A 55,967-nucleotide genomic window follows, 5' to 3' on the forward strand; every position below is an offset into this window, starting at 1 on the left:
CAATTTTTCGGAGGTTAGTAATGAAACTACGTATCTTTTATGATTCACTTTGTCCGCTATGTGATGCAGAAATGCAGCACATCAAATCATTAGACAGTCACGATAACATTGAGCTACAAGATCTCAATCAAGCTGATTTTAGTATTAAGTATCCTGAGATAGATTTCGCTCTAGCGAATAAGATTTTACATGCTCAACGCGCCGATGGTTCGTTAATCACCGGACTCGATGTGACCTACGAAGCTTGGGCTGCTGTGGGTAAAGAGAAGTGGGTTTCACTACTGCGCTGCTCGTTAGTTAAGCCATTTGCTGATAAAGGCTACCTGTTCTTTGCTAAGCACCGTTACCGCATATCTTACTTACTCACTGGCAAGAAACGCTGCGAATCAGGCACCTGTTACCGTTAAAGCTTGCTGTTTAAGTGATTATTCCTGACTCGACTAAAATTAATTGAGTACCTAATGCAATCAAACCTCTGACTCACTCGTTATAGGGTTGAATGTGTTATCTATCAAAAGGAATAATCGATATGAAATCTTCAACAACAGCACTGGGTGTAACGGTTGCCGGTATTTTAGCGGCGAGTTTATCTTTAGGTGCACAAGCGGTGCCCGATCAACCGAAAGAGTGGGAGAAATGCGCTGGTATTGCTAAAGCCGGTGCTAACGATTGCGGCGCATTAGATGGCAGTCATGGCTGCGCCGGACAAGCAAAAGCTGACAACCTTCCCACCGAGTGGGTCTATGTCCCGGCAGGTACTTGCGACAAAATTACAGGTGGTGAAGTTAAAGCGGTTAAACCGGCTAAAAGCTAATGCCTAATTCTGGCATAGCTGGCGCAGGTATTGGCCTGCGCACTCCCCATGTGCAGCAAATATTGGCTGACGAAAGTCTTGAAATCCCTTGGCTAGAGGTGTTGGCTGATAACTGGCTGGTGGAAGGTGGACTAAATCAACATCTGCTTATGTGCATTAGTGAGCGATTTCCGCTGGTGTTTCATAGCGTAGGCCTGTCTCTCGGTGGTACCAACACACTGGATGCTGATTACCTCAACAAGATCAAATCTCTCAAGCAAGCTTGTGGTGGCCATTGGTATTCCGAACATGCAAGTTTCTCCGGTAACAACGACTTTAAAGTCGCAGATCTGTTGCCGCTGCCCTATACAGACGAAGCTGTCATGCATATCAGTAGACGGATTCAGCAAACCCAAGACCTATTGGGCGAAAGAATGTTGCTGGAAAATGTGTCTACCTATATGAGTTGCAAACATAATGAATTGAGTGAGGGGGAGTTTATTGCTGCGATTGCTGAAGAAGCTGACTGTTACCTGTTGCTGGATATCAATAATGCTTTTGTCACTAGTGTGAATCTCAACCAGCAGTTACAAGACTTTTTGGATGACGTACCTGCAAAGCGGGTAAAGCAGATCCATTTGGCGGGCTTTCATCAAAAAGATGATTACCTGCTGGATGCCCATAACCATCCTGTCGATCCGCAAGTTTGGCAGGCTTATCAAAATTACATTCAGCTCAATGGCAATATTCCCACCATGATTGAGTGGGACAGTGAAATACCTACACTGGATCGGCTGTTACAGGAACGGCAGATTGCCGCCGATATGCTGCAGTTTAATGCTAAGTCTGCTGCAGGAGTTGGTCGATGCGCTTAGCAGATTGGCAAGGAGCATTTATTCAAGCGTTGCAGGCTAATGGCGATGAGCGGGAATTATTGGCGATGGTCAACCAGCGCGAGCAGTCTCGGTTAAAAGTTTATCAAAACAATGCCTTTCAGGCACTGCTAAGTAGCCTGCAAAGTAGCTTTCCTGTATGCCAGACGGTAGTAGGAGAGCGCTGTTTTGAGCAGCTAGCACTGCAATATTGCAACTGTTATCCGTTGAAGGATGCCAACTTAAACCATTATGGTGCACAGTTTCCTAGGTTACTTGGCGATGAGGTTATGCAACATCAAGCATTTATCGGGCTTGAGTATCTACCTGAGCTAGCAATGCTTGAGTGGGCGTTAAAGCAGGGCTATTACGTGCAAGATCGTAGTAACTATATGCAACAGCCACAAGTGCATGAGCTGGAGCAAATGGCGCGGCTTACTGAATCTCTGCAGCAACAAGTAGTGCTGCTACTGCAACCTGATATTGAGCTGCTTAGTTGTCACTATCCGGTGCAACAAGTCTGGTTAAAGCATCAAGCCACAACAGAGCAAAGCCACACGGTTAGTTGCGATAGCGCAACAAACTATCTGCTGATCTTTCGGGACTGCTTTAAGGTGAACTTTAGGCAAATATCAGCGCCGCAAGCTCAGCTAATACTGGCTATACGGCAGAGTTTGTCGCTCGAGCAATTAGCTAACGCAGAGGTGGATTTGAGTGAATTACCTCAGCTTATTAAACTGGGCTGGATTGCGGGCTATAAATTGGTGGTAACAGCCGATGGATAGAGAGTTACTGCAGAGTCTATATCGCTATTGTTTATGTCTTACTCGACATGTACCCGCAGCGGAAGATCTGCTGCAAACAGCGATAGAGCGTTGGTTAAGCAGCACTGCTAAGCCTCAATATCCAAAAGCCTACCTACGCACTATTATCCGTAATCAATTTATTGATGATTGCAGACGCTTAAAGCGGATCGATTTTGACCCAATAGATGAGCATGCTCCTGCACTTTTAGATGAAGCTTGTATGGAACAGGTCGCGCTGCAGCATGACTTAATCGAGTATCTATTCTCTCAGCTCAATGCCGCCGAAAGGGAGGTACTGTATCTGTGGGCGGTTGAAGGCTTTAGCGCCGCAGAGATCGCAAATGACTTGGGTCAACCTCGAGGAAGCATCTTGTCGAGGCTACATAGGATTAAAATTAAGGCGGTTGAGATTATGCAAAATGAAACCACCACAGCACAAAGTAACGGTCAGGGGAGCTAGTAATACGATGAGTAATAAACACGATGCCACTGACAGCAATTTTAGAGAGTCGGTGAAGCAATATATTGAATCCCAACAACTGTCAGAAGATGGCTTAGCACGCATGGAGGCGCTATTTTCTGCTGAAGAACTGGCCGACAAAGAGAAGTTCAGTGAAGGCTTGTTTCGGCAAGAGCCTGTTCACCTTAATGAACCCCACTTTAAGGCTGCAAGTCACTTGAATCGCGCCAGCAAATCCCGTAAACCTTTAGTTAGAATGATCTATGCACTTGCTGCTAGTATTTTTGTGCTGGTGGTAGCATTTCAGCTGTACTCGTATACCCAGATGCAGCAGCTATTTAATGGTGCATCAAATAGTGTTGTTATGACGAGTATGAGCTGGAAAATTGCCGATGAAGTGGCGCGTAATCATGTAAAGATGAAGCCACTAGAGGTGCAAACTGAGCAATTAAGCCAGCTTAGAGAATACTTTACACAACTAGACTTCACTCCAGTTAGCTCAAGTTTTCTCGCTAATACCAACAATGGCGATAGTAAAATGCTTGGCGGCCGTTATTGCTCAATTCAGGGATTAACTGCCGCGCAAATTCGATTTAGTCAAAAAGATAAGCAACCGATCACTCTATACGAAGTGCAATATGACTCAAACCTCTATGGTGAACAGCCAATATTAGAGCGTGGAGATAAGCCGACTAAACTGGTGGTTCGCGGCGTTGCCGTATCCATCTGGGTTGAAAAAGGACTGTTAATGGCAATAGCCCGATCAGACTAGTAGGGGGAGATTTTTACAATAAGTCGTTTAGATCGACATGAGCTTGTGTTTGTTAAATAGCGTCCATTGATCCACCTTTTCACCATTAGGTAAAGTGCAACTGCCATCTGCAAGATCGACCGTGCCGCCTATTTCTAAGCAATATTGCGCTGCTGGGTTCGGAGTTTTTTGCATTTCAGTGACGTCAGGAGCTTGTTTGTGACCATGCTCGAATAACTGCCACTGTTCGATGGCTTCACCGCTGGGGAGGGTACATATTCCGCTGGCTAAATCGAGCTGCCCTTGTAAAGAGATGCAATACTCTGATGCTGGGTTCGCTTTGCCCACAAAGGCGGGTTTACGTTGAACAACAGATTCATCAGTTTGCTGGGATTGCCTATAGAGTTGCCACTCTTCAATACGCTGCCCATTAGGCAAAGTGCAGTAACCGACTTGCCCGTTAGCTTGAGTTTCTATTTCAAGGGTTCCACCTTGCTCTATGCAGTAGCTTGAGGCTGGGTTGGCCATGCTCACAGGTTGTGGAGTCGTTTGTACAGTTGGTTGAGAATCGCAGGCTGTGAGTAATAAAGTGCAGCTAGCAACCAGACTAATTAAGGCTGATATTTTCATGAATAGCTCTCGTTTGGCGTTATATGGATTACTAACGGCCATTACACCGAAAAGGGTTATTCAATCACTATAGCTAAATAAAAGTATTTCTGTGGAAAATGGAACGGTGTGCTTTAACGTCAACCATTGTTAAACACACACCTGATTACGACCTTTTTTCTTGGCGCGATACAAAGCTTGATCGGCCTTTTTCAGGGTTTGTTCGAAAGTCTCACCGTGTTGATGTTCTGACACTCCAATCGAGATGGTGACATTGACGGTTTTGCGCTGGGTTTGTGCCTTGCCTCGTTTAGCTTTAGTTTGCAGTTTACGCTGCTCATTACGCAGTGTTATGTCGTAGTCCTCAATTATCTCTCGCACCTCTTCAAGGAAGTGCAAAATTGATGAAGTATCTTTGCGAGAAAAGACGATGGTGAACTCTTCACCGCCATAACGGAAGGCTTTGCCGCCCCCTCTTACTTGGGAGATCTTACTGGCGACTAATTTAAGCACTTGGTCACCAACATCATGGCCATAGGTATCATTAAACTTTTTAAAGTGATCGATATCGAGCATGGCTACGCTGTATTTTCGTCCTAGCGACAACACTAAGTTATAAAGGGCGCGACGAGAAGCAAGACCTGTCAGTTCATCGCGATAGGCAAGAAAATAGGAGTCCGTTAACACTGTGAGGATATATACAATGGCTAAGGCTGTTATCGATACAGAAACGGATAGCAGCTCTGGCATTAGCGAGTGTATAGCCCATAGTGCTAAGGTGATAAAAATGGCGGTGTTAACCAAATTGGCCTGCCAAATACCTCGTACAAAAACCAACATCGCTCCAAGATAGAAGGGAGCGAGGGTTCGTATCTCCATCGTTATCATACTGGGTAAGTAATTATCGATAGCACTCTTATATTGAGTATTGCCCCATATCCAAGCAAAAGCGGCTGCAAAGCTGAGCAAAACCCCTAAAACCCTAACGACACCATGAGCAGAAAGTAGCCCTCTGTCTTTAATAAACGCAAACCAAGTCACGGTAAAAATACCTGCAAGAAAGATCTGTTGTGGATATCTATCAAATAAGGTTGTAGGTGAGCCTTGGTCTAGAAAATAGCAATAGGCCAGTAACAGTAGCGCAAGATATGCTAGGCGACTGCGGTTAAATTGCAGCGCAATAATCACCACCACTGGTAGCAACCAAAACGGTAGTTGTTCAATCACGCTGTGCCACGTTTGCAGCTTGGGTAGAGAATACTGAGTGACAGCTAAAAGCAAGCTGGTGAAAAAAAGAGGTAAGAAAAAATAGCGGCAGCGATGATAAAAAGCGGACAAGGTTAACCTCAATATAAACGTATGTTTAACTACAACTCGGGTATTTACCTTTTGTAAGTCGACATTTCTAACAAAAGATAAAGTCTTTCACATCGACAAATTGGTAAAAAGATCATGCTGACAACTCTATAGGTTACAGAGATAGATAAAAGGTCAACCTTAAGTGGATATTATACCAATTGCATTAAGTATTTGGCCAGTTCAGAACCCCTCTGTCTTTTCAATTCAAAGCGCATCGGTAAAGAAATGGTTATTCCCTTTTAAGCCAATGCAAAGCAGAAGTGGAAAGACTGAGGGGCTCACATAGTGCGGCTGAGGTTAAACAAATTGGCAAACACTGTATGCTTCGCTATGGGATTTGGATATACGACTAAATGGTCTATTTTGTTCCATACAAAATAAGACATTCCAGCCCTCCTTGGCGGTCAGATTTAGGAGGTACGAGACCAAGGATGGTCGAAGGTAGAATAATGCAGGAGCAATTATCGAGAGCGAAGCAGGATGCCAGAGCCGAGAATAACTATTAGCTCAAATCTCGCTACTTGCCTACAGCGTTTTGAATTCCCGCTGAATGGTCAAACTTTTAATGCAATTGGTATTACATAACAATGATTGGGTCTGTCACGACTATTTCATCGTCACTATTACGGGGTCATTCGAGGCCGTAGACATAGAAGAGACCCAGTTAGTAACTGGGCTCTTTTGGTGATGGCTACATGAATTTAAGGCAACACTTGAGTGCTACTGTTTTGCTGTGGTTTTAACTCGCTTTGCTGATGAGTTACAGCCCAAATGCTGTCTGGCTCTCCAAAGTAGGCTCTATGGTATGCTTTTTTGGCTGCGATATAGAAAAGCAGGGCAAAAATAAGTGATATGAGCTCAATGGTTATTGAAGCTATATCTGTAGCTGCCCATATTGCGAGTTGTGGCAGTAGCAGAGCTATTCCACTGGTTACAGGAATTAATAAACAGCAAAGTGATAACAACCTAAGTAGTGAAATAGCAGCAAGGGCAGCGCCTCTAACAAAGCTGTAAGCTAATGCAGCAAAAAAGGCAATATAGTAGCAACTGAGGTAGTAACTATTTACCTGCTCGCTTAGTAGATAGAGCCACTTTGTGGCTAGCATAGCGACTGCAACACCTAACATCGAGCCTAGACAAACGCCGATAGTGAGAGAGGCCATGATTTTTGTTGCTTTGCGTTGTGCAGCTTGTTTCTGTCTACGTTTTTCAAGCCAAAGTAAATTACCGCTATAAAATAGAAATGCACCGAGTAAGCCAAGAGAAAAATATATCCAGCGGCCAAAGCTACCTGCGTAATTACCAAAATGAAGTGCGAATATACTGTTAACGACAGGGCCATATAACCCCTCTTCAACTTGGCTAATGGTATTGTATTGCACCTCCATAGTATATGGATGCATATAGACGAAATCACTGTAACCACCACGCATCATGCGTCCGTTAGATTGCAGTTCAACCGCTAAAGAAGGCGAGGTTGAGTTGAGTTTGCTAAATTCCATTGAGGTGATTTGATAACCTTCAGCTATTGGCGTGACTTCAGCGATATAGCTATCAATACTGTGCAACTGGCTAACGGAGTACTCAATGGTAGATCGCTCTCTGGGTTCAAATAAGGGCTTGTCGCCATAAAGAATACTCAAGCCGCCATAAAACAGGTCATGAAAAGCAAATACCACCACTGTCCAGGCGATAATCAAGTGAAAAGGCAAGCTGATCACACCCACCAAATTGTGACTATCTAACCAAAAACGATTCACCCCTTTGTGCTGTCTTAGTGCAAATAGATTTTTCACTAGTGTAGGCATTAGCACAATAATCCCTGAGATCAGCGCTAGAAAATACAGGACTGCGGCAATACCTAGAATTAGTACGCCGAGATCCTCGTGGCCGATTTTGCCTATGATCCCTGCTGTGCGGTGTAACTGATCAATTAGCGTACCTAATTCATTGGTACTGCTTGCTTGGCTAACCCAATCGCCATCATCATTAAAGCTGGCATGACGTAAGTGATCATCAAGGCGTAAACCTCGTCCGCCTCCCTTTTCATACCACTTAATTGGAGAATCATTGTCGTTAAAACTGATGATAAAACCATCTTTTGCTTTTTCGCTATTGTTGACTGCAGTTTGAATTAAGCTATCGAGTAACTCTGTAGGGATCTGTTGCAGTGCTTGTGCTGGAGGTGTCGCCCATTGCTCTATTTGAGGTTTGAACATAGTGATGGCGCCAGCAAAAAAGGCGATAAACAATAGCAGACCTGTAGTGATGCCTGTCCATGTGTGAATAGACTGATAGGTTCTTAAAATATCTGGACGTATTCTCATGTGAGCCACCATAAAACTGCAAATAAACTGTACACAACGAGGTTAGCCGACATGAGATAACCAAATGCACTCGTCGCTGTTTTGAACAGAAAACTAAAGGCTACAACGGGGAGCCAGATAAAACTGACTAGCCACATATTCATTTGCACTTTCATTGGTGCGTCTATTCCTCCTGGGCCAAACCATGCAAACATCGCAATGACACCATAGGATAAGCTCAGACCCAAAAGGCTTGCGGTGAGACTTTTTCGCCACCAATGTGGTTGAATTTTTTCCGCTTGGGTTAACCGTGTCATCAATGGGGGTCTCTTGACTTATAAAGCGTTGTGAATGGTACGCAAATTAACAGTGCGACTATGGTGAATAGCCAGGTGAAAATCGCTGCAGTTGTGGTCAGAAGCTGTCCCCAACTTAGTAGTGCAAATAGCAATAAACTAAGCCCCACTAAAATGAGTGGTTTAGGTAAGGCTTGTTGCAGCAACTTCTGATGCTTGCTGGTGGCGTATATCATTATGACTCCTACTAAAGTCAGAATGAATGCCGTGATTTGAAACATAATCATCAACTCTTCCTTAAAGGTCAGATTAACGTTTGTGTCCGATATATCTCAGTAACAGCTGAACAAAATCGCTCTTCGTCTACTGAGGTATGCCTACGAATTCCCAAGAGACAACACAAAATAACGAACAGGCTTTATTACACAGGTATTAAAATCGTGTAAATGGTAATGTAAATGTGAATGATTCGCAATTGAGCGTGGGTGTAGTTTAATGTAAATTGTTGCTGCTTTTAATCAGAGCGATAAATTCTATTTACTGTGAACTTGAGGGAACCCATGGAATACAGGGCGTTTAAGAAAAATCTCGTTGTGGCGGCAATATTATGTAGTCCTATATTTTCGATGGCTTATGCTGCTGTTGATGTTGAACCTACTGAATCGATAGAAAGGATCACTGTATATGGTGAAAAAGTTGAACGTAGCCTCAAAGATACTACCTCATCAGTGTCTGTTATCGATAAAGAGACGCTAGACAGTGGCCAATACCAATCGGTATCCAGTGCTTTATCTGAAGTGCCAAACGTTGTGGTAACAACAGGAGCAGTACCGGATATTCGAGGCGTTACAGGTAATGGCTCTGCTACTGGGTTTAACTCTTTCACTGGCGGCGCTAAAGCGCGAGTTTCGACCCTTGTTGATGGTGTTGCAGAACCTTTTGTCGCTGACTTAACCGGTGATACAGGCCTTTGGGACATAGAGCAGATAGAAGTTTTCAGAGGACCACAGTCGACCATTAATGGTCGAAACAGTATTGGTGGTGCAGTATTTATTAAAACGGCAGATCCAACCTTTGACTGGCAAGCGGCTGCACGTTTAGGTTATCGAGATCAGGACAGTTTTATCGACAGTGCTGTGATGCTATCGGGCCCAATTTTAGACGAGCAACTTGCCTTTAGGATCACGGGGCAAAATGTAAATGGCAACACCTACAATAATGGTTTGGTGTATGACACCAACCCAAAAACTTTTGACCAGAATGAACTCATTACCAATCGATGGCGCGGTAAATTACTCTGGCAACCTGCTGGCTTAGAAGACTTATCAGTACTGTACAGTTTTTCATATAACGACGAGCAAGGTGATTCAGGGCGTAATTACTTCACTGGTGATGACCCTTGGGCATATAAACCGCTGTTTCAACGCTATATCACCACCAAGTCAAACACACATTCAGTGACATTTGATTACCAGCTTACTGATGGTCAGTCACTCGACTTACAATTCTCCTTTATGGATTATGACTGGGGTTTTGAATCCTATGAACCCTTGGCAGCTGCTGAAAGTACTGTCGACATGAATGACAAAAGTTACAACGTCGATGGTAAATATAGCTTTGGGCTTAATGACCGAGATCTAAATGGCTTTATTGGTTTAGCTTACTATAAGCGCACTCAAGACTTTGGCAGTGTGGGAGGTTTCTCTTATGGCGGAGATGACAGCAGTACCTCTGCTTCTGTTTATGGAGAGGTGACCTTTGCTATGGCCGAAAAGTGGTGGCTGACCCTTGGTGGGCGAGTGATGCGCGATGAGCAAACACGAAACTTTGCCATGCAATTTAGAGGCTCGACGATAGATGAGCAACTCGATGAAGCTAAAACAGTGGCATTGCCTAAGCTTGTGGTGCAATACGCCGTTACTGATAGCACCACACTTGCGTTAAGTGGTCGACGTGGTTACAACGCTGGTGGTGGCGCAATGGCATTAACATCAGCTGGTGGCGATTACTATTACTATGATGATGAGTCTGTTGATACCTATGAAATGAGCTCTCGAAGTAGTTTTGATGGCGGCGATGTTAACCTGAACGCCAACCTGTTTTATAACGATTATGACGGCTACCAAGCGTCTAATAGCTTACGTAGAATCACTAATATCGATAAAGCGGTAACCTATGGCTTAGAGCTTGAGTTTACCAGTATGTTAGGTGAGAACTGGCAACTGTTCTCGGGGTTAGGGTTGCTTAAAAGTGAAATTAAAGCAGCAGACCCGAGTTACGGCGATATTGTTGGCAATGAACTTAACGCTGCGCCGAACGTTACTGCTAATCTTGGTATTAAGTATTGGCTGTCTGATGAGCTGACATTTGGGTTATCAGGAAATTACGTTGATGAGTATTTTGCTGATATTGCCAATACTGAAGAGCGCGTGGCTGGTGATTACATCTTAAGTCGTTTCAATGTTGATTATCAAAATGATAACTGGCGAATCAGTGCCTTTGTGAACAACTTATTTGATGAGCAAGCGCTTACAGTGAATGAACCTCCTGGACGTGGTTATGAGCATGGTTATGCTGCAGTTGTTGACCCAAGAAATGTTGGAGTATCGGTTACGTACAATTTCTAGTCTATAAAAGCTTGTGCGTGACAGCTTGTACTGTGTCACGCACACGAATCATCAGCCTTGATTGCAGACTTTACACCCAGGCTGCTTTGGCAGCTTCATCTCTCGAAACTCCATAGTCATGGCATCGATCATCAAAATACGCCCGGCTAAGGTGCGGCCCATATTAGCAATGACTTTGACTGCTTCCACGGCTTGCAAGCAACCTATCATTCCGACTACGGGGGCTAAAATACCTGATTCGACGCAGCTGAGTTGCTGCTCACCAAATAGCTGGCTAAAGCAGTGGTAGCAAGGCGTTTGTGCTTGATAGTCAAATACTGTAACCATACCTTCCATACGGATAGCTGCAGCTGAGATAAGCGGGATCTTGTGTTTAAAGCAGCTTTGATTGAGTTGCTCACGCACCATCACGTTGTCGGTACAATCCATCACAATCGAGTGTTGTGCAACCAGTGCTTCAATCTCGTGGTCATCTAATACTGCATTGATGGTATCGATTTGAATGTGCGGATTTAAGCCTGTTAACGTCTCTTTAGCGGAGTCAACTTTAGCTTGGCCAACATTGGCATCTTGATGCAGGACTTGGCGCTGCAAGTTAGACACTTCAACCGTATCAAAGTCGACTAAGGTGATTGTGCCTGCGCCTGCTACTGCCAAATATTGGCTGGCAGCGCAGCCCAAACCGCCAGCACCTATAATCAGCACCTTGGCTTGTTTGAGCTTCTCTTGTCCCTCAAAGTCCATCGCTTTGATAGAGATTTGACGGCTATAACGCAAGATTTCCGCGTCAGTTAAAATCTCATCTGTGTCAGTAAGTTCACTCGACATCGCTATATGTTCTCTTAAGCCAGTACGCTGTTAAAAGGTTCGACGGTAACTTTCTCACCTGCACTGATACCATCGCAATCTTGCTCTAAGATGATAAAGCAGTTAGCGAGTGTCATTGAGGTCAGCATGCCTGAACCTTGGCCACCAGTGACGGCCACTTGTGCTTCACCTTGCTCGTTATAGCTCAATACCGCACGTTGATATTCGACGCGTCCTGGGAACTTGCGAATATCTTGGGTTAAAGTGGCTGATAGCGTTACCGGTTTCACTTGCGGTAAGCCTTGCATTTTTTGTATTAGCGGCCAAACAAGCTTGTAGAATGTCACCATCGAGGAAACTGGATTACCGGGTAAACCGCAGAAAATCGCATCACCTAAGTGACCAAAGGCAAAAGGCTTACCTGGTTTAATCGCTAGTTTCCAGAAAGTGATTTCACCCTCTTCATCGAGGATCTGCTTGGTGTAATCGGCGTCACCAACTGACACTCCACCAGAGGTCAGTACCATATCAGCTTGAGCCGCTGCTGTTTTAAAGGCTTGGCGAATAGCTTCTTTGTCATCTTCAATCACGCCAAGGTCAATCCACTCTACGTTTGCTCGGCTGAGTAGTCCTTGAATGCTATAGCGGTTTGAATCGTAAATCTGTCCGGGACCAAGCTCACTGCCAACAGGGCGCAGTTCATCACCGGTTGAGAAAAAGGCCACTTTAAGCGGACGATATACTCTTAGCTGACTAGCCCCAATGGTGGCAAGTACGCCCATCTCGGCTGCGCCAATGAGTGTACCTGCCGCAAGTACTTTAGTGCCGGTGGTGAGCTCTTCGGCACGATAGCGCACGTTTGCGCCTTTGGCTTTTGGTGCTTCAATAGTGATGTTATTACCATCAGCCGTTACCTTTTCTTGCATCTGTACCGTGTCGTAACCTGCAGGTACTGGTGCGCCGGTCATAATGCGGATACAGCCGCCTTTTACACATTGCCCGCTAAAAGGGTGTCCAGCAAAAGATTCACCCACAAGGGTTAGTGGTTTGCTGTCATTGAGATCATCAAAATTAAAGGCGTAACCGTCCATTGCTGAATTGTCGAAAGGAGGTAGGTCGACATGAGAAGCAAGATCTTCAGCTAAGACGCGTCCTAGAGATTGTGTCAGCGTAACGACTTCGGAATCTGTGATTGGCTGCACTTGTTCTAGTAATTTTACAATCGCTAGCGAGGGATGCATTAGGCTAGGTTGTTTACACGGGTCTGCATGAGTCTGCATCTATCTATCCTTGAGGCTAAATTAGCGTACGTTAATTAAAAACGAATATAAGGCATTATGCCACGGTGATTGCAGATGACTATGATCTGCTCGGCAGTTTTAACAGCTGATAGTGGCTTTATTATTATTTTTATCGAAATTAGCCTTGGTTAGCCACTGGGTTTAGTCATGTTTTAATCTGTTGTTTCTCTATCTATCGGTTAGTTACAGGCTGATTCCTTTGATATTTCTTTGAGTTTACCGCCAAGCATTAGCGTTTGCTTCTTTATGTAAATGAAAACCATTATTATTTATTAAACAGTAACTTAAGTAAATTTTATTGCAATTCTAAACTAGCTTGATAACAATAGCGGCCATAAACAGATACCCAGAGGAATTAAGATGTTGGCCCAGAAGATGATTGACCAGTTAAATGACCAGATCAACATGGAGTTTTTCTCCTCTAACTTGTACCTGCAGATGAGTGCATGGTGTGAAGATAAAGGCTTTGAAGGCGCAGCTAAATTTATGCGTGCCCATGCTGATGAAGAGATGGGGCATATGCACCGCTTGTTCACATACGTAAGTGAGACTGGTGGTATGCCGCTGCTTGGTACTATTGAAGCACCACAAGCTGACTTCCCATCACTGTTAGCATTATTCGAATACACCTATGAGCATGAGCAGCTAATCACTAAAAAGATTAACGAACTTGCTCACGCTGCATTCACTAACCAAGATTACTCAACGTTTAACTTCTTGCAGTGGTATGTTTCTGAGCAGCACGAAGAAGAGAAGCTATTCAAATCAATTGTCGATAAGATCCGTTTAGTCGGTGAAGATGGTAAAGCCTTGTTCTTCGTTGATAAAGACCTAGCACAAATGGCAATTGAAGAGTCCGCCAGTGTGATGACTAGCACCGCTGAATAACTGATTATTTGGCGTGATAAAAAAGAGCAGCCTAGCTGCTCTTTTTTTATGCCTAATTAACCGACACCAGTGCTTTACGATTTACGATGCGGTTGATTGCGGTTTCATTTTCAAGAAAGGTCAGTAGATCCTCGTTGGATAAGGGTTTTGACATTAGGTAACCCTGGGCGTAATTGCAGCCTAATGATTGTAAGAAGTCCCACTGCTCTTCAGTTTCAATTCCTTCAGCGACCAGTGGCATCTCTAAACTTTGCCCCATCATGACAATAGCTTTGACTAGCTTCGCATCGGACTGGTTAACCGTGGCATTATCGATAAAGCTCTTATCAATCTTAATGACTGAAATTGGGAACTGGTTGAGATAGCTTAATGCTGAATAGCCGGTACCGAAATCATCAAGATAGATATCAACGCCTAAGTTTCTAATAGATTGTAGGATCTCTAAGCTGTAAGGCTTATCTTCTATCAATAAGCTTTCTGTGATCTCAATATGCACATAATGTGCTGCAATTTTGTGGCGCAGTAATGCTTCCTCAAGAACTTGATAAAAGCTCAAACCGTTGGAGTTTATACACTGACGGCCGGAAACATTAATGGCAATTTTTAGCATATGCCCTTGGGCATGCCAGCTAGACAGATCAGCTAGCGCTTGATTTAACACCCATTCGCCCAGTGGTTCTATAAGCCCTGTTTCTTCAGCGATGGGAATAAATAGCGCGGGAGAGATAATGCCAAACTCAGGATCTCGCCAGCGGATAAGTGCTTCTACACTGGATACTGTGCCGTGAGTCATATCAACCACAGGTTGATACTCCAAATAAAACTCAGACTTCTTAACCGCCTTTCTTAGCCTCTGTTCAAGCTGCATTCGTTCTAGCATCTCAACATTCATCTCAGGCGAGAAATATTGGAAGTGAGCGCGACCATCACGTTTTGCTTGGTACATGGCCGTTTCTGAATTTCGCAGTAGCATCTCAATATCTTGGCCATCTTCAGGGTAGAAAGCGATGCCGACGCTGGCGGAAATATTACTTTCAATAGCATCAAGTTTTAACGGTTGAACTAATGCATCTACCAATTTGTGTGCCAGCTGCTCTGCTGTTTCAATAGCACTATGTTGCGGTGAGATAATGACAAACTCATCACCACCAAAACGAGCAATAGAGTCTTCTGGCCCGAGTACGGTTTCCAGTCGTGTGGCTGACTGCTTTAAAATCTCATTGCCAGCTGCGTGGCCATGTAATTCATTAATGAACTTGAAACGATCTAAATCGATAAAGAACACTGCCACCTGAGAATTTGTTTGGTTGGCACCATCGATAGCATGCTGCAGTCTAGATGAGAACTGATGCCTGTTAGGAAGCTTAGTTAACGAGTCATAGTTACTTTTGTACCAGAGATCTTGTTCATACTGTTTGTGATTACTCACATCCAAAAATAGCCCTATGTATTGGCTTATTTGGCCTTGAGCATTCTCAACCGCGGTGATTGATAGATATTCTGGGTAAACATTACCATCTTTACGTTTGTTCCAGATTTCACCTTCCCAATGGTTGGTAGTCGTTATTGAATGCCAAAGCTGGCTGTAGAACTCTGGTTGATGGTGGTTAGAGCTAAGTATGCTGGGGCTTTTTCCTTTCACTTCAGCAAGCGTGTAACCAGTGATCTTGGTAAAAGATGGGTTAACTAACTCAATACGGTTATCGGCATTGGTGACCATTATACCTTCGGATGAATGCTCAAATACCGCAGATGCTTGTTGTAATGAGGTTTTCGCTAGCATGCGCTCACTTAGCATCTGGTTCAATGCGGTAGATATCTGGGTTAATTCATCGTTCCCTTTAATCTCAATGTTCAGCTGTAGATTAGGGTCTTTTGCCATCTCTTCAACATCATTAACTATGGTCGTAATCGAGCTGATAAGGCTATTAGCGATGTATTTACCTAAGATAAACACCATATAAAAAACCAAAATACCACTAAGGAAGCTGATATACAGTGATGACACAATTAGCTGTTTTTGAACATCACTTTGACGGGCTATTTTATGGGTCAACTGGATATTCATTTGGTGCAATAGGTCGATTCGAGCACTGGCGGTAGCCCACCATTGTTTACTGCTAATTAACGGTGCCTGGTGTTGCAGTTGCTGCAGCGCCTGCTGCATATCGGCGTATTGTTCGGCCAGCGAACTCATTGGAGCTGGCTGTTGCAGCTCCTTACTTGCCTGCAAAAAATGTTGGTAGTAAAGCTCTGTAGAGCGTTTAATTGTCGCTATCAGAGCCGATTGCTGGCTGGTTAGATTATCTTGGCGAGCAATATTTTCAAGGGCAATATTAAGCTCAAAATGATGTTGTTCGAAATTGAGCTGATATTGAGGCTTAGCAGTCATTAAGTAGCGGTTATAGTCATAGGTTAAGCCCTTATACCCCATTAGTTCACTGAGCTCGTGGGCTTGCTCTATGAGTTCAACCTGCTGTTTTAACTGTTGTAGCAATACACTTACTTGCCGCTGTTCCGGGCTTTTGGTTATTTTATTTAGTTTGCTGCGATTTTCATTTGTCATCGCTACGCTTGCATTCTCAACCGTATTGTTCAGTCGATGAGTAATATTGTCGATGCTTTCGTATGAGTCTGCGTCTAAGGTGGGGGCTGACAGCAATTGGTTGACCAAGCCGCGCTCTTGCCCTGCAAGTTCTTGAGCTTTTAAGATATTGACTAAATCAGCCTGTATCATTACCAGATAGGAGTCGTCACTCTTAAAACGTAGTTGGGAAATAAAACTAATTAGCTTCTGATTTAGTTGAGAATAATAGTTAAAGTAATCACCACCATTAAGCTTGAGTACTTGTTGACGCATCTTGAGCAGTTGTTGATGTTCATCACTGCTGCGACTAAAGCGGGTTTGTAATAGGTGAAAAAGCTCACGATCGTCTTTGGTGGTATCAAGAACTCTTTGTAATGCTTTGTTCTGCAGCAGGTTTTTGAGTGCCAAGTCTGTTGCTAGCCACTGTTGTTGTAGTTCAGTGTTAAATTGTTTGCCATGACTGCTGAGGTAGCCTGCCGACAAGCCACGCTCTTTTTGCAATTCAAAAAGAATGTTTTCTATATCGAGGGTTACTTGGGTGGTAAAGGAATTGGCAGAAGCATCTTGGTATTGCTGGTAGAGCGAAATAGAATGTAGCCCGGCAAACACCGCCAATATCAGCATTGGTAGAGAGGCGATAAGAAATAGTTTCTGTTTTAAGCTCAAGTGGCTTAATAGACTTAACATTCGGCGACAACCTTTTCGCGTAACAGTTGATTGTTAAATTTGTTGTTTTAATCTTAAGCGTGGAGATAGGAGATTAAAAAATTGCGCCAAATAATAACCATATTCAGAATGTGGAGTCTCAGTTAATTCATCAAAGTCTAATCTAGGTCACGAATTTAACTAACAGTGTCAAAATCGTGGCTAATTCTCTCTTCTTATTCGTAATTATTTTTCAGCTGTCAATTACCGAAAAAGGTAATAAATGCGTATTTACTAAATTATTTTTCGGTTAAGCTAAGGCTATGGCTTTATTGATGTTTAGCTTAGTTGTACAAAAAAGGCCATGCTGTGGGCATGACCTTTTTGTATCATTAACATAACAACCAACTAAAATTATGCTGTGACTTAGATTGGCGACTTAGATTATTGCGAGTTACGGTAAGCCACAATATCTTCTATGGTGAGTACTGGCATATTGTGTTGCTGGCCAAAGTCGATGATCTCTGGCAGACGAGCCATGGTGCCGTCAGGAAGAGTGACTTCGCAGAGAACACCAAAAGGTTTAAGACCGGCGAGCTTCATCAAATCAACAGTACCTTCGGTATGACCACGACGCTCTAATACTCCACCTGGGCGAGCGCGTAGTGGGTAAACATGACCTGGACGGGCTAAGTCATCAGGTTTGGCGCCATCAGCGATAGCTGCTTTTATTGTGGTAACACGATCTGCAGCCGAAACTCCTGTAGTGACTCCCTCTTTAGCTTCGATACTGACGGTAAACGCAGTACCGTATTGGCTGTTGTTATCAACAACCATAGGTGGAAGCTCAAGCTGAGCGATGCGCTCATCGGTTAGACACAAACAAACAATGCCGCTGCACTCACGGATAAGTAGTGCCATCTGCTCATTAGTTAGGGTTTCGGCGCTATAGATAAGATCGCCTTCGTTTTCTCTATCTTCATCATCAACGACTAATACCCCTTTCCCTTGTCGAAGAGCGGTAAGTGCTACGTTGACGCGTTCGATAGCGTTGCCATAAGGCGCAAGTAAAGACTGATTCATGGTAAACATCCTTAAATAAACTACATTGGGTTGCCAGAATCAGGGCGTACAGAAAATGACACCTGCATCATTGATAGATGCATGTGCTTAATAAGAGGTGAAGACAATTTTGTTCAAGCAGCCAGTACTATGCGCTTTGCATTTGGCAAAACACACTGAAGCAGCTGCAAAAGCAAGCTTGTTCAATCTTATATTCTCTTTCATCCGGACTTAGTACACGCAACGCACATAGTGCGCAGCAGTATTCATTACCGTCGGCTCTGGAATAGGTACAACCTGTGTAAGGTCTGTTTACCAGATCTGCTTGACCCTACTAGCGGACATCTTGTCACGAACAGTAGGCGCTCGCGGGCTTTTATGACGCTGTATAACCACAACTTACATAACTTACCGCCGGTGGGGAGTTACACCCCGCCCTGAGAATTATGTTTATTTCTGTTTGGGAACAGATAAACGCCGCTATGTTGCGTCAATTTGATTAAAATGACAAGCTGGAGACCTGACAAATGTGGTGGGTGTAGTCAACTTATTTACTGACGAACCTGCCATGACTTTATGCTGACAAGGACGCCGCGAATGAAATTGATGTTAGCCCTCACACTAAGCACCTTTTTGCTATTTGGATGTAAAAACATGACCCCTAACACTGAAATCGACGCACCCGTTGCGGAAAAAATTCCTCATAGCATGACCTTACATGGTGAGACTCGTGTCGATGACTATTACTGGATGCGCGATGACGAGCGCAAAGACCCTAAAATCATCGCTCATCTTAATGCTGAAAATGACTATACCAAGGCGCAATTTAAACCTTATGATGGCCTTAAAAAACAGTTATTTGAAGAGTTAGTGGCAAGACTTGATAAGGATGAATCAAGCGTGCCTTATTTCTGGCACAAGCATTGGTACTATCGTTACTACAAGGAAGGTTTTGAATATCCGATTGTGGCTCGAAAAAAGGCGATAGATAGTAATGATGAGTTGGTGCTGCTTGATGTGAATGAGCGAGCTGCAGGGCACGATTTCTATGGTTTAGGTGGTGTATCTGTCAGCCCCGATGAAACCAAGTTAGTGTTTGGAGAAGACTTACTCAGTCGCCGTATCTATAGCCTCTATTTTAAAGATCTTGTCAGCGGCGAGCTGATAACAGATAGGATAGAGGGCACCGATGGACGAGTGGTGTGGGCTAATGACAACCAGCATCTATTTTACATCGCCAAAGATCCACAAACCTTATTAGGCTATCAAGTGTTTCGCCATAAGCTTGGCACCGCACAAGCTGAAGATGTACTGGTGTATGAAGAGCAAGATGACACATTTTATATTGGCCTAGGTAAGTCGCTAGATGAAACCGAAATAGCCTTATACGCTGAGAGTACCATTACCAGCGAAGTGCTAATGCTTGATGCTAATGCGGCCTTGGCAGAGTTTAAAGCGGTATTGCCACGTGAAGAGGGCCATGAATACTCCGTCTCTAAGTTGGGAGAGGCTTACTACATCTTAACCAACTGGCAGGCGAGCAATTTTAGACTGATGAAGGTCGCAGTCGATAACGCAGCCAATAAACAGGCTTGGCAAGATGTGATTGCTCATGATCCTCAGTCGAGAATTGAAGACGTTCTACTGTTAACACAATACATGGTGGTGCAAACTCGTGAACGTGGCATTAGTCGAATCCATGTTTATCCCTTAAAAGATAAAGATTTTGATATGAGTGCTGGTGTCGAACTTGAGTTTAATGATCCCGCCTATGTGGTTGGCTTCGATGTTAATGCGAGTCAGCAGAGCGATAAGCTTAGGCTGTATTACTCAAGCCCAACCACGCCTGAGTCGGTTTATGAATATGACCTTACTCAACCCAATCAGCGCCAATTGCTCAAGCAAGAAAAAGTGCTAGGCGGCTTTGATGCAACGCTATACCAAGCAGAGCGGTTATTTGTAAAAGCCCGTGATGGAAAAGAGGTACCAGTGACACTGGTTTATCGTAAAGAGATGTTTAACAAAGATGGTACTAATCCATTATATCAATATGGCTATGGTTCCTACGGTTATACGGTAGAGCCTGATTTTAGCTCTTCTATTTTGAGCTTACTGGATCGCGGCTTTGTTTACTCGATTGCCCATGTTCGTGGTTCAGAGATGCTTGGCCGCGGTTGGTATGACGATGGACGTATGCTCAATAAGCAAAATAGCTTCAATGATTTTATCGATGTGACTCAAGCATTAACCGAACAAGGTTATGGCGACAAAAACAAAGTGGTTGCTGCGGGTGGCAGTGCAGGTGGTTTGCTCATGGGCGGCGTAATCAACCAAGCCCCACAAAGCTACTTTGCGGTGGCTGCGCACGTACCGTTTGTTGATATCGTAACCACTATGCTGGATGAAACTATTCCACTGACCACAAACGAATACGACGAGTGGGGCAATCCAAATGAGAAGGTCTACTTTGACTATATGCTGAGTTACTCGCCTTATGATCAAGCTAAAGCGCAGGGTTATCCACATCTGCTAGTCACCACAGGCTTACATGATTCACAAGTGCAGTACTTCGAGCCTGCTAAATGGGTCGCTAAGCTGCGTGACATTAAAACCGACGATAATTTGTTACTGTTTGATACCGATATGGAAGCAGGGCACGGTGGCAAGAGTGGCCGTTATCGTCAATATGAAGACAAAGCACAAGAGTACGCTTTCTTCATCGGTTTGCTCGGTTTAGATAAGGCAAAAGCTAACTAGTGGCAGCTGAGTCCGTCTGGTATCTGTATATGGTGCGCTGTGCTAACGGCCACCTATATACAGGAGTAACCACCGATGTCGCACGGCGTTTTAGCGAGCATCAAAGTGGCAGCGCTAAGTCTGCTAAGTTTTTGCGTGGTAAAGGCCCTTTAACTTTAGCCTACTCGGAAACTGTAGGCAGTCGCAGTGAAGCACTAAAGCGTGAGATTGCACTGAAAAAATGGCCTAGAGCTAAGAAGCTGGCGTTAATAGACTGCCGCCAGTCAAGCTAGCATTGTTGTTATTTTAGAATCATGTTTGCAGCGACAGCTAACAATAATACTGCGAAAATTTTCTTTATAACTGATACTGGAAGATAGTGGGTCGATTTGGCGCCTAAAGGAGCGGTAAACCAGGAGGTACAAACAATACCGAATAAAGCGGGTAAATACACAAACCCTGCAAAACCGTCTGCTAAAGCAAACAGGTGACTACCAGCGCTGATGTAACCTATCGAGCCAAATAATGCGATAACAATCCCGCAAGCAGATGCGCAGCCGATGGCTTTTTTCATGTCGAGTGAGAAAAATGTCAACAAAGGTACCAAGAGTGCACCGCCACCAATCCCTATCATGGCTGACAAGCTGCCAGTAATCGTCGTCAAAACAGTTAGCAGACCCTTATTAGGCATTTCTCGCTCAGTGCTAGAGTGACTTTTATGACTGTAAAGCATCTTAAAAGCAATCAGTACTACACTTACCGCAAACACAATACGCACAATTTTTTCTGGCAATAGAGAAGCCATAAAGCCACTGATAAGCGCGCCAAGAGCAACCCCGACCATAACCCAAGGCGTTAGTTTCCACGGCACATTACCATTCTTGTGATGAGCGATTGCCGAAGATGTTGAGGTAAATAAAATTGATGCTAATGAGGTGGCAATTGCGGCAATCATCACCTGTTCTGCGGGTAAAACCTCGAAATGAAGTAAAATGCTGCTTAGCACCGGCACAATAACTAGCCCACCGCCAATACCTAGTAGACCTGCTAAAAAACCTACTCCACAACCTAGCAATGCGCAGTAAACAATCAACAACAGCAATTCACTCATTAAGTTTATCTCTTTATATAATTAGGGCTAGCGTGCTCGATTAATTAAAGTGTGCTCGCTTAAAGCTGGTTAATATAACTGACATTTGATTAAACTTTCAAACTTAATCGAACATGAATGTCACTCATGTTGCTCATGAAATAAAAGCGATGTTGTTAGTGCGTCGAAACAAGTATAAATAGATCCTAATATTTACGTTGTCATCATTGCCTTTGTTATTTTTTAAGTCTTCAGTAATAAATATTTAAAGCTGAGGGGGATAAATAGATCAAGCAAGGCCTATCAGGGTGAAAATAAATTTAACTTTTATCTCAGTAAACAGGATACCGAACCACAATGAGCAATAACTTTAATTTTGCAATTAAGAGCATTTCTCTCGATGAGAATTATCACCCTGCAAACAGCACTCGTATCACGACCAATTTTGCTAATTTGGCTAGAGGCGAGCGTCGTCGCGAGAACTTGAGAAATGCACTGAAAATGATAGACAATAACTTTAATTCCTTGGCTGGTTGGGATAATCCTAAAGGTGACCGTTATTCTGTAGAGCTTGAAATAGTCTCTGTTGATATGGATATCGAAAGTGGTGGGCAGGCTTTCCCATCAATTGAAGTGTTGAAAACCAATATTATTGATCATAAAAATAACGAGCGTATAGAAGGTATAGTCGGAAATAACTTTTCCTCTTATGTGCGAGATTATGATTTCAGCGTATTATTGCTAGAACACAATAAAGGTAAATCAAATTTTAGTATTCCAAGTGGTTTTGGTGATTTACATGGGAATCTATTTAAATGCTTTATTAACTCTGATATATACAAACAGAATTTTAATAAACTACCAGTTATATGCCTCAGTGTTTCAGATAATAAAATATATACGCGCACTGAGAACCAACATCCAATACTAGGCCTTGAATACTTACCCAATGAATCCTCTTTGACTGAACAGTATTTCAAAAAAATGGGGCTACAGGTTCGCTATTTTATGCCTGCTAATAGCGTAGCCCCTTTAGCATTCTATTTCTTTGGTGATCTGCTTAGTGATTACACTAATCTTGAGCTTATCAGTACTATCAGCACGATGGGGGCTTTTCAAAAAATCTATCGGCCTGAGATCTACAATGCTAATGCTGTGGCGGGTAAATGTTATCAACCAAACTTGAAGAACCTAGATCATTCATTAACGCAAATTGTTTATGACCGAGAAGAACGCAGCCAGTTGGCGATTGAGCAAGGAAAGTTTGCAGAAGAGCATTTTATCAAACCATACCAAACAGTGCTTGAGCAGTGGTCTGCAAATTACGCTTAATAACAAACCTAAATAGACAGTAGCAATTATTATGAAAAAATTATTACCGACTTCAACTGCTGGCAGTTTACCTAAACCCGCTTGGCTGGCGCAGCCAGAAACACTTTGGTCACCATGGAAATTGCAAGATGAAGAGTTGATTGAGGGCAAGCACGATGCATTGCGTGTGTCATTGCAAGATCAGCAACACGCTGGCATCGATATTGTTAGTGATGGCGAGCAAACGCGTCAGCATTTTGTGACGACCTTTATCGAGCATCTTAACGGCGTGGATTTTGAGAAACGTAAAACGGTTAAAATTCGTGACCGCTATGATGCAAGTGTGCCGACCGTGGTTGGCGCAGTTTCTCGTCAAAAGCCAGTTTTTGTAGAAGATGCTAAGTTCTTACGCCAGCAGACCAAGCAACCCATCAAATGGGCGCTGCCAGGCCCAATGACTATGATTGATACGCTGTATGATGATCATTATAAAAGTCGTGAAAAACTCGCTTGGGAATTTGCCAAAATTCTCAATCAAGAAGCCAAAGAGCTAGAGGCTGCAGGGGTTGATATCATCCAGTTTGATGAGCCTGCATTTAATGTGTTCTTTGACGAAGTAAATAATTGGGGGATTGCCTGTTTAGAAAGAGCAGTAGAGGGACTTAAATGCGAAACGGCAGTACATATCTGTTATGGCTACGGCATTAAAGCCAATACCGATTGGAAAAAGACCTTGGGCACAGAGTGGAGGCAATACGAACAAGCTTTCCCCAAGTTGCAGAAATCGAATATCGATATTATCTCTCTAGAATGCCATAACTCTCATGTTCCACTCGAATTACTTGAGCTTGTTCGAGGGAAAAAAGTAATGGTAGGGGCGATTGATGTAGCAACCAGCACTATTGAAACCCCAGAAGAGGTGGCTAATACCCTGAGAAAGGCACTTGAGTTTGTCGATGCAGAGAACCTCTTTCCGTGCACCAACTGCGGTATGGCACCTTTACCTCGTCATATAGCAACCGCCAAGCTAAATGCGTTAACTGCAGGAGCTGACATTGTTAGAAGAGAACTGTTAGCCTAGCGAATGCTAACTCGTAACAACATCGTCAGCATAGTACCTGCATACACGTTGGTCGCAGGTTATTTGAACTGCTGGTGATAGAAGTTGAGTCGACGATTCAGAATAACGGGCTAGATGGTTTGAAATGGTCGAATCTCAGCTGATAATTCCGCTGAGATCCTTAAAGGGTGGGCTGGGCGCTGTTGTACTTAAATACGCTCTTGGTCGACATAACCGACCACTAAGCACATTAATCGACAACAGCACCCACGCCGGGAAGGAATTCTCCTTCACTGAGTTAATAATAGCTCAGTTTTTCAGAGTTGCTATCAGTCTAGAGTTTGAATCGTTAACATTAAAACCTAGTTTGGCTTAGTTCATGCTTACTGAACCGTTGATATTATCCACGCTCAAATCGCCGCTACCTGCTTCAACAATGCTAAGGCCTTTGGTGTTGTCGACTTCGATATCACCTGAACCATCATCAATAACAACGTGGCCATTGACGTTGGTTACCGTCATATCGCCTGAGCCGTCATCGATGTTGGTGTCGCCACCAATGCCGTTTAGGTTGATTGAGCCAGAACCATCTTCCAGTGTTAGCTTGCCGGTGGTGTTAGTAATAGATACTGAGCCTGAACCATCTGTGATACTAAGGTTATGCCCACCTTGAATTGAAAGGTCACCAGAGCCATCTTCAAGCTCAATATTGGCTGAAACATTTTTAATTTCAATGTCACCAGAACCATCGTCAATTTTCAGTATCATATCGGCAGGAACTTGAATAGTGAGGTCGATATACGGCGAGCGACTGAAATTGATATTACTGTCAAACTCGGCAACCAATTTAGCATTGCTGCCGCTCTTCTCTAGTGTTAAGTCTGCTTTAATATCACCATAAGTGTAGATATCAGCTACCACGGTGATCTGGGTTAACCCGGTAACGCCTTGGATCTTTAAATCTCCTGCGCCAGTATTGGCGACAAATGTGTCGATACCTGCGGCTTCAATCTGGATCTGTTTTTTCTGATGGTCAAGTGGACCGGTGCTAGCGCCATTTACATTGATGATGCAACCCGATAGCGCTAACGTTATGACTGCCGCAAAAAGACTAGAGGCTAATTTCATAAGATGATGTCCTTATTATATTTTTTAGAATCAATTGTGTATTTAAAGTTATGACCTATCTAAGCAGGTAGTGTGCCAATATGTTATCTACTTGTTTTAATTGTGATGTTTTGTTGTTATCTTGGCTGTCGGTGGTGAATTAACTCAAAAAATTGGCCAAAATCGACATTGTTAGTGATTTTAATTAGTCGTTTATTACCGCTGAGTTTTTCGGTTATAGCCTAGCTCAGTCATAGGGGATGGAAGCAAGAATGGATTATTTATCTGTAAATCAACAAGGTTGGGATCGCCGAGTACAAACTCATGTTACTTCTGACTTTTACGATGTCGCTGGTTTTTTAGCGGGTAACAGCTCACTGCAAGAGATAGAACTGGCTGCACTGAATGTAGAGGGGAAAAGCCTGTTACATCTGCAATGTCACTTTGGTTTAGATACACTGTCATGGGCACGCTTAGGCGCAAAAGTAACTGGTGTCGACCTCTCTGGCGCAGCCATTGAGCAGGCTAAATCATTGGCTACTCAAGCTAAAATTGATGCAGAGTTTATATGTACCGATGTCTATCAGGTGACAGAGCAAGTGGCGGGGCAGTTCGATATCGTATTTACCTCTTATGGCGCCATTGTGTGGCTTCCTGACCTAGATAAGTGGGCGCAAACCATAGCCAGCAAGCTGAAAGCCGGTGGTCAGTTTTATATGGTGGAGTTTCATCCTGCGCAAGCGGTATTTGACGGTTATAGCTACTTTCATCAAGAGGAGCCTGATGTAGAAGATGAGCCTACCTATACTGAGAATGCAGGTGATGAAACGGAGACCTTTATGAGTTGGCCTCACTCTCTTGCTGATGTTATCAATGCACTGATCCGTGCCGGTATCGAAATCGACTCATTCAATGAATTCGATTTTAGCCCATACAACTGTTTCGATGGACTGACAGAGGAGACTGTTGAGGTCAGTTTACCGCAGGGGACAGCGCCGCGCTCACGTTACTTTGTTGAGCAGCAAGGACAACGCTTACCGCTTACCTATGCTATATCTGGCTATAAGAAGGCCTAAGCTCGATTTTTAACATAAAAAACAGCGCCATTTGGCGCTGTTTTGTTTGAGCTATACCTTGGTATTCATCATAAAAACCAGAGGATTAATTACTTCTTAATACCGGGTATTTTAAATATTGGTTGTCGTAATAGGGACTGCGCTGATAGAACCAACGCAGACGCGCCTTTGGATCGGCGGCAAACGCTTCATCCTTCAGCGCTTCATCGAATGCTGCTTGCAGCGCTGGATCTTGTTTTAGCATCTGCGCTGCTAATGGCTCAACCGCATAGTTCTCGATGTATTCGGTACGAGTGAAAATAGGGTTAAAGAAACCCCATTGAAAAAGCGAGTCTGGTGATTGTGGCTCCAGTAGCAAGATTGCAAGATCGCCAAGCGGTTGCTCTGTATCGATACGCACAGTACCTGTAGGTAAAGTCGCTTCGATAGTTTGGCTGCTTACCGTAGCTTTGACACGTTGATGGCCTTCGTAGTCAGCACTACCAAACTTGGCTTCGCTAAATTGATATTGTTGCAATTTTTGCTTACTGGGCTTGTTGATTGTGGTCATACGTATCCCGTGTACGCTTAGGCGCTCAATCACATCTTTCCACTGTGGTGGCACATAGTAAGCCGTTGGGCGATTCACTTTGATATCGGCTTTGGTACCACCTATAACTGGAAGGTTTGGGTACAGCTTAGGTTCACCATTCCAGCGAACAATCTCATTGCCACTGATTGCACTTTGCTCCATCGAGTAGCCGATACCTTTGAAGTCCCAGCCTTTTGCTTGCTGCTCTTGCTTCCAAGTGAGGGTTACTCGTGGTGAGTAACGATATTTGTCTTGCTGGATCGCCGATTTAAGTTTTGTTGATTGGTCACCGATGGTTTTTAGCGTCGCTTCTAACATCACATAAGTGCCGAGCACGCGTTGCTTGAACGGTTTTAAACTGTGATTTTCAATCAAAATTGTTGGCAGGTGGCGCGCATCACCATAGCCATTGGAAAAGCGTGGACTAGCATTCCATAAAGACATGCCTTTAGTGATGTCGGTATTGTCGATTGCGAACACTAATGGCCCCGGAACATGTCCCTCAGCAGTCAGTGCGGCTTCAATCGCTGGGCGGTAACTGTTTTCTAACCACTTAAAACTCGATGGACTTTGTCCTTGTGCCAAGTTATAGCCAAAGGTGACATCGTACTGATAGTCGATACCATCGGTAACATGTACGTCGATGTATAAGTCAGGTTGCCAAATATTAATGGCACGTAGCATATGCTGCATCTCTAAGGTGTCAGCTTTAGCATAGTCACGATTAAGGTTAAGGTTGTTGGTGGTAGTGCGCCAACCCATGTTAACCGGACCTCTTTGGTTAACTCGATTGTATTCGGTAGAGCGCTCATGGGCGTCAACACTAAAAATAGGCACAAATAATAGATTAGCGTTATCAAGTAGCGCGGCTTTATCACCGATAACAATATCGCGTAGCAGCATCATACCTGCGTCTTTACCGTCAATCTCGCCAGAATGAATGCCAGCCTGAACTAACACGCTTGGTTTGTTGTTTTTCAGTAGAGTCGGTGCATCTTCAGCACCTTCTTTCGAGGCGACTATCATCCAAATATCACGACCTTGGGGGCTTTTGCCAATACTGACTTTTTTGAGCATATCGGTCTGGCTAATCAGCTTATCTAACCATGCAAAGGTATCATCATAATTTGGACTGGTTTTAAGGCCATTTTGCTCAAAAGGTGTAGCCCATTCACTGTCTGGTGCTGCCAGTAGGGCTTCACTTTTACCATGCCATTCGATAATGGGAGGTAAAATGGCATCATTAACGTACGTGGTTGCTAACTGAGGCGTAGCATGGTGTTCGGCGGCAAGAGTGCAAAAGCTAGTGACAGCAAAGGTAGCGACTGCGTAGCTTGTTAAAGTGGGCAAAAAGCGCATGGTAAGGCATCCATCTGTAAGATAAATTTAGAATTATTATAAGAGGCTTATATTTCACCAAAATGCTAACAAGTGCAACTAGATAACTGTGTCGAAATATGCGCAATGTTTGATTAATTAAGTTGAATTGTTTTTGTAAAGACAGTTGTTGCAAGGAGTGATTAAAACACTAATAGACTTAGCGCCGCGGTAGAGCAAAATACATAAATTCACAAATATGTCCTCCGCGGGGGAGGACCTATTGACTTAACCTGCGACAACAGCTGTTTCATCTTCGAAAATAGCTTCAATTGGCATCTCAAACAAACGGGCGACTTTAAACGCGAGTGGTAAACTGGGATCGTATTTCCCTTTCTCTATCGCATTGATCGTTTGCCGCGATACTTCCAGTTTGTCGGCGAGATCGGCTTGGGTCCAGTCTCGCTCAGCTCTGAGTATTTTTAAGCGATTTTTCATCGGTAGGCCAACCTTCCTTTAAAGATACCAACAATATAGCTTAGCGCCATAAGTGCGATGAGATATGCCGTGTTTAACGGTGGCAATGTGGTGGCTTCCTCAAGGATTGAATAGCTGGAGAAACTAATGATGGCGACCCCAACAGCCAGTGCGAGAGCGCCTAACTGTACCTTACGTTCCATCTCATCTAGCTGAGTTAAAAAATGTTTATAAGATAGCAGCATAGCGATACCGACAATGACATGAATCACAATGGCGATCGTTAACGCTATTGGGCTTGTTAACATTCCCTCTCCGGCTAAGTAGGTACTTATCATCAAAGTAATTACCCATAGCAGTGTTAATAGGTTAACCCTATTGGCGTTTTTAATATCACGTTTTGGTAGCCCTTTAACGCATATCGCGTCTAATGCTTTTTTCATCAGTACAGTTCCTTTTGTCTATTTAGTAAAGCAAGCTTGACTTAAAGTTAGGCTTGCTTGATACGAAAGTCAAGCTTACTTTACTTAAAGTTTACTAGGCTTTACCTGTTAAAGGTGATTAAGAATATTTTTTAAAGGGGGGAAAGGATGATGAATATAAAAAAATCCCAATTTAGCAGGGCTAAATTGGGATTTTAAGCGTAAACGCTTATGTTAGAGCATTAAGCGTTTGGCCCTGCATTCTTGATTGAATCAGGCACTTGGTATTTTTCAAAGTTCTTCTGGAAGCTTTCTGCTAGATGCTGTGCGAACTCGGCATACTGCTGCTTATCTTCCCAGGTATTAATTGGGTTGAGTAAGTTGCTGTCTACGCCTGGAATTGCAACAGGTACATGCAGGTTTAGCTTTTCAAGGTACTCTGTTTCAACATCCTTTAGCTCACCGCTCACGATTGCATCGACAATCGCACGAGTAGTTGGAATATCAAAACGCTTACCTATGCCATGGGGTCCACCCGTCCAACCAGTGTTGACCAAGTAAACCTGGCTACCGAAAGACTCGATACGCTTCATCAGTAGTTCTGCGTATACGCCAGCTGGACGTGGGAAGAATGGTGCTCCGAAGCAAGTCGAGAAGGTTGACTGAATAGCGGCAGTTGAGCCCATTTCAGTTGAACCCACTTTAGCAGTGTAGCCTGACAAGAAGTGGTAGGCTGCTTGCTCTTTAGTTAGCTTGGAAACAGGTGGTAATACGCCTGAAACATCACAAGTTAAGAATACGACTGCATGAGGTTCTGCACCGCAGTTTTCATCTTTACGTTGAGCAATATGCTCAAGAGGATAAGCGGCGCGGGTATTTTCTGTTAGCGTTGAGTTAGTGTAGTCAGGTACACGGTTCTCATCGGTCACTACATTTTCAAGCACGGTACCAAAACGGATCGCATCCCAGATCACAGGCTCGTTTTTCTGGCTAAGGTCGATACATTTTGCGTAGCAACCGCCTTCAATGTTGAAAACGCCACCAGGTGCCCAGCCGTGCTCATCATCACCGATAAGGAATCGCTTAGGATCTGCAGAAAGTGTGGTTTTACCTGTGCCTGATAGACCGAAAAATAGTGTGGTATCACCGTCAGAGCCTACGTTTGCAGAGCAGTGCATGGGTAATACACCTTTCGCTGGTAGCAAAAAGTTTTGCACTGAGAACATAGACTTCTTCATCTCGCCAGCGTACTTAAGGCCAGCAAGTAGTACTTTACGTTCTGCAAAGTTCAAGATGACAGTGGCATCAGAATGGGTGCCATCGCGCTCTGGATTACACACAAACCCAGGTGCATTGATGATCTGCCATGTTGGCTTGTCTGCTGCATTAAACTCTGTCGGAACGATGAAAAGGTTACGAGCAAATAGCTGATGCCATGCATATTCAGTTGTTACAGTGACTGGTTGGTAGTGCTCTTTGCTAGCACCAACTTCCAGGTGTGAAACAAACGTGTCTTTATCAGCTAGGTAAGCTTCAACACGATTCCAAAGTGCTGTAAAAGCATCTGCTTCGAATGGCTTGTTAACTGGTCCCCACTCGATATCAGCTTCTGAGCTTGGCTCTTTCACGATAAAGCGGTCGTTAGGTGAGCGACCTGAGCGTTCGCCAGTTTTTGCAACTAAAGCACCGTTTGCAGTCAATTCGCCTTCGCCGCGTGCTAGCGCAAGCTCAACTAATTGGCCTGTAGAGAGGTTAAGGTACTCGCGGTTTGATCCATCCGCCATGGGTAAGGTCTCCATCTTTAGGGTCGTTTTATGTGCCGGTCTATGGCGCCAGCTATTTTGTCTGGGGCGATTGTAACGTATGCGCAATTGAATATGTGGACTAGATCAAAAAAAATACTAAAAAGTGATCATCAAACTGAAATCTTGCTGTGATCCTTGGTAGGAAGGTCATACCAATTACGGTTTAAAGACAAAAAAGGCGCTCAATGAGCGCCTTTAATCGATAAAACTATGGGTCGGTAGCTTACTGGGTTGTATCGCTATTGGGTGCCACTGCATAAATCGCTTCGACATCAATTGCGTCGAATATATATTTGCTGTTGCAGTACTCACAACCCATCTCAATTTTACCCTGTTCGGCAATAATTGAATCAATCTCCTCTTTTGCCACTGTGCGGATCGCTTGTGCACTGCGCTCTTTTGAACAGGTGCAATTAAAAGTAATCGCAACAGGCTCAAACAGACGTACCTCTTCTTCGTGATAGAGGCGGTGCAGCACCTCTTCCGCCTCAAGAGTAAACAATTCCTCTTGCTTAACCGTTTCGGTTAACACCGAAAGGTGCTCGAACTCTTCATTGTGGTTGCCGTCAGTAGGTAATACCTGTAGGAACATACCTGCTGCTTGTTTGGCATCAGCAAATAACTTTATCTTGGTTGGCAGCTGCTCTGACTGCTCAAAGTAAGCTTCGAGACACTCACTGAGTGTTTCTTTGTCCAGTGCAACCACACCTTGGTAGCGTTCACCATCATCAGGTGTTAGTGTGATGACCATATGGCCTTTACCAAATAAAGATTGCAGCTGTGCATCTGCAGCAATGTCGCCATTCCAGCGAGAAACACCGCGCAATTGTTGCAAGTTATTGCCGTTGATAACTGCAAGTGATACTGGACCGTCGCCCTGTAGTTGAATGCTAATATCGCCACTAAACTTTAAGGTTGCTGTCAGCAGTGAAGTTGCCGCCATAAGCTCGCCGAGTAAGTGTTGAATGGCGACTGGGTAGTCATGCCCCGCAATTACTTCTTGGTAGCTTTTCTCTAATTGCACCAATTCACCGCGCACGCTGGCATTGTCAAATAGGTAACGGTATAAGTTGTCTTTAGTCATTTCGGTATTCCAGTGTTAGCTTTCTTTAAAGCGCATAATTTGTCGACGTTGTTTCTTATCGGGCTTCTGCTCTGGAGCCGGATTATGAAGAATATTCAAGCGTCTTTGCTCGGCATAGGTCTCACGTTTCGCTATGCTCTGAGGTGTTTCTTGGTAAAGGGTTTGCGCGATTAACCCTTTTTGGCGTTGTTCTGACAATTTTACAATGACGATCTCTTTTTCGTCATAACCTTGCCTTAATCTAATGGTGGCACCTATCTCAGCATACTTACTCGATTTGGTGCGCTGGCCGTTGTAGTGTACTTTACCACCATTAATCATCTCTTTTGAGATGGCGCGAGTCTTATAGAAGCGCGCAGCCCAGAGCCATTTGTCTAGCCTGACTTTCAATGCTTGTTGCTCGTTGTCAATCATGAGCGACTCCAGTGGTAGATTAACCTTTGTTAAAGTAGGGGTAAGTTCACAAGCTGAGTATTAATATACGAATCTTTACATCTCGACACGCAAAATAGTGGCAAGCTTCACACCCTTTTAAGGCGCGTAAAGTTAGCATATTTGGCCTATTATCGCCAACATTGCTGCTGTTATGGGCTTGTTGCAGATTGCAGTGTGGGTTAGCATGAGTCAGGATTTGCTAAATTATCATAATCAGAACAGAGACCTGTGCAGAGGGTCCACATAAATATGGATTTATTAGATAAGTTTTTAACTAAAGCAGCAGGTGTGCCCCAAAAGCCTGTTAGCTCAGCGATATTTACTATCGGTATTGTGCTAATGCTATTTCTTTTAGCACAGATTACATGGAAGTTAGTTCCTGAAAATTCAGCCGTTTCTCGCTGGACGCCGACGCCTGCCTCATCGACATCTTCTAGCTCAGCTAATATTTCTGGGGTTAAAGCATTGAGCCTATTTGGACGAGCTGATAGTAGCTCTTCTAAGCCTAAAGTGGCGCCTGTAGAAGAAATTATCACTGATGCACCGAAAACTTCGTTGTCGATTCAGTTGACGGGAGTGGTGGCATCAACCACTGAGCTTAAAGGTCTAGCGGTTATTGCATCGAGTGGTAGCCAAGAAACTTACAGCTTAGGCGATAAGATTAGAGGTACCTCAGCATCACTAAAAGAGGTCTATGCCGATCGCATTATTATCACTAATAGTGGTCGCTATGAAACCTTGATGCTAGATGGACTCGAATACAACACTAAAAGTAATGCTAATCAGCAACTACAGAAGGCTAAGAGCTTACCAAAAGGTAAAAGAGTCGATCAGCGCCAAAATCGTGAAGTAGCCCGTGAGTTAGGCGAATCTCGAGCTGAAATTTTGGCTGACCCGAGCAAGATAACTGATTACTTAGCCATCTCGCCGGTTAAAAGTGGTGGAGAGCTGGCGGGTTATCGACTCAATCCCGGAAAAGACAGAAAACTATTTACCGAAGCGGGTTTCAAGCCAAATGATTTGGCTAAATCACTTAACGGTTACGACTTGACCGATATGGGTCAAGCGCTAGAGGTTATGGGGCAGCTACCAGAGATGACTGAAGTTGCCTTAATGGTTGAGCGTGAAGGTCAACTTATCGAAATTATGTTTAGCTTGCCGCAATAAAAGAGCTGCAACCAATAACAATAAAGGCTGCTGCAATAATTAATTGAGCTTGCCGCAATTAAAGGTTTTAGGGGAAGTAATACAATGAATAATAAAAGGATTAGACGCAGACTAATCGCTGGTATGGTTATGGGCGCATCATTACTTGCACCACAACTTGCTTGGTCTGAACAATATGCGGCTAACTTTAAGGGCACTGATATTCAGGAGTTTATCAACATTGTTGGTAAAAACTTGAATCGCACTATTATTGTCGACCCTACCGTTCGCGGCAAAATCAATGTCCGCAGCTATGATCTTTTAGATGATGAGCAATATTATCAATTCTTCCTCAACACCCTGCAGGTTTATGGCTATGCAGTCGTTGAAATGGATAACAACATCATTAAAGTCATCAAAGATAAAGATGCTAAAACGGCATCGATTCGAGTGGCTGATGATGATTCGCCAGGTTTAGGCGATGAGATGGTTACCCGTATTGTAGCGCTGTATAACACAGAAGCTAAGCAGCTCGCACCACTGTTACGCCAGTTAAACGATAATGCCGGTGGCGGTAATGTCGTTCAATATGACCCATCAAATGTATTGATGATCACTGGCCGTGCTGCAGTAGTAAATAAGTTGGTTGAAATTGTACGCCGCGTTGATAAGCAAGGTGATACTGCTGTTGAAGTGGTTAAGCTTGAGTTTGCTTCGGCAGGTGAAATCGTACGCATTGTCGACACGCTATATCGCTCAACAGCCAATCAATCACAAATGCCTGGCCAGGCTCCAAAAGTTGTCGCTGATGAGCGTACGAACGCCGTCATCGTTAGTGGTGATGAAAAGAGCCGTTTGCGTGTTGTTAAGTTAATTAAAAAGTTAGATGCTGAACAAGCAAGTACAGGTAATACTAAAGTACGTTATTTACGCTACGCCAAAGCTGAAGACTTAGTTGAAGTATTAACTGGGTTTGCACAGCAACTGGTTGATGAAAAGGGTGGTTCAGCTCAAGGTGCTAACAAACGCCGCAATGAAATAAATATTATGGCTCACACAGACACTAATGCCTTGGTGATCAGCGCTGAGCCGGATCAAATGCGCACCATTGAGAGCGTGATTAACCAGCTTGATATTCGTCGTGCTCAAGTGTTAGTTGAAGCGATTATCGTTGAAGTATCCGAAGGTGATGATGTTGGCTTTGGCGTACAGTGGGCAACAGAGGCCGGTGGTGGTACTCAGTTTAACAACTTAGGCCCAACTATCGGCGAAATTGGCGCTGGTATCTGGCAGGCTCAAGGTGAAGAAGGTTCTACAGTTTGTAATGATGGAACCTGTACCGAAAACCCTGACACTCGAGGTGACATTACTTTACTGGCACAAGCGCTGGGTAAAGTGAATGGTATGGCGTGGGGCGTGGCGATGGGCGATTTTGGTGCCTTAATCCAAGCGGTATCGAGTGATACTAAATCAAACGTACTTGCAACACCGTCAATTACCACGCTTGATAACCAAGAAGCCTCATTCATCGTTGGTGATGAAGTGCCTATTCTTACTGGTAGCCAAAACTCTAGTAACGGTAATAGCAACCCATTCCAAACCGTTGAACGTAAAGAGGTGGGTGTAAAGCTTAAGGTGGTACCACAGGTCAATGAAGGTAACGCAGTTAAGCTAACGATTGAACAAGAAGTATCTGGTATTAACGGTAAAACAGGTGTCGATGTGACCTTTGCGACTCGTCGTTTGACCACTACGGTAATGGCCGACTCTGGACAGATTGTGGTGCTCGGCGGTTTGATCAATGAAGAGGTACAAGAGTCGGTACAGAAGGTACCATTCTTAGGCGATATTCCAATTATTGGTCATCTATTTAAGTCATCTTCAAGCGGTAAGAAAAAGAAGAACCTAATGGTGTTTATCAAGCCGACAATTATTCGTGATGGGATCACCATGGAAGGGATTGCTGGGCGCAAGTACAACTACTTCAGAGCGCTACAGCTTGAGCAGCAAGAGCGTGGCGTGAACTTGATGCCAAATACCGATGTGCCTGTTTTGGAAGAGTGGGATCAAGAAGCTTACCTACCATCAGAAGTGAACGAAGTACTTAACCGTTATAAAGACGGCAAAGGCTTAGATACTAAGATGCGAGAAACGGATTCAACGTTGAAGAGCATCTCTGGTGGCAATGAAGCCGAAACCGAGAAACCTGCTGAAACAACGAGTGATTCAAAGCCAGCCACCGATTCAGAAAAAGATTCAGCAGATGAGTGATAATCAACTTCAAACAGAAGATGAACTAGCACAAGTGTCTAATGAGCTTGGGTTAGTCTCTGAGGCGGAAGCGGATGAAGTCTTCCATTCGACCAGTAAAGAGCGTTTGCCATTTGCTTTTGCTCATCGATTCAATGCGGCTTTAGATAAAGACGAGGCGGGCATATTATCGCTCTATCATACCGCGAGTACACCGCTATCGGCATTGTTAGAGGTTCGCCGTTATAGTGGTAAATCGTTACCGCTCATAAAGCTAGAAGATATCGCTTTTGAAACGCGTTTAACTCAGGCTTACCAAGCTAATTCATCAGAAGCACAGCAGATGATGGAAGATATTGGTAACGAGATGGATCTATTTACGCTTGCCGAAGAGCTACCTCAAACAGAAGATCTGTTAGAAGGTGATGATGACGCGCCGATCATTAAACTGATTAATGCATTGTTGTCTGAAGCGATTAAAGAAGAAGCGTCTGATATCCATATTGAGACCTATGAAAAACAGCTGATAGTGCGTTTCCGTGTCGACGGGATCCTAAAAGAGGTGTTAAAGCCTAACCGCAAGCTGTCATCGCTATTAGTGTCACGTATTAAAGTCATGGCCCGCTTGGACATTGCCGAGAAACGTGTGCCTCAAGATGGCCGTATTTCACTGCGTATTGCGGGCCGTGCCGTCGACGTGCGTGTATCGACGATGCCATCAAGCCATGGCGAACGAGTGGTACTGCGTCTACTGGATAAAAATGCCGGCAACTTAGACCTAGTTCAACTCGGTATGACAGAGGATGTGCGGGTACAGTTCGATGAACTTATTCGTAAACCCCACGGTATTATTCTGGTTACCGGGCCAACAGGTTCAGGTAAGAGTACTACCTTGTACGCTGGTCTAACCGAGCTCAATTCCATCGATACCAATATCCTTACGGTAGAAGATCCTATCGAGTATGAGTTAGAAGGTATTGGTCAAACCCAAGTTAACACTAAGGTAGATATGACCTTTGCCCGCGGCTTGCGTGCGATATTGCGTCAAGATCCCGATGTGGTAATGATTGGTGAAATTCGAGATTTGGAAACTGCACAAATTGCTGTACAAGCCTCGCTAACTGGCCACATGGTGATATCAACGCTGCATACCAATACGGCGTCTGGTGCTATTACCCGTTTGCAAGATATGGGGGTAGAACCTTTCCTTGTTTCCTCAAGTTTACTCGGTGTACTTGCACAGCGGTTGATTCGAACTTTATGTAAGCATTGTAAAGAGGAACATGTACCTGACGAACGCGAAAGAGAGCTGTTGGGTATTAGTGCTGATGATCCTCGTATTATATATCGTGCAAAAGGGTGTCAAGCTTGTGGGCATAACGGCTACCGTGGTCGTACTGGTATCCATGAGTTGTTAGTGGTTGATGATGATGTACGAGAGTTGATCCACACTGGTCGAGGCGAATTGGCGATTGAAAAGCATATACGTAAATCAGTCCCGAGTATCCGTCATGACGGCATGAGTAAAGTGCTTGCAGGGAAAACCACCCTTGAAGAAGTACTGCGTGTGACTCGCGAGGAGTAACCAGTGCCAGCATTTGAATACAAAGCATTAGATAAAGCGGGCAAGCAGCAAAAAGGCGTTGTCGAAGCCGATACCGCAAGGCATGCCCGTGGCCAAATTAGAGAGTTACGTTTGATGCCACTGGAAATTACTCCAGTGGTTGAAAAAGAGAGCAAGTCAAAATCTGGTGGTGTGAGCTTTTTTAAGCGCGGCATATCAGTGTCAGAACTGGCCTTGATCACTCGTCAAATTGCAACCTTGGTAGCGGCTGGCCTGCCGATTGAAGAGGCGCTTAAAGCTGTTGGTCAACAGTGTGAAAAAGACCGATTAGCCAGTATGGTGATGGCAGTTCGTTCGCGAGTTGTTGAAGGTTATAGTTTGGCAGATTCAATGGCCGAGTTCCCTCACATCTTTGACGAGTTATATCGCGCAATGGTGGCATCTGGTGAAAAATCGGGTCACTTAGAAGTGGTATTAAATCGTCTTGCCGACTATACCGAGCGTCGCCAACAACTTAAAAGCAAAATGACCCAAGCGATGATCTACCCGATCGTGCTGACTTGTGTTGCTGTCGGTGTCATTGCGATCTTGCTGGCTGCAGTTGTACCAGAGGTTGTAGGTCAATTTGAGCATATGGGGCAAGAGCTGCCTTGGACCACTGAGCTTCTCATTAGCTCATCCGATTTTATTCGTGATTACGGCCTGATCATGCTCGGATTGATTGTCGGGCTATTTTTCATCTTCAGGCGCTTGTTAGTCGTGCCAGCAAACAGAATGAAATACGATACGTTGCTACTGCGCTTACCTGTGGTAAGTAAAGTCAGTAAAAGCCTTAATACCGCTCGTTTTGCTAGGACATTGAGTATCTTGACGGCCAGTTCGGTACCATTGCTAGACGCGATGCGTATTGCCAGCGATGTATTGGTTAACGTAAAGGTTAAAGCTGCTGTTGAAGAGGCTACATTAAGAGTGCGTGAGGGCACCAGTTTAGGTACTGCGTTGGCAAATACTAAACTTTTTCCGCCTATGATGCTCTATATGATCACCTCTGGTGAAAAAAGTGGTCAACTCGAACAGATGCTTGAGCGAGCGGCAGACAACCAAGATCGTGAATTTGAGTCAAATGTCACTATTGCACTGGGTGTATTTGAACCCATGTTGGTTGTTAGCATGGCGGCAATAGTACTATTTATTGTTTTAGCTATTCTGCAGCCTATTTTGGCGCTGAATAATATGATCAGTGGTTAACCGTTTCGATGTTGGCATTGCCATTCGAGAAATATGTAAGTCATTTAGTTAAAGGAAGTTTTTAATGCAAACTCGTAATAAGCAAAAAGGTTTCACCCTTTTAGAAGTGATGGTCGTTATCGTTATTCTAGGTATTTTAGCCTCAATGGTGGTACCAAACCTGATGGGTAACAAAGATAAAGCTGACCAACAGAAAGCCGTTTCAGATATTGTTGCGCTAGAAAATGCGTTAGATATGTATCGTTTAGATAACAGTATCTACCCATCAACAGAGCAAGGTTTAGAAGCACTAGTACAGAAGCCAACTATGTCGCCTGAGCCGCGTAACTACCGTGAAGATGGCTATGTTAAGCGTCTTCCACAAGATCCATGGCGTAATGACTACCTACTTTTAAGTCCAGGTGAAAACGGTAAGCTTGATATCTTCAGTGCAGGTCCTGATGGCCAACCAGGTACTGAAGATGACATTGGTAACTGGAACCTACAGAACTTCCAATAAGATGACATTAGCAGCTGTGCGTCAAACTCGCCAAACGGGCTTTACCTTAATGGAGGTGTTGCTCGTTGTGCTACTTATGGGGTTAGCGGCGTCGGCGGTTACCTTGAGTATGGGCGGTGGTGGTCAAAAGCAAGCGCTCGACCGCTTGGCACAGCAGTTTATGATGTCCTCGGAAATGGTACTGGATGAAACGGTCCTTAGTGGCCATTTCATCGGTATTGTCATTGAAGAAGACAGCTATGAATATGTCTACTATGACGAAGACGGTAACTGGAAGCCGCTAGAGCAAGATAGGCTGTTAGCGAGCAGACAGATGGAACCGGGTATTGAGCTGGTTTTGGTGCTTGATGGTTTGCCGCTAGTGCAAGAGGATGAAGAGCAAGATAGTTGGTTTGATGAGCCATTAATCGAAAAGTCAGCTGATGAGAAAAAGAAGTATCCAGAGCCACAAATTTTGCTATTCCCAAGTGGTGAGATGAGTGCATTTGAGCTCGCTTTTGTTGCTAAAGACGAAATGGATAAAGAGATCGAAGTCGTAGTCGTAGGCGATTCATTAGGCCGATTGAAACTGAATTATGAAGATGATGAACGTTAATGCTTGTCTACAAACGCCAATCTCTCATCAAAACGCGCCAGCCCATGTCTATTAGGCAGCGCGGAATGACCTTACTTGAAGTCATTGTTGCTTTGGCCGTTTTTTCAATTGCCGCAGTATCAATCACTAAAAGCTTGGGCGAGCAGATGGCTAATATGCCGATATTGGAAGAGCGCACCATGGCCCAGTGGGTTGCTCATAATCAAATGGTAGAAGCGCGTTTAGAGCCTAAATTCCCCGATATTGGTCGTAAAGATGGCCAAGAGCAGTTAGCCGGTAAAGATTGGTATTGGCGCAAAGAGGTTGTGAAGACAACCGATGACAATTTTAGAATGATCCGTATCACCATTAGCGACGATGATCGCTTTGGTCGTGTTATTGCTGAGGTGAGTAGTTATGTCCTCAAGTCGGATTAAACCTAGCGGCGGCTTTACGCTGTTAGAAATGCTGATCGCCATTGCGATATTTGCCCTAATAGGGCTTGCGGCAAATACAGTGCTACATACCGTAATGCAAAACGATACGGTGACACGTGAATTCGGTGCCAAGTTAAAAGCAATGCAGCAAGGGTTTGGCATTATTGAGCGAGACCTTAACCAGATGGTAGCTCGCACCCCTAGATTACTTGAAGGTGGCCGTGCCACCACAGTGTTTCAGACTGGCGATAACATGCTCGATTCAGAATCAGAGTCGTTAGTATTTTTCCGTTTAGGTTGGTTAAATCCTGATGGATTGCTGCCTCGAGGCAGTTTGCAGTCAGTCGCTTATGTGGTTATTGAAGGGAATTTGGAGCGTTGGTATTACCCATATCCCGAGCCCGAAATCGGTGCCGAGCCGATTAAAACGATTGTAATGAAAAAGGTGATTTCGGTTGAGTATGCTTTTTTCACTGATGATAAGTGGGAACGAAAAACCGATGCTACCAAACTGCCTAAAGCGATCGCTATGGAAATAGAGTTCGAGGATATAGGCAAAGTACAACGTAAGTTCTTATTGCCGACAGGTGCGCCCGCTGGAAGTAATAACAGTGGCGGTAATAACAACGGCGGTAATAACAACGGCGGTAATAACAACGGCGGTAATAACAACGGCGGTAATAATAACGGCGGCAGCAGTACAGAGGATGGTAAGACAGGGTGAATAATTCCTTAACCATGCCAACTAAACAAAGAGGCGTTGCGTTGATTGTGGTGTTGTTGATTGTGGCGTTAGTTGCGATCATTGCTACCAATATCACCTCTAGAAACCAGTTGTCTGTTAGGCGCACCATTAATTTAGCGCAGTATGATCAAGCTTTTTGGTATGCAATATCAGCTGAAGAGATCGCCAAAAAGGTTTTGAAACAAGATTTAGAAGATTCTGACACTGTGCACATGCAGCAGTATTGGGCCCAAGCAGATGTGATCTTTCCGGCAGAGAATGGTGAGATTGCGGGTAAAATCAGTGATATGCAGTCTTGTTTTAACGTGAATGCATTGTCGCAGACGACCAAGAAAGTTGAAAATGGTCAACCTAAAATGCCGCTGCCAGTGATTCAGTTTAAAGGGCTGTTAGTCGCGCTTGGGATGGATGATTTTGCCGCTGAGCGCTTATCGCAAACTTTAAAAGATTATATCGATGAAGATATGACTGCGAGCCCTTACGGTGCGGAAGATGCAGAATATGAGGCGCGAAATGTACCTTATCGTTCAGCTAATACCTTGATGAGTCATAAGAGTGAGTTGCGGGCCGTTATGGGGTTCACGCAAGATATCTATCTCAAGATTGCACCGTATGTGTGTGCAGTACCAGGCAATACAACACAAGTATTAAATGTTAACACTGTGCCAGTAGAGCACGCTGCACTAATTGCGGGCATGTTAGATAATAAAATTTCTGTTGGTGAGGCTGAAAGCATCATCAACCAACGCCCTGGCGATGGTTATGAGAAAGTAGATGAGTTTTGGGAAAACTCCTCTATCGCTAGCCTCGCCGGTGATGCACAACTTAAATCGAGTTTTGGCGTGACCAGTAGTTATTTTTTATTGGAAGCAGGCGCAAAAGTCGATAATGCCGTATTTAGGCTCGAAAGTGTGCTCAATGGCGATGGCAGAACGTTGAATGTGTTATCCCGTCAGTTTGGCGGACAAAAATAACAACAGTCCTTTAGCAAAATTAAAGAGACTCGTGGAGACAGATCAGTGAGTGAAAGACTATTCATCCGTTTAGGACAATCCTTTGAGCAACCATGTTCGTGGCTCGTTTGGTCTGAACAGGAACAAGAAATAATAGGTTCTGGCGAACTCAGTGATGCCGGCGCACTATCGACTCTGACTGAAAGAGCTGCTAATGGTACGGTTGACGTATTAGTCCCAGCATCTAGCATCACTTTGACTGCAGTCGACCTGCCTGAAAAAGGCCAGCGTCAAGCGATTAAAGCGCTGCCATTTATGCTGGAAGAGAATTTAGCGCAAGATGTAGAGGAACTGCATTTTGTGGTTGGTCCTCGTGAAGGTGATGCACTCAATATTGCAGTGGTTGCTCATGAGCAGATGCAAAACTGGATAGAGTGGCTAGCGGAAGCAGGATTAAAAGCTAAATGCATAGTGCCAGACTGTCTTGCATTGCCTTTGGCTGAGTGCGATTGGGCAGCCATTACATTTGGGCAAGAGATCTTGCTACGAACGGGCGAAGGCAGTGGTGTAAGCCTTGAGCAAGAGTGGCTGGAGATGGCGTTACCGCAACTCTTGCCTGACAGCGAAGAGGCAATTACTGTCGCTGGCTATACAGAAATTGCTTTGGCGGGGACCGCTATAAAAGCACAACCTCTCGACTTACCTATGTTGGTGTTAGCGCGTGGCATGCTTAATGCGCCAATGAACCTGTTATCAGGTGTTTATCAGCCTAAGCGTGAATACGGCAAGCACCTTAGCTTATGGCGTAATGCCGCCATCGTATTTGCAGTTGTAGTGGTGTTATCGCTAGTGAATAAAGGCCTAAACATTCACCAAATGAATGCTAAAGCGGATGTGGTAAGACTGCAGAGCGAACAGATTTACAAGCAAGTGGTACCTGGCAGTTCAAGAGTGGTTAATCTGCGCGCGCAAATGGATAGTCATGTAAGAAAAATGCAAGGTGGCGGCAGCGGCACTGAGTTCTTCAGCATGCTTGAGGGCACTCAAGCTGCGTTTGAGCAAGTACAAGATCTAAAACCGACCACATTGCGTTTTGATAGTAATCGTGGCGAGCTGCGGATGCAGATTAAAGCTAAGAATTATGCTCAAATTGAGAAGTTTAAAGAGATTATATCTCGCACATACAAGCTCGATGGTGGCGCGATGAACAGTGGTGAGTCAGAAGTCACCAGCACCTTAACCATTAGGAGCAAATAAGATGGATAATCTTAAAGTATGGTGGGCGGGCTTGATCCTGCGTGAAAAGCAGATGGTAAGTGCTTGTGGCGTAGTATTAGTAATAGGTATTTTCTATTGGGGCGTTTGGACGCCAATTGCCAATGCAGAAGCCGATGCCGAGCGAAATCTTGCAGGTCAGCTCAATACTCTCAATTATGTAAAGCAGACCGCTAATCGTATTGCTGGTTTGAAACAAACAAGTCAAGGCAGTGCTTTTAAAGGCAGTTTAAGCGCTGCGGTTAACCAAACAGCTGGTAGCTTTGGCTTAACAATTACTCGCATGCAGCCTCAAGGTAACAAAATTCAAGTATGGATGGATGAGGTTCCATTCGATACTTTGCTGAGCTACCTCAATGAGCTGGTTCAAAACCAAGGTTTATCATTAGAGAGCTTGGATGTGGCTGAATCCGATACCCCTGGTTTCGTTAATGTTCGCCGAATTCAGTTATCCAAGTAGGATGTTGTTGTGAAATTAGTAAAAAAAATCGCGCTAGGCTTTTTCATCTATTTGGTTTTTTTAGTGGTGTTATTTCCCGCTAGCATGGCAGTGAAGCTTGCACCTATACCGGCTAATACGGTTATTAGTGGTGTATCTGGCACTATTTGGTCTGGCAGTATCGACTCTTTGACTGTGCAAAAACGTCAGCTTGAAATGGTGCGCTGGGACTTGAGTGTTGCTTCACTGTTGATGGGAACGGTTAAGGCCGATATTAGTATTGGAAGTCGCAGCAGCGCTGTTAATGGTAAAGCTGTAGTAGCGTATTCTTTTGCTGGGCTCGACGTTAGTGGTCTGCGTTTTGAAGCGCCGAGTGACTTTCTGTTGGGTAATACTCGACTACCGTTTAGAACTGAAATTAACGGTGACGTAAGCGCCTTAGTCGATACCTTTGAACAAGGACTGCCTTGGTGCGAACAGCTATCGGGTAAGCTGTTTTTAAACAAAATACAAGTAACTAATCAGTTTGGTAATTATCCATTAGGCGATATTGCCTTAGGTTTAAGCTGTATCGATGGCCAAGTGCAATTGGCGACAGATGAACAACTTAATGGCCTAGGCTTAGATGGTACTATCTTGTTGGCTGATAATAAGATGATGCAGGTGAATGCTAAGATCCGTGAGGTTAATACACAGCCTGATGATTTGAAAAAGGCACTTGGATTCCTAGGTAAGAAAGATAGCCAAGGTTATTACCCAATCACCTATCAAGGTCGATTACCTATCTAAGTCTATCGCTCCAGTAAAAAATGTTAAAAAGGCACTGTTGAGGTGCCTTTTTTGATCATGTTTGTTGGAGCAACTCATCCAATAGATGGTGGTAATCGTCTATTGCAGGGAAGTCGCTAAAGAGCTTATGAGGTTTTTGGCTATCCGGGTTGGCCACACCTAATTGATGGCCAACCCCGGCGAGTTTAGCTGCAGCCAAAATCGTTTCGTTGTCATCGATGAATAAGCAGCGACTTGGATCTAAATCAAAGCGTTCAAACAGTTGTTGCCAGAATAGTGGATGCTCCTTGGGGTAACCTGTTTCATGACTCGATATCATCGCATCTAAGCCTAAAGCTAAATCGGTATGTGCTAATTTCAGTGTTAAGCCTTTCGGGTGAGCATTGGTCACTAGAATTCGCTTTTTGTTGGCTTTTTCTAGCGCGTACAGAAACGGTAAGCTGTCTTGGCGCAGCTGGATCTTCTCCACTAAGGTTTTATGCAGAGTCATAATATCTAACCCCATCTTTTGTTCCCAATAATCTAAACAGTACCAATCTAGAGTACCATCAACCTTTTGGTAGTTAGCTGCAACCCACTCCATTGCTGCATTTTCCGAGATATTACGTTGCTCACTCAGCGCTTTGGGGATCAAACTGAGCCAGAAGTGATTATCAAAATGCAGGTCGAGTAGGGTACCGTCCATATCAAGTAAAACAGTATCAATATCGTGCCATGGAAACATAGTTAGATGATCCTAGTAAATTCAGGTTGTAGATTGGAGCTAGAATAGTAAGATTGTAACTGATCTCAGCAACTATCTGCGGGAAAGATCAACTGCCATAGGATGTGTATGACTACCAAGAAGGTTAAGCCGGAAATATTGCATGCTGAAGTAGTGGCTAAAAGTCGACTATTTCAGATAGAACAGCTGCATTTAAGGTTTTCAAATCAAGTTGAGCGTCAATATGAGCGGATGAAAGGTAATAATCGTGGCGCTGTGATGGTAGTACCTGTACTGGGTAATAAACAGTTATTATTAGGTCGGGAGTATGCAGCGGGGACTCACAGTTATGAACTTGGCTTTCCAAAAGGGCTAATTGATCCGGGTGAGACCGCGGCGCAGGCCGCTAATCGAGAATTACAGGAAGAGATTGGCTATGGCTCAAATAAACTGACTCACCTAATGGAATTAAGCCTCGCGCCAGGTTATTTTGCCAGCAAAATGCAGATATTTTTAGCTGAAGATCTCTACCAAAGTGAATTGGAGGGTGATGAACCTGAGCCAATTGACATGGTTCCATGGCCGCTGGAGCAGTGGCAGGATTTATTGCAAGAGCAGGATTTTTCAGAGTCTCGCAGTGTAAGTGCTTTATTTTTAGCGCAAAAGCATCTACAACTGAAGTAGCTTAATTAATATAACCGGGTAGTAAGTAGTTATGAAGCCAGAGAGTTACATCGACCAAGTCATAGATATCGCCACTGAGGCGGGCAAAAAAATTCGTGATATTTACCAACTTGGTGATTTCGAACGCGAGATAAAGTCAGATAATACCCCGGTGACTTCGGCGGATATTGCCGCACATAATATCATCATCAACGCCCTTAAAGAGCTCACTCCTGAGATCCCTGTTTTATCAGAAGAAGATGCCGATATAGCATTCTCTGAGCGCAGTAATTGGCAACGTTATTGGTTGGTTGATCCGCTGGATGGAACCGGAGAGTTTATTGCCGGGAGTGGTGATTTCTCGGTGATTATCGCTCTCGTTGAACATAATCGCCCTATCGTTGGTGTAGTGTATGTGCCGATGACCGAAGTATGTTACTACGCAATTGCTGGTTTAGGTGCTTATAAGCGAGCCAATGGCAATGAGATGCGGATTAGTAGTCGTCAAATTGGCCACGATGACGATAGTCCATTGAGGCTAGCAGTGAGTCGCCGCCAAGATCCCCAGTCGGTTATTAAGCTGTTTAACCAGAATAAGCATTGCGAACTGGTGGTACTTGGTGGAGCAGCACTAAAAAGCTGTTTAGTGGCAGAAGGACGAGCAGACAGTTATGTACGTATTGGTCCTACCGGTGAGTGGGATACTGGCGCTGCACAAATTATTGTAGAAGAGGCGGGTGGTCAGATCATGGATCTCACACTGCAACCTTTGAGCTATAACGAGCGTGAAAGCTTGGAGAATCCAAACTTTATCGTTGTTGGTTCGCCAAACTTGGCCTGGGACGAAATCCTAATCGCTGAGAGTTAAGTTGTTAACTGTCTAAAGCCATCACAATGTGATGGCTTTTTTATTGGACTAATTTTATCGCTGCTGGCTTTTGTATTAGCCAGTTTTAAAAAGGAAGCTTATGATTTTTAGTCGCCGCTTTTTGCCCTACTTTGTGACTCAGTGCTTAGGGGCGCTAAATGATAATGTGTATAAAAATGTGCTGCTATTAATGGTGAGCTACTCACAAATTGAAGCCTTGCCTATTGATGTACACCTTTTTGTAAACCTTGCAGCAGGCCTTTTCATCCTACCATTTTTGCTGTTTTCAGCGCATGCGGGACTAGTTGCCGACAGTATTGATAAAGCCACTCTTATCCGCCGACTTAAAGTACTCGAGCTATTGATTATGTCTGCTGCAGTGTTGGCAATCTTCTCTCATAGCTATCTTATAATGTTATTACTGCTGTTTTTGATGGGCGTTCAATCAGCATATTTTGGCCCAGTAAAATATTCATTATTACCGCGAGTACTAAACGAACATGAGTTGGTATCGGGCAATGCATGGGTTGAAATGGGCACCTTTCTGGCGATTTTGACTGGTACTTTGTCTGCTGGGCTGATTGTCGCTAGCGAGCATGTAACTTATTGGGCGGCAGGTAGCGTGTTTACCTTGGCGTTGATTGGCGTATGCAGTAGCTGGATGATCCCCAGTATTCCTTCAAGTAATAAAGTAAAACCGAAGTTTTCGATCGTTAAAGCAACGGCAACAAGCATTGCTAAAGTGCGCAAAAATCGAGACATCTGGATTGCGATATTGGCTATTAGCTGGTTTTGGTTTGTCGGCGCGAGCTATTTAACACAGATCCCAAACTTTGCGCGGATAACACTTAACTCCGATCCGACGGTGGTCTCGTTATTACTACTGCTCTTTTCAATTGGCATAGGCATTGGTTCTTTTGTTTGTGAGCGCTTGTCATGTAAGCAAGTTGAACTGGGGATAGCACCTTTAGGTTTGATATTTCTTGGTGTATTTGGCATCGATCTGTATGCCGCTTTACCGATCTTAGCGACTCCAGCTGCTGTATTTGATGTCGTCACATTTGTCAGTGATGCTATGCACTACCGTTTGATGTTTGATCTATTGATGATAGGTGTTGGCGGCGGCTTGTTTATTGTACCGCTCTATACCTTTATTCAAGCCCGTGCAGATGAAAACGAATGTGCGCAGGCTATCGCCAGTAACAATATTGTCAACGCGCTATTTATGGTGACGTCGGCCATTTTTGCCATGCTGGTATTAAACGGGTTGCAATGGAAAATTGAGCAGCTGTTCCTAGTACTCGCCTTTGGCAATCTACTGGTGCTGGCGCTAATTCTAGTAAGCTGGCCAGAATTAACAGTGAGCGTATTAAGCTATGTGTTTCGGCGGATAGTTAATCGACATAGCATCCACAATACTGAAGAACTAGCCGCTTTAAAGCAGGACAGAAGCGCGCCGATTATCGTTGAGGTTGAGCGATGCGATCTTTCTACACTGCTTGTCATTAATGGTTTGTTTAATCGGCCTGTTTATATTGCAACTCCTCAGCCTGTGACTCAACAAAGTCGCCTAGAGAGATACTTTATCAACAAACGGCTATGGGCTGGCAAAACAGCGCCCTTACCAGTGCTCGTGTGCACTAAGGAGGCAATATTGCCAGCTCCAATAGAGAACGCTAGAACGATAAGGTGTAACATTAAGCGCAGAAAAAAGTCGTGGTTGAGAGGACAAATTGAGGTGGACTTAACGATATAGCCGATTAAGAAGAAAGTCACAATCGGCTAATAAAGCGCTAGAGGTTAGTTAGCATCTAGCCATTGATGCATAGCTAAATGATCACCTTTAAACAAAATTCGTTCGGCTTTCTTATCTATCTGGTATTGATACATAGGATCGTAATATTTGCTTAACAGTAGCTCAATCCATTCAATATGAGCGCTGGTATCACCACGACTTTGCTGAATGTTGAGTGCATTGGTGATAATTGCTTGGAATTCATCGTGCTGTTTACCGCCAAGACGTTTCTTTATCCCGGTGATACTTAGTGCTAAATATTCTGCAAATGCTGCAAAGCCGGCTTCTTCGCCAAGACGCTCAATATAACCGCTATGCATCTTATGTACATACTCATTAAGTAGGCGAGTTAACCTAGCTTCCATCGGTTCTTCTAGCACGACGACATTTGCCTGTTGCATCCCTTTGTAGAATGCTTGTGGTAATGCAGAGCGTCCAATGAGGAAGCTCTCATCTTCGAGCAGTAGGTGTTTGGCTTGGCTATCTTGATGTTTCAAGAGGGCGACAGCTAATGCATTTTCAAAGTTTATCTGGGTAGGCTGCGGCTCATGGTAGCGGCCAAAGCTCGAACCACGATGATGGGCAATACCTTCGAGATCTACACCGTCATTACGAGCGAGCAAAAAGTCAGTCTTACCACTGCCTGTGATCCCACTAAGGATTAACATGGGTTTCTGGCTCGCTGCGTTATCGATAGTTTCAATTAAAAACTGACGCATTGCTTTATAGCCGCCTTCAATAAAGGGGATATCGATACCAGCTTCTTTTAACCACTGTTGAGTTAATTTAGAGCGTAAGCCACCTCGAAAGCAGTAAAGGTATGCATCAGGGTGCTTAGTAAAATAGCGTTGCCAAGCATCGAGCCTTTGTTGTTTTATCTCGCCAGTAACAAGTGAATGACCTAAAGCGATCGCAGCTTGTTGTCCTTTTTGTTTGTAGCAAGTGCCGACTAACTTACGTTCTTCGTCTTCCATCAACGGATGGTTACGACTGGCAGGAAATGCTCCTTTAGTAAATTCAACAGGTGCTCGCGCATCCATTATAGGATGATCACTGACAAGAATTCGTCGGTACTCACTTGCGCTCACCATGTTGACGGGCATTAGATAAGCTCCACTGTGGTTGCTGATCTCTCGACTAGCTCACCAATGCAGATAGGTTCGACACCGTTGCTTGATAGTAACTGCTGCAGCTGAGCTTCGCCCTGAGCAGAGACCGAGATCAACAAGCCACCACTAGTTTGAGGATCGCAGATAATCGCTTTTTGCTGCTCAGTTAACATGGGTAAGTGTTCACCATAGCTATCGAAGTTTCTGTGAGTTCCCCCAGGGACACAACCCATCTCAAGATAATGCTGAGCATTGGGAAGTAGTGGCAGCAAACTAATATCGATTTTTGCGCCAAGCTCTGCGCCATGACACATCTCTAAAAGGTGTCCAGCTAAGCCGAAGCCAGTAACATCAGTGAGTGCGTTTACCTGTGGGATTTTAGCGATATTAGGGCCCAAAATGTTTAACTGGCACATCGCATCTGCTGCTGTATTGAGATCGGCATCAGCAAGCTTTTTCTGTTTTTGCGCTGTGGTTAAAATCCCAATACCAAGTGGCTTGGTTAGATAGAGTTTATCGCCAACTTTAGCCGTGTTGTTCTGCTTAAGCTCATTCAGCGGAATTTGCCCTGTTACCGCTAAGCCAAAAATAGGCTCAGGAGAGTCGATACTATGACCACCCGCCAGCATTATCCCTGCATCGGCGCAGGCTTGTCTGCCACCATCAACAACTTGCTGTGCCACTTCGGCTGGTAGCTTATCTACTGGCCAGCCCAAAATGGCGATTGCCATCATAGGCGTGCCGCCCATAGCATAAATATCACTGATGGCATTGGTTGCTGCTATGCGGCCAAAAGTGAAAGGATCATCAACGATAGGCATAAAAAAGTCGGTGGTGCTAATAATGCCTGTGGTGTCGTTAAGTTTGTAAACTGCAGCATCATCTCGGGTTTGGTTTCCCACAAGCAGTTTAGGATCGTCAAATACTGGCAATTGGGTCGCGAGTATAGTACCCAATACCTTAGGAGAGATCTTGCAGCCACAACCGGCGCCGTGACTATACTCGGTAAGTTTAATTTGTTGATCTGACATGAGCTTGAAACGCCCTAAAAATGCTAATTAGCCGATTATCATAGACCCATCATCTAATGACTTCAATGAGTGGTTAATGAAGTTGAAGCCTAATTGCAAACTAGCGATGCATTTGTTGAATTCACTTAGTATTAAGCGACATGAAGATAAAATAAAAAGCCACTCATGAGAGTGGCTGATGTTGTTATACCAATGGTATTCGCTCTTAGCTAAAGCTTGCGGTCAGACTATGCCAGCTTTTCTTTTGTTGCTTAAATCGAAGCTTAAGCTCTTTGACCTCAGCCATAAGATCTCGATCCGCGAGCTGTTTACGCTTAGCCTCAAGCAGTGCTTTCTTGGCATCGTAATATTCTGCTAAATGAGATTTCAGCATTTCATACTCTGCTTGTAACTTTTCGATAATCTCTTCACTGTTAGGAAGGTGAGCGACTTTATTTTGAGTGCGTTTTAGTTGCATCTGTAAGCGAGCGCTTTCAATACGCTCTTGTGGCACAACTCGGCGGCTATTAGTGAGCCCTACTAACGCTAAACCGTCGATTAACCACTTGGTTGGATCATACTGCCACCAGTGAATGCCATTACGGTAGTCATTCTCAAAGATGTGGTGGTAGTTATGGTATCCCTCACCATAAGTTAGCAGTGCTATAAAACCATTATCACGGGCAGTATTTTTATCTGTGTATGGCTGGGAGCCCCATATATGAGCCAGTGAATTAATGAAGAATGTGCAGTGATGTACCACCACTAGACGTAGTAGGCCTGCTAGCAGTAGCATGCCAAGAATGTCACCATTTAACCAACCTAGCAAAATTGGTAGACCGAAGTTCATGATAATAAGCAGTGGTAGATAGTATTTGTGCTGCCACATCACAATTTTATCATTCTGTAGATCGCGTACATTTTTGTAATCATGGTATCGCTGAGATTGATATTCACGCAGCATCCAGCCTATATGGCTGTACCAAAATCCCATTTTTGCTGAGTAAGGATCTTTGTCGTTATTATCGACATGCTTATGGTGTACTCGATGATCTGAAGACCAATGCAGTGCACTGTTTTGTAGTGCTAATGCACCGCCAAGGGCATAGATAAAGCGCACTGAAGCATGGGCTTTGTAAGTGCGATGGGACCAGAGCCTATGGTAGCCACCAGTGATCGATAAGCCACTGGCAAAGGCAAGAACGACAAAGGCAATCCATTCGACGGCCTCAAAGCCATAAACGATCCCGTACCAAGGTACTAATAATACAGCGCAGGCAAATGTGATGGTAAAAAGACTCACATTCATCCAAATAATAGGAGGTTTTTTCATTATTTTTTATTATCTCTAGTTGAGCGTACAGCTGTACGCTAATTTAACTTGGATAGAGATTTGGGTCAAGTTTGTTGATGCTGCGTTTTCAGTAAAAAAGCGTTATTATTCGAAACATAATTTTTGTAAGTAGGTTCAGTATGGGCATTAGAGCACAACAAAAAGAGAAGACACGACGCGCGTTAGTTGATGCTGCGTTCAATCAGTTAAGCGCTGAACGTAGCTTTTCTAGCTTGAGTTTGCGCGAAGTTGCGCGCGAGGCCAATATTGCACCGACCTCATTCTATCGACATTTTAAAGATATGAATGAGTTGGGTTTAACCATGGTGGACGAAGGTGGTCTAACGCTCAGGCAGATGATGCGTAAAGGACGCCAGCGTGCAGAAGCGGGTGGTAGCGTTATCCGTATCTCTGTTGAAACCTTTATGGAAGTACTTGAATCTAACCCCAACGTATTCCGTATCCTGCTGCATGAGCGTTCTGGCACCTCTGCGCCATTTCGTGGTGCGGTTGCTAGAGAGATTGAACATTTCATATCTGAGTTAGCGCATTACACCGAGGATACAGCCAATAGAGCGCCAGACTTGGCTCATGCGCAAGCTGAAGCGCTGGTGACTTTAGTGTTCAATGCTGGCGCTGCAGCGCTGGATATGAAACGTATAGATCGTAAAGCCTTAGCGGACCGGTTAGTGATCCAATTACATATGATCGCTAAAGGTGCTGATGCTCTACAGAATAAAAGAGAGCAGAAATAGTAGAACGATAATAAAAACGGCATCCATTTGGATGCCGTTTTTGTCGGTACCATGAGCTTTTACTTCTTCTCGAGAAATACGCCTGATTCCATATGATCGGTATATGGGAATTGATCAAACAGTGCGAACCGGGTGATGTTATGTGTCTTACTCAACTCTTTTAAGTTATCTAGTAAGGTATTAGGGTTACATGAGATATAAACAATACGCTCATAACCTTGCACTAACTTAACGGTATTCTCGTCCAAACCAGCACGTGGTGGATCAACAAAGATGGTGTTGCAGTTATAACTATCAAGATCGATACCTTCTAAACGTCGGTAGCTACGCTTCTTTGCCATGGCGTCGGTGAAGTCTTCTGCTGACATACGGATAATTTGTAGGTTATCAACGTTATTCATTTTGATATTGTACTGAGCAGATTCTACTGACGGCTTAGCGAGTTCGGTAGCCAATACTCGTTCAAAGTTTTGCGCCAGTGCAATTGAAAAATTACCATTACCGCAATAGAGTTCTAATAAATCTCCAGTACTATTCTTGGTGACATCAATCGCCCACTCAAGCATTTTGACCGAGACTTTACCGTTAGGCTGAGTAAAGCTATTTTCAATTTGATGATACTGCAGCTGCTGACCGGCGACATTCAGTGATTCAACGACAAAGTCTTTATCAAAAATCAGTTTTTGTTTGCGAGCTCGGCCAATCAAATTGACATTGAATTGGCTGCTAAGTGTTTGCTTTAAGATTTTTGCTTGCTCTTCCCATTCAGCATCTAGCTGCTTATGGTAAAGCAAGGATACTAAGATCTCTCCACTTAGCGTTGAGAGAAAATCTATTTGAAACAGGCGATGGCGCAAGATAGTGTTGGGCTTTAATAGCTCAACCAGCACCGGCATCATTTTATTGATCAGCTCACTAGCAGGTAGAAACTGATCGCAACGCACTTTGCTATTAAGTTCTTTATCGAACATGTAATAGTAGAGGTCTTCCCCTTCATGCCACATTCTAAATTCAGCACGCATACGATAGTGGGCAGTTTCAGAGCTAAATGACTCAAGTTCCGGCGTGTCAAAACCAGTAAATAACTGCTTTAGCTTGACGCGCTTTGCTTCGAGTTGCGCATCGTAGGTTGAAGGATCCATTGCTGCTAAATTCATATTTTGATCACCGTGAGCTTTAAATTAGGGGCGGAATATTATACTAGATAGCAGGGATGTCCAGTTTCTCCCAATTGATTTAATCTAGCTTGTGGGTAAATTTTAAAGCAAAATAGACCATTCGGCCTTAAGTAAGGCTTATTGCGGTGCTATATAACGGCATTTATATGATAGTGGAGAACGCTTTGTCTGGACCTATTCTTATTTTTGACTCTGGAATTGGTGGATTATCGATTTTGGACGAGATCAGAAAAGTATTGCCTCAGCAGAACTGCTGCTATCTATTTGATAATGCTCGACTGCCATATGGCGAATTAGAAGAGTCAGAACTTATCAGTGGTTGCGTGTCGCTTGTTATCGAACAAGCGATGCGGATTAATGCTGGCATTGTGGTGGTTGCATGTAACTCGGCCAGTACATTAGTGTTACCTATATTAAGGCAGCAGCTATCAATTCCTGTTGTCGGTGTTGTCCCCGCGATTAAACCCGCCGCCAAGATATCTAAGCGTAGGCACATCGGTTTACTGGCTACCCCTGGTACAATCAAGCGGCCATATACCAAAGAGTTAATCGATGCATTTGCAGAGGATTGTCGGGTTGAACTGTTCGGTTCATCTGAATTGGTCATGCTAGCTGAAGCAAAATTGGCGGGGACGGCAGTTGATATGCAAAAGCTTGAGTTATTACTAGCCCCAATTAGAACGTCTGAACTTGATACCTTAGTGCTTGGTTGTACACACTTTCCAATTTTGGCTGCAGAAATCAAGCAGTCACTGGGGCAAAGCGTTATCTTGCTAGATTCTGGTAAAGCTGTGGCAGATAGAGTATTGAGTTTACTGAAAGGTCGCAGCTTACTAAAAACTGCAAGCAATAAGTTTGTAGACTATAGTGCGGTATTTACGACTGATGATATTGCGCAGGGTTTAAAAGAAAGGTTAGTTGAAGAGGGGTTCACGAGTATAGAACCACACTCCTCAACTAACTTACGTTAGCTAGCTTACGCTTGGCTTTCTGTTTTATCTGAATCTTGAGACTTAGCTTCACGAACTTTTAATGTTCTTTCTTGAAAATCATATTCGTTTAACTTAGACATCGCCTTCTTAGCACCTGCTTCTGACATTTCGATAAAGCCAAAGCCTTTACGACGTCCAGTTTTACGATCTCGTACTAAGCGAACTGAGTTGACGGGACCATACTCACCAAATAATGCTTTTACTTCACCTTCATGAACACGGTAAGGCAAGTTACCTACATATAAGGTCATAGTTGGACCTGTATAAGGTTCGTTGCTACTCGCTGCAGCAGACGTTCCTGATTTAGATTGAATTGAAAAGATAACGCTTGCGATGATAGCACCAGTAAAGAAAGCAATGGCACCGTTTAGATCTGGCGCGATCTGAAAAATAGCTAATGCACCAATAATGGCAACGGCTAAAACGATAAAGAATGACTTCTGCATATATATAATCTCTGAAGTGTAAATGAATGAATCGATAACTAACTGTTAATAACTTGCATATGGTAATGAATTATTGAGCAATACACTAGTGTGTTGCTGAAAAAATGAACTTTATCTTAGTTCCAAGCCTATAAAGGTGAATTAAGCTGCACAGGAAGTACGATAAATAGTCATATCCAGGCTGTTTGGTGAAAAGATCGACATGCGATCGTTTTCTTATTAAAAAGCGCTTGCGCTTACTCAAGATCTCCCTATAATGCGCAACCACTGACACGGCACAGCAGGCCAACTAACTTACCGCAAGGTTAGATAGTACGGGACTTGCAGCGGTGTTAGAGAGTTTAAAACCTTCGGGGATTTGATTCAGGTGACAAACGCTTTAAGGGCTTCGGGTAATGCTTCTTTTCACGAGAGTGGTTAAGAATTCATCGCTTGAAAAACTTCTTAAAATAAGCGCTTGACGCCGCCACTGGAGAGTGTAGAATACGCCTCCTCAAGCCAACGACCTAGCGTCTTCGGCGAAGTATGAAAGATGA

Annotated in this window: 53 protein-coding genes, 1 pseudogene and 1 riboswitch (1 of these 55 only partly in view); of the genes and pseudogenes, 31 read left to right on the top strand and 23 right to left on the bottom strand. The window is 44.0% G+C overall.

Going from position 1 to position 55,967, the window contains the following annotated elements; genetic code table 11:
• From L2730_RS17200 to L2730_RS17230, 7 genes are all read left to right on the top strand, one after another.
• Positions 1 to 18 carry the 3' portion of a DUF3429 domain-containing protein gene (locus tag L2730_RS17200; RefSeq protein WP_248975726.1) on the top strand. 429 nt of this gene lie to the left of the window's left edge, so 18 of the gene's 447 nt are visible here — the last part of the coding sequence; the start codon falls outside the window, past its left edge; its stop codon occupies positions 16 to 18.
• Positions 19 to 20: 2 nt separating this feature from the next.
• Positions 21 to 407, top strand: a complete 387-nt coding sequence (locus L2730_RS17205) for a thiol-disulfide oxidoreductase DCC family protein (protein ID WP_248975727.1) — start codon at positions 21 to 23, stop codon at positions 405 to 407.
• A gap of 122 nt (positions 408 to 529) precedes the next feature.
• Positions 530 to 814 carry a BufA1 family periplasmic bufferin-type metallophore gene (locus L2730_RS17210; protein WP_248975728.1) on the top strand — a complete coding sequence of 95 codons (285 nt, stop codon included), beginning with the start codon at positions 530 to 532 and terminating at the stop codon, positions 812 to 814.
• Positions 814 to 1,668, top strand: a complete 855-nt coding sequence (gene bufB, locus L2730_RS17215; protein ID WP_248975729.1) for an MNIO family bufferin maturase — start codon at positions 814 to 816, stop codon at positions 1,666 to 1,668. The genes L2730_RS17210 and bufB overlap by 1 nt, the downstream gene beginning before the upstream one ends.
• Entirely contained in the window at positions 1,659 to 2,450 is a 792-nt protein-coding gene (locus L2730_RS17220; RefSeq protein ID WP_248975730.1) for an HvfC/BufC N-terminal domain-containing protein, read from the top strand. The genes bufB and L2730_RS17220 overlap by 10 nt, the downstream gene beginning before the upstream one ends.
• Positions 2,443 to 2,931 carry an RNA polymerase sigma factor gene (locus tag L2730_RS17225; RefSeq protein WP_248975731.1) on the top strand — a complete coding sequence of 163 codons (489 nt, stop codon included), beginning with the start codon at positions 2,443 to 2,445 and terminating at the stop codon, positions 2,929 to 2,931. The genes L2730_RS17220 and L2730_RS17225 overlap by 8 nt, the downstream gene beginning before the upstream one ends.
• 7 nt (positions 2,932 to 2,938) lie before the next feature.
• Positions 2,939 to 3,703, top strand: a complete 765-nt coding sequence (locus tag L2730_RS17230; RefSeq protein WP_248975732.1) for a hypothetical protein — start codon at positions 2,939 to 2,941, stop codon at positions 3,701 to 3,703.
• 27 nt (positions 3,704 to 3,730) lie between these two features.
• Here the strand turns inward: L2730_RS17230 and L2730_RS22100 are convergent, their stop codons facing one another.
• The 5 genes from L2730_RS22100 to L2730_RS17265 all read right to left on the bottom strand — a co-directional run bounded on the left by L2730_RS22100 (position 3,731) and on the right by L2730_RS17265 (position 8,539).
• A complete protein-coding gene (locus L2730_RS22100) occupies positions 3,731 to 4,312 on the bottom strand; it encodes a DUF333 domain-containing protein (protein WP_428848468.1) in 582 nt (193 codons plus the stop codon).
• Positions 4,313 to 4,441: 129 nt separating this feature from the next.
• Positions 4,442 to 5,518, bottom strand: coding sequence for a GGDEF domain-containing protein (locus L2730_RS17250; RefSeq protein ID WP_346347832.1), 1,077 nt, complete (start codon positions 5,516 to 5,518; stop codon positions 4,442 to 4,444).
• Positions 5,519 to 6,351: 833 nt separating this feature from the next.
• On the bottom strand, positions 6,352 to 7,977 hold the full coding sequence (locus L2730_RS17255; protein ID WP_248975734.1) for a PepSY-associated TM helix domain-containing protein: 1,626 nt from the start codon (positions 7,975 to 7,977) through the stop codon (positions 6,352 to 6,354).
• The gene (locus L2730_RS17260; RefSeq protein ID WP_248975735.1) at positions 7,974 to 8,273 is read right to left on the bottom strand and encodes a hypothetical protein; all 300 of its coding nucleotides are present in this window, start codon (positions 8,271 to 8,273) and stop codon (positions 7,974 to 7,976) included. Before L2730_RS17260 ends, L2730_RS17255 begins: the two co-directional genes overlap by 4 nt.
• On the bottom strand, positions 8,273 to 8,539 hold the full coding sequence (locus L2730_RS17265; RefSeq protein ID WP_048908444.1) for a hypothetical protein: 267 nt from the start codon (positions 8,537 to 8,539) through the stop codon (positions 8,273 to 8,275). Before L2730_RS17265 ends, L2730_RS17260 begins: the two co-directional genes overlap by 1 nt.
• 273 nt (positions 8,540 to 8,812) lie before the next feature.
• Here L2730_RS17265 and L2730_RS17270 point away from each other — a divergent pair, with 273 nt between their 5' ends.
• A complete protein-coding gene (locus L2730_RS17270; protein ID WP_248975736.1) occupies positions 8,813 to 10,879 on the top strand; it encodes a TonB-dependent receptor in 2,067 nt (688 codons plus the stop codon).
• 51 nt (positions 10,880 to 10,930) lie between these two features.
• Here L2730_RS17270 and moeB read toward each other — a convergent pair whose 3' ends face one another.
• Both moeB and moeA read right to left on the bottom strand, forming a co-directional pair.
• On the bottom strand, positions 10,931 to 11,707 hold the full coding sequence (gene moeB, locus L2730_RS17275; RefSeq protein ID WP_248975737.1) for a molybdopterin-synthase adenylyltransferase MoeB: 777 nt from the start codon (positions 11,705 to 11,707) through the stop codon (positions 10,931 to 10,933).
• Positions 11,708 to 11,721: 14 nt separating this feature from the next.
• Entirely contained in the window at positions 11,722 to 12,966 is a 1,245-nt protein-coding gene (moeA, locus tag L2730_RS17280) for a molybdopterin molybdotransferase MoeA (protein ID WP_248975738.1), read from the bottom strand.
• A 381-nt stretch (positions 12,967 to 13,347) separates the two neighbouring features.
• Here moeA and ftnA point away from each other — a divergent pair, with 381 nt between their 5' ends.
• Complete coding sequence (gene ftnA, locus L2730_RS17285; RefSeq protein ID WP_020910394.1) at positions 13,348 to 13,875, top strand: non-heme ferritin; 528 nt, start codon at positions 13,348 to 13,350, stop codon at positions 13,873 to 13,875.
• 52 nt (positions 13,876 to 13,927) lie between these two features.
• Here the strand turns inward: ftnA and L2730_RS17290 are convergent, their stop codons facing one another.
• The gene (locus tag L2730_RS17290) at positions 13,928 to 17,149 is read right to left on the bottom strand and encodes an EAL domain-containing protein (RefSeq protein ID WP_248975739.1); all 3,222 of its coding nucleotides are present in this window, start codon (positions 17,147 to 17,149) and stop codon (positions 13,928 to 13,930) included.
• Between the two features lie 402 nt (positions 17,150 to 17,551).
• Positions 17,552 to 18,190: a 3,4-dihydroxy-2-butanone-4-phosphate synthase gene (ribB, locus tag L2730_RS17295; protein WP_248975740.1), complete on the bottom strand. Its 639-nt coding sequence runs from the start codon at positions 18,188 to 18,190 to the stop codon at positions 17,552 to 17,554.
• Positions 18,191 to 18,378: 188 nt separating this feature from the next.
• A riboswitch (FMN riboswitch) is annotated at positions 18,379 to 18,618 on the bottom strand.
• A gap of 148 nt (positions 18,619 to 18,766) precedes the next feature.
• Between ribB and L2730_RS17300 the strand changes: the two genes are divergently transcribed.
• Entirely contained in the window at positions 18,767 to 20,926 is a 2,160-nt protein-coding gene (locus tag L2730_RS17300; protein ID WP_428848469.1) for a S9 family peptidase, read from the top strand.
• A gap of 11 nt (positions 20,927 to 20,937) precedes the next feature.
• Positions 20,938 to 21,198 (top strand): annotated as a pseudogene (locus tag L2730_RS17305) (GIY-YIG nuclease family protein); the annotation flags it as partial.
• Positions 21,199 to 21,206: 8 nt separating this feature from the next.
• Here the strand turns inward: L2730_RS17305 and L2730_RS17310 are convergent.
• On the bottom strand, positions 21,207 to 22,016 hold the full coding sequence (locus L2730_RS17310; protein WP_248975742.1) for a sulfite exporter TauE/SafE family protein: 810 nt from the start codon (positions 22,014 to 22,016) through the stop codon (positions 21,207 to 21,209).
• Between the two features lie 336 nt (positions 22,017 to 22,352).
• Between L2730_RS17310 and L2730_RS17315 the strand changes: the two genes are divergently transcribed.
• Together L2730_RS17315 and L2730_RS17320 are read left to right on the top strand one after the other, a co-directional pair.
• Positions 22,353 to 23,327 carry a DUF1852 domain-containing protein gene (locus tag L2730_RS17315; protein WP_248975743.1) on the top strand — a complete coding sequence of 325 codons (975 nt, stop codon included), beginning with the start codon at positions 22,353 to 22,355 and terminating at the stop codon, positions 23,325 to 23,327.
• Between the two features lie 31 nt (positions 23,328 to 23,358).
• Positions 23,359 to 24,387: a methionine synthase gene (locus L2730_RS17320; RefSeq protein WP_248975744.1), complete on the top strand. Its 1,029-nt coding sequence runs from the start codon at positions 23,359 to 23,361 to the stop codon at positions 24,385 to 24,387.
• A gap of 351 nt (positions 24,388 to 24,738) precedes the next feature.
• On the opposite strand, the gene L2730_RS17325 is transcribed toward L2730_RS17320, so the two are convergent.
• Positions 24,739 to 25,494, bottom strand: a complete 756-nt coding sequence (locus L2730_RS17325; protein WP_248975745.1) for a DUF4097 family beta strand repeat-containing protein — start codon at positions 25,492 to 25,494, stop codon at positions 24,739 to 24,741.
• Between the two features lie 251 nt (positions 25,495 to 25,745).
• Between L2730_RS17325 and L2730_RS17330 the strand changes: the two genes are divergently transcribed.
• Positions 25,746 to 26,549, top strand: a complete 804-nt coding sequence (locus tag L2730_RS17330) for a class I SAM-dependent methyltransferase (protein WP_248975746.1) — start codon at positions 25,746 to 25,748, stop codon at positions 26,547 to 26,549.
• A gap of 85 nt (positions 26,550 to 26,634) precedes the next feature.
• Here the strand turns inward: L2730_RS17330 and L2730_RS17335 are convergent, their stop codons facing one another.
• The 6 genes from L2730_RS17335 to hslR all read right to left on the bottom strand — a co-directional run bounded on the left by L2730_RS17335 (position 26,635) and on the right by hslR (position 32,639).
• On the bottom strand, positions 26,635 to 28,479 hold the full coding sequence (locus L2730_RS17335; protein ID WP_248975747.1) for a M14 family metallopeptidase: 1,845 nt from the start codon (positions 28,477 to 28,479) through the stop codon (positions 26,635 to 26,637).
• A 246-nt stretch (positions 28,480 to 28,725) separates the two neighbouring features.
• Positions 28,726 to 28,935 (bottom strand): helix-turn-helix transcriptional regulator, encoded by a 210-nt coding sequence (locus L2730_RS17340; RefSeq protein WP_248975748.1) that lies wholly within the window; start codon positions 28,933 to 28,935, stop codon positions 28,726 to 28,728.
• Complete coding sequence (locus tag L2730_RS17345; RefSeq protein ID WP_248975749.1) at positions 28,932 to 29,357, bottom strand: hypothetical protein; 426 nt, start codon at positions 29,355 to 29,357, stop codon at positions 28,932 to 28,934. The genes L2730_RS17340 and L2730_RS17345 overlap by 4 nt, the downstream gene beginning before the upstream one ends.
• A 221-nt stretch (positions 29,358 to 29,578) precedes the next feature.
• Entirely contained in the window at positions 29,579 to 31,120 is a 1,542-nt protein-coding gene (locus L2730_RS17350) for a phosphoenolpyruvate carboxykinase (protein WP_248975750.1), read from the bottom strand.
• Positions 31,121 to 31,364: 244 nt separating this feature from the next.
• Positions 31,365 to 32,225 carry an Hsp33 family molecular chaperone HslO gene (gene hslO, locus L2730_RS17355; RefSeq protein WP_248975751.1) on the bottom strand — a complete coding sequence of 287 codons (861 nt, stop codon included), beginning with the start codon at positions 32,223 to 32,225 and terminating at the stop codon, positions 31,365 to 31,367.
• A 15-nt stretch (positions 32,226 to 32,240) separates the two neighbouring features.
• Positions 32,241 to 32,639 carry a ribosome-associated heat shock protein Hsp15 gene (gene hslR / locus L2730_RS17360; protein WP_220738330.1) on the bottom strand — a complete coding sequence of 133 codons (399 nt, stop codon included), beginning with the start codon at positions 32,637 to 32,639 and terminating at the stop codon, positions 32,241 to 32,243.
• Positions 32,640 to 32,909: 270 nt separating this feature from the next.
• Between hslR and gspC the strand changes: the two genes are divergently transcribed.
• The 12 genes from gspC (at position 32,910) to L2730_RS17420 (ending at position 44,579) form a co-directional block, all read left to right on the top strand.
• Entirely contained in the window at positions 32,910 to 33,827 is a 918-nt protein-coding gene (gspC, locus tag L2730_RS17365) for a type II secretion system protein GspC (RefSeq protein ID WP_248975752.1), read from the top strand.
• 84 nt (positions 33,828 to 33,911) lie between these two features.
• Positions 33,912 to 36,077, top strand: coding sequence for a type II secretion system secretin GspD (gene gspD / locus L2730_RS17370; RefSeq protein WP_020910413.1), 2,166 nt, complete (start codon positions 33,912 to 33,914; stop codon positions 36,075 to 36,077).
• Positions 36,070 to 37,641, top strand: a complete 1,572-nt coding sequence (gene gspE, locus L2730_RS17375; RefSeq protein ID WP_248975753.1) for a type II secretion system ATPase GspE — start codon at positions 36,070 to 36,072, stop codon at positions 37,639 to 37,641. Before gspD ends, gspE begins: the two co-directional genes overlap by 8 nt.
• A 3-nt stretch (positions 37,642 to 37,644) precedes the next feature.
• Positions 37,645 to 38,868 carry a type II secretion system inner membrane protein GspF gene (gspF, locus tag L2730_RS17380; RefSeq protein ID WP_248975754.1) on the top strand — a complete coding sequence of 408 codons (1,224 nt, stop codon included), beginning with the start codon at positions 37,645 to 37,647 and terminating at the stop codon, positions 38,866 to 38,868.
• Positions 38,869 to 38,932: 64 nt separating this feature from the next.
• Positions 38,933 to 39,367 carry a type II secretion system major pseudopilin GspG gene (gene gspG, locus L2730_RS17385; protein WP_220738335.1) on the top strand — a complete coding sequence of 145 codons (435 nt, stop codon included), beginning with the start codon at positions 38,933 to 38,935 and terminating at the stop codon, positions 39,365 to 39,367.
• The gene (gspH, locus tag L2730_RS17390) at positions 39,330 to 39,962 is read left to right on the top strand and encodes a type II secretion system minor pseudopilin GspH (RefSeq protein ID WP_248975755.1); all 633 of its coding nucleotides are present in this window, start codon (positions 39,330 to 39,332) and stop codon (positions 39,960 to 39,962) included. The genes gspG and gspH overlap by 38 nt, the downstream gene beginning before the upstream one ends.
• A 44-nt stretch (positions 39,963 to 40,006) precedes the next feature.
• The gene (gene gspI, locus L2730_RS17395) at positions 40,007 to 40,378 is read left to right on the top strand and encodes a type II secretion system minor pseudopilin GspI (protein ID WP_044556216.1); all 372 of its coding nucleotides are present in this window, start codon (positions 40,007 to 40,009) and stop codon (positions 40,376 to 40,378) included.
• Positions 40,359 to 41,102 carry a type II secretion system minor pseudopilin GspJ gene (gene gspJ / locus L2730_RS17400; protein WP_248975756.1) on the top strand — a complete coding sequence of 248 codons (744 nt, stop codon included), beginning with the start codon at positions 40,359 to 40,361 and terminating at the stop codon, positions 41,100 to 41,102. The genes gspI and gspJ overlap by 20 nt, the downstream gene beginning before the upstream one ends.
• Before the next feature lie 14 nt (positions 41,103 to 41,116).
• Positions 41,117 to 42,097 carry a type II secretion system minor pseudopilin GspK gene (gspK, locus tag L2730_RS17405; RefSeq protein ID WP_248975773.1) on the top strand — a complete coding sequence of 327 codons (981 nt, stop codon included), beginning with the start codon at positions 41,117 to 41,119 and terminating at the stop codon, positions 42,095 to 42,097.
• 45 nt (positions 42,098 to 42,142) lie between these two features.
• The gene (gspL, locus tag L2730_RS17410; RefSeq protein WP_248975757.1) at positions 42,143 to 43,333 is read left to right on the top strand and encodes a type II secretion system protein GspL; all 1,191 of its coding nucleotides are present in this window, start codon (positions 42,143 to 42,145) and stop codon (positions 43,331 to 43,333) included.
• 1 nt (position 43,334) lies between these two features.
• A complete protein-coding gene (locus L2730_RS17415) occupies positions 43,335 to 43,811 on the top strand; it encodes a type II secretion system protein M (RefSeq protein ID WP_248975758.1) in 477 nt (158 codons plus the stop codon).
• Positions 43,812 to 43,820: 9 nt separating this feature from the next.
• Positions 43,821 to 44,579: a type II secretion system protein N gene (locus L2730_RS17420; protein WP_248975759.1), complete on the top strand. Its 759-nt coding sequence runs from the start codon at positions 43,821 to 43,823 to the stop codon at positions 44,577 to 44,579.
• A gap of 55 nt (positions 44,580 to 44,634) precedes the next feature.
• Here L2730_RS17420 and yrfG read toward each other — a convergent pair whose 3' ends face one another.
• Complete coding sequence (gene yrfG, locus L2730_RS17425; protein ID WP_248975760.1) at positions 44,635 to 45,303, bottom strand: GMP/IMP nucleotidase; 669 nt, start codon at positions 45,301 to 45,303, stop codon at positions 44,635 to 44,637.
• Positions 45,304 to 45,411: 108 nt separating this feature from the next.
• Here yrfG and nudE point away from each other — a divergent pair, with 108 nt between their 5' ends.
• From nudE to L2730_RS17440, 3 genes are all read left to right on the top strand, one after another.
• The gene (nudE, locus tag L2730_RS17430) at positions 45,412 to 45,966 is read left to right on the top strand and encodes an ADP compounds hydrolase NudE (protein WP_248975761.1); all 555 of its coding nucleotides are present in this window, start codon (positions 45,412 to 45,414) and stop codon (positions 45,964 to 45,966) included.
• Positions 45,967 to 45,997: 31 nt separating this feature from the next.
• A complete protein-coding gene (cysQ, locus tag L2730_RS17435; RefSeq protein ID WP_248975762.1) occupies positions 45,998 to 46,813 on the top strand; it encodes a 3'(2'),5'-bisphosphate nucleotidase CysQ in 816 nt (271 codons plus the stop codon).
• A gap of 100 nt (positions 46,814 to 46,913) precedes the next feature.
• A complete protein-coding gene (locus L2730_RS17440; protein ID WP_248975763.1) occupies positions 46,914 to 48,569 on the top strand; it encodes an MFS transporter in 1,656 nt (551 codons plus the stop codon).
• Between the two features lie 44 nt (positions 48,570 to 48,613).
• On the opposite strand, the gene mnmH is transcribed toward L2730_RS17440, so the two are convergent.
• From mnmH to L2730_RS17455, 3 genes are all read right to left on the bottom strand, one after another.
• Positions 48,614 to 49,711: a tRNA 2-selenouridine(34) synthase MnmH gene (mnmH, locus tag L2730_RS17445; RefSeq protein ID WP_248975764.1), complete on the bottom strand. Its 1,098-nt coding sequence runs from the start codon at positions 49,709 to 49,711 to the stop codon at positions 48,614 to 48,616.
• On the bottom strand, positions 49,711 to 50,748 hold the full coding sequence (gene selD / locus L2730_RS17450; RefSeq protein ID WP_248975765.1) for a selenide, water dikinase SelD: 1,038 nt from the start codon (positions 50,746 to 50,748) through the stop codon (positions 49,711 to 49,713). The genes mnmH and selD overlap by 1 nt, the downstream gene beginning before the upstream one ends.
• A gap of 205 nt (positions 50,749 to 50,953) precedes the next feature.
• The gene (locus tag L2730_RS17455; protein ID WP_248975766.1) at positions 50,954 to 52,060 is read right to left on the bottom strand and encodes an acyl-CoA desaturase; all 1,107 of its coding nucleotides are present in this window, start codon (positions 52,058 to 52,060) and stop codon (positions 50,954 to 50,956) included.
• 140 nt (positions 52,061 to 52,200) lie between these two features.
• On the opposite strand from L2730_RS17455, the gene fabR reads away from it, so the two are divergent.
• Positions 52,201 to 52,815: an HTH-type transcriptional repressor FabR gene (gene fabR, locus L2730_RS17460; protein WP_248975767.1), complete on the top strand. Its 615-nt coding sequence runs from the start codon at positions 52,201 to 52,203 to the stop codon at positions 52,813 to 52,815.
• A gap of 59 nt (positions 52,816 to 52,874) precedes the next feature.
• On the opposite strand, the gene trmA is transcribed toward fabR, so the two are convergent.
• Positions 52,875 to 53,972, bottom strand: a complete 1,098-nt coding sequence (gene trmA, locus L2730_RS17465; RefSeq protein WP_248975768.1) for a tRNA (uridine(54)-C5)-methyltransferase TrmA — start codon at positions 53,970 to 53,972, stop codon at positions 52,875 to 52,877.
• Positions 53,973 to 54,157: 185 nt separating this feature from the next.
• Between trmA and murI the strand changes: the two genes are divergently transcribed.
• On the top strand, positions 54,158 to 54,964 hold the full coding sequence (gene murI / locus L2730_RS17470; RefSeq protein ID WP_248975769.1) for a glutamate racemase: 807 nt from the start codon (positions 54,158 to 54,160) through the stop codon (positions 54,962 to 54,964).
• Between the two features lie 5 nt (positions 54,965 to 54,969).
• On the opposite strand, the gene L2730_RS17475 is transcribed toward murI, so the two are convergent.
• Positions 54,970 to 55,431, bottom strand: coding sequence for an RNA recognition motif domain-containing protein (locus L2730_RS17475; protein WP_020910435.1), 462 nt, complete (start codon positions 55,429 to 55,431; stop codon positions 54,970 to 54,972).
• Between the last annotated feature and the right edge of the window lie 536 nt (positions 55,432 to 55,967).

Origin of the sequence: Shewanella kaireitica (assembly GCF_023284045.1) — a bacterium.
GTDB lineage: Bacteria > Pseudomonadota > Gammaproteobacteria > Enterobacterales > Shewanellaceae > Shewanella > Shewanella kaireitica.

Bases quoted from the DNA above. Each gene is read 5' to 3' on its own strand.
- L2730_RS17440 (WP_248975763.1), top strand. From the start codon at position 46,914: ATGATTTTTAGTCGCCGCTTTTTGCCCTACTTTGTGACTCAGTGCTTA.
- hslR (WP_220738330.1), bottom strand. From the start codon at position 32,639: ATGATTGACAACGAGCAACAAGCATTGAAAGTCAGGCTAGACAAATGG.
- cysQ (WP_248975762.1), top strand. From the start codon at position 45,998: ATGAAGCCAGAGAGTTACATCGACCAAGTCATAGATATCGCCACTGAG.
- gspK (WP_248975773.1), top strand. From the start codon at position 41,117: ATGCCAACTAAACAAAGAGGCGTTGCGTTGATTGTGGTGTTGTTGATT.
- L2730_RS17325 (WP_248975745.1), bottom strand. From the start codon at position 25,494: ATGAAATTAGCCTCTAGTCTTTTTGCGGCAGTCATAACGTTAGCGCTA.
- L2730_RS17265 (WP_048908444.1), bottom strand. From the start codon at position 8,539: ATGATTATGTTTCAAATCACGGCATTCATTCTGACTTTAGTAGGAGTC.
- gspD (WP_020910413.1), top strand. From the start codon at position 33,912: ATGAATAATAAAAGGATTAGACGCAGACTAATCGCTGGTATGGTTATG.
- ftnA (WP_020910394.1), top strand. From the start codon at position 13,348: ATGTTGGCCCAGAAGATGATTGACCAGTTAAATGACCAGATCAACATG.
- trmA (WP_248975768.1), bottom strand. From the start codon at position 53,972: ATGAATTTAGCAGCAATGGATCCTTCAACCTACGATGCGCAACTCGAA.
- L2730_RS17270 (WP_248975736.1), top strand. From the start codon at position 8,813: ATGGAATACAGGGCGTTTAAGAAAAATCTCGTTGTGGCGGCAATATTA.
- L2730_RS17475 (WP_020910435.1), bottom strand. From the start codon at position 55,431: ATGCAGAAGTCATTCTTTATCGTTTTAGCCGTTGCCATTATTGGTGCA.
- L2730_RS22100 (WP_428848468.1), bottom strand. From the start codon at position 4,312: ATGAAAATATCAGCCTTAATTAGTCTGGTTGCTAGCTGCACTTTATTA.
- L2730_RS17345 (WP_248975749.1), bottom strand. From the start codon at position 29,357: ATGAAAAAAGCATTAGACGCGATATGCGTTAAAGGGCTACCAAAACGT.
- mnmH (WP_248975764.1), bottom strand. From the start codon at position 49,711: ATGCCCGTCAACATGGTGAGCGCAAGTGAGTACCGACGAATTCTTGTC.
- L2730_RS17340 (WP_248975748.1), bottom strand. From the start codon at position 28,935: ATGAAAAATCGCTTAAAAATACTCAGAGCTGAGCGAGACTGGACCCAA.
- moeB (WP_248975737.1), bottom strand. From the start codon at position 11,707: ATGTCGAGTGAACTTACTGACACAGATGAGATTTTAACTGACGCGGAA.
- L2730_RS17330 (WP_248975746.1), top strand. From the start codon at position 25,746: ATGGATTATTTATCTGTAAATCAACAAGGTTGGGATCGCCGAGTACAA.
- gspC (WP_248975752.1), top strand. From the start codon at position 32,910: ATGGATTTATTAGATAAGTTTTTAACTAAAGCAGCAGGTGTGCCCCAA.
- L2730_RS17320 (WP_248975744.1), top strand. From the start codon at position 23,359: ATGAAAAAATTATTACCGACTTCAACTGCTGGCAGTTTACCTAAACCC.
- L2730_RS17315 (WP_248975743.1), top strand. From the start codon at position 22,353: ATGAGCAATAACTTTAATTTTGCAATTAAGAGCATTTCTCTCGATGAG.
- gspH (WP_248975755.1), top strand. From the start codon at position 39,330: ATGACATTGGTAACTGGAACCTACAGAACTTCCAATAAGATGACATTA.
- L2730_RS17310 (WP_248975742.1), bottom strand. From the start codon at position 22,016: ATGAGTGAATTGCTGTTGTTGATTGTTTACTGCGCATTGCTAGGTTGT.
- yrfG (WP_248975760.1), bottom strand. From the start codon at position 45,303: ATGTTTCCATGGCACGATATTGATACTGTTTTACTTGATATGGACGGT.
- bufB (WP_248975729.1), top strand. From the start codon at position 814: ATGCCTAATTCTGGCATAGCTGGCGCAGGTATTGGCCTGCGCACTCCC.
- L2730_RS17230 (WP_248975732.1), top strand. From the start codon at position 2,939: ATGAGTAATAAACACGATGCCACTGACAGCAATTTTAGAGAGTCGGTG.
- L2730_RS17210 (WP_248975728.1), top strand. From the start codon at position 530: ATGAAATCTTCAACAACAGCACTGGGTGTAACGGTTGCCGGTATTTTA.
- gspJ (WP_248975756.1), top strand. From the start codon at position 40,359: ATGTCCTCAAGTCGGATTAAACCTAGCGGCGGCTTTACGCTGTTAGAA.
- L2730_RS17350 (WP_248975750.1), bottom strand. From the start codon at position 31,120: ATGGCGGATGGATCAAACCGCGAGTACCTTAACCTCTCTACAGGCCAA.
- L2730_RS17225 (WP_248975731.1), top strand. From the start codon at position 2,443: ATGGATAGAGAGTTACTGCAGAGTCTATATCGCTATTGTTTATGTCTT.
- L2730_RS17220 (WP_248975730.1), top strand. From the start codon at position 1,659: ATGCGCTTAGCAGATTGGCAAGGAGCATTTATTCAAGCGTTGCAGGCT.
- L2730_RS17300 (WP_428848469.1), top strand. From the start codon at position 18,767: ATGAAATTGATGTTAGCCCTCACACTAAGCACCTTTTTGCTATTTGGA.
- hslO (WP_248975751.1), bottom strand. From the start codon at position 32,225: ATGACTAAAGACAACTTATACCGTTACCTATTTGACAATGCCAGCGTG.
- L2730_RS17255 (WP_248975734.1), bottom strand. From the start codon at position 7,977: ATGAGAATACGTCCAGATATTTTAAGAACCTATCAGTCTATTCACACA.
- ribB (WP_248975740.1), bottom strand. From the start codon at position 18,190: ATGAATCAGTCTTTACTTGCGCCTTATGGCAACGCTATCGAACGCGTC.
- L2730_RS17260 (WP_248975735.1), bottom strand. From the start codon at position 8,273: ATGACACGGTTAACCCAAGCGGAAAAAATTCAACCACATTGGTGGCGA.
- fabR (WP_248975767.1), top strand. From the start codon at position 52,201: ATGGGCATTAGAGCACAACAAAAAGAGAAGACACGACGCGCGTTAGTT.
- L2730_RS17335 (WP_248975747.1), bottom strand. From the start codon at position 28,479: ATGCGCTTTTTGCCCACTTTAACAAGCTACGCAGTCGCTACCTTTGCT.
- L2730_RS17415 (WP_248975758.1), top strand. From the start codon at position 43,335: ATGGATAATCTTAAAGTATGGTGGGCGGGCTTGATCCTGCGTGAAAAG.
- moeA (WP_248975738.1), bottom strand. From the start codon at position 12,966: ATGCAGACTCATGCAGACCCGTGTAAACAACCTAGCCTAATGCATCCC.
- gspI (WP_044556216.1), top strand. From the start codon at position 40,007: ATGTCTATTAGGCAGCGCGGAATGACCTTACTTGAAGTCATTGTTGCT.
- gspE (WP_248975753.1), top strand. From the start codon at position 36,070: ATGAGTGATAATCAACTTCAAACAGAAGATGAACTAGCACAAGTGTCT.
- L2730_RS17290 (WP_248975739.1), bottom strand. From the start codon at position 17,149: ATGTTAAGTCTATTAAGCCACTTGAGCTTAAAACAGAAACTATTTCTT.
- L2730_RS17455 (WP_248975766.1), bottom strand. From the start codon at position 52,060: ATGAAAAAACCTCCTATTATTTGGATGAATGTGAGTCTTTTTACCATC.
- L2730_RS17205 (WP_248975727.1), top strand. From the start codon at position 21: ATGAAACTACGTATCTTTTATGATTCACTTTGTCCGCTATGTGATGCA.
- selD (WP_248975765.1), bottom strand. From the start codon at position 50,748: ATGTCAGATCAACAAATTAAACTTACCGAGTATAGTCACGGCGCCGGT.
- nudE (WP_248975761.1), top strand. From the start codon at position 45,412: ATGACTACCAAGAAGGTTAAGCCGGAAATATTGCATGCTGAAGTAGTG.
- gspG (WP_220738335.1), top strand. From the start codon at position 38,933: ATGCAAACTCGTAATAAGCAAAAAGGTTTCACCCTTTTAGAAGTGATG.